Below are 55723 nucleotides of genomic sequence, written 5' to 3'. Positions count from 1 at the left end.
GCAAAACCTTGCCTGCCGAGGCCCGGCGTTTGGATGAACCCGAGTTGTGGCCGCGCAACCCGCCGGTGCGTTTTCGCAAAAACCTACCGACTTACTGGCTTGAGCTGGTGATTCGAGAGGGGCGTAACCGCCAAGTGCGACGCATGACCGCCGCCGTGGGCCTGCCGACCTTGCGTCTGGTGCGGGTGCGTATTGGCGATTGGACAATCGACGGCCTGGACCAAGGCCAATGGAAGGAAGTACCTGCGCGTTTATAAAGCGCCGGACTCGATCAGGCCGATTACCACGCTCTTGATGATGAACGCGGCCACGCCCAGGCCCAGCACGAAAAACAGGATGAACGAACCAAAGCGCCCGGCCTTGGATTTCTTCGCCAGGTCCCAGACGATAAAGCCCATGAAAATGATCAGGATGGTGACCAGGCCGGTCATCATCCACTCTTCGAACAGGGCGGGGTCGATGTTGTTCATGGGCTCTTCCAACGGGACAGGCGGCAAGTATACGGCAGTGCCACAGGCGCAACATTGACCTGCGTCGGTGCGTCGCACGCAGATTTCACTGATGAAACACAGGTCAACTGTGGGAGGGAGCAAGCCCCCTCCCACATCTGATATTCATTGTTCACGAGATCAGGTACGCAGGTGGGTCAGCGGCAATTCGGTGCTGTTGAGCACCTGGTTCAGCACAAAGCTCGACCGCACGCTGGTCACGCCTTCGATTCGAGTGAGGTGGCCCAGCAACAGTTTCTGATAGTGGTCCATGTCCGGCACCACCACTTTCAACTGATAGTCCGCATCCATCCCCGTCACCAAGCTGCATTCCAGCACCTGGGGCAGGGTGCGGATGGCTGCTTCGAAGTTCTCGAAACGTTCGGGTGTGTGGCGGTCCATGCCGATCAGCACATAGGCCGTGAGGCTCAGGCCGAGCATCTTGCGGTCGAGCAGGGCGACCTGGCGTGAGATGTAACCGTCGTCCTCCAACTGCTTGACCCGGCGTGAGCAGGGCGAAGGCGACAGGCCGATACGCTCGGCCAACTCCTGGTTGGAGATCCTCGCGTCGCGCTGCAATTCCGCCAAAATACTCAGGTCGTATCGGTCAAGCTTGCTCATTGGGTTGGCCTTTGTCGTAACTATTGCGGTGAATTATCCATGAAGGGTTAAAAATTGCGCAAGCACTGTTTATTGACGCAATCTTCGCAATCATCTGTCGGGCGCTGGCGGGTATCGTTATCAACAGAATCACCGCCTGGACAACAGTCCACAGCAGCTCGCCCAATCAGGCGTGCTGCGGCCGCCACCCCAGCAGGGTTGAGCCGGCCTCCAGGCTGCACACTGTCCACAAGACGGCGTGAGGTGAGCCAACGTCAAAAGCGTTGAGCATGGACGAAGTTCTCAAGGGGTGGCCGACGGGTCACCCCTTTTCTTTTGCCTTAAGAAAATTGTTCTCGTGACTGATAACCTGTCTCAGAACCGGGCGAGGCTTTTCCAGTCTCATCTATGAGGCCGGACCTTCTAGGCCCTTATCCGCAGTGAGGAATAGCATGAAGCGCATCTGGCGTATGGCAGGTGTAGGTTTGCTGATGGTCACCGTCGGCACGCAAGTAATGGCCGAAGACCCACGCCCTGAAGGGGGCGGCCAGCATGAAAGAGGGCCGGAGGGCGGTCGGCAAGGTCAAGGTAACGAACAACCGCGCCCGCAAAATAACCAGCCGCGCCCGCAGCCGCAGAACAATCAACCACGGCCGGAAAACCCTCAGCCGCGTCCACAGAACCCGCATGTTGATCGTGCCGAGCCGCAACAGCAGCACGGCGGCGGGCAGTGGCAAGGTCGCCCGCAAGGTGCCGAACAGCCTCGCCCAGCACCGCAGCCTGCGAATAACCTGCCGATCCAGAGTCGCCCCGATACCGTGCGCCAGACCCAGGAGCCGCGTCAGGGTTACTACCGTGACATCCCGCGTCGTAACGACGGCAACCAGCATTGGGAGGCCGGTGGCCCAGGTTCGCGTCCGGGCAACAACGGCGGGGGCTTTAACAACGGCCATCCAAACGATAACCGCTGGCCGGGCCGCCCCGATGGGCATGGCAACGGCTGGGGCCCTGGTCCGCAATATCGTCCCGGTTACACCGTCGACCGCTTCCCCGACCGCAATTACCGCGTGCCTTACCGTGGCCAGGATTACTTCTTCTCCGGCGGCTACTGGTACCGTCCTCAAGGTCCGCGCTATGTGGTCGTGGCGCCGCCGTATGGCATCCGCGTGCATTACTTGCCGGACTACGCGCGCGAAGTGTGGGTAGGTGGCTCGCTGTTGTTCCTGGCCGCCGGCGCCTACTACGCCTACGAACAAAGCACCCAGCAATACGTGGTGGTGCAACCGCCGACGCAAGTACCTGCGCCGCAGCCCGCACCGCAAGGCAATGGCTATGACGTGGTGGCCTATCCCGCCAACGGTCAGTCACCGGCCCAGGTGCAGCAGGACGGCTATGACTGTTATCGCTGGGCGGTGCAGCAAAGTGGCTTCGACCCGCAGGCGGTCACCTACGCCCCTGACCCGGCGGTGGTGCAAACCTACCGCCAGGCCCAGGGCAACTGCCTGAGCAGTCGCGGGTATCAGGTGCAGTACTAGGCCTTGGCGCCCGTGACCACTTCTCGCGGGTCGGCGTGCACCAGCACTTCGGCGCGCGGGTAGGCGGCGTGAATGGCATCGGCGGCCTGGTCGCTGATGCCGTGGGCCACTGACAGCGTCAACTCCCCCGGCAACTCCAGGTGCAACTGCACAAACCAGTGGTTGCCGGAGATGCGCGTGCGCAAGTCATGGGCACCCAGCACCCCGGGTATGCCTCGGGCCAGTTCCAGCATGTGCTGGCTGACGTCCGGCGGCAGTTCCTCGTCCATCAACACCGCAAAGCTTTCCTTGGCGATCTGGATCGCGCTCCACAAAATGTAGGCAGCGATGCCCAGGCCGAACCAGGCGTCGAACTGATGAAAGCCCATGCCCGCCAGCACCAGCGCCACCAGGATGCTGCCGTTGAGCAGCAAGTCCGAGCGATAGTGCAACGAGTCCGCCCGCACGGCATTGGAGCCGGTTTCGCGCACAACCCGGTGTTGCAGCATCAGCAGTGCCACGGTCAGCGCCAGGGAAAACACGATCACCCCAATGCTCAGCCACGGCGCGCCGACCGGCTCCGGATGCTGCAAACGCTCGTACGCCTGCAAGGCGATCAACACCGCACTGCCGCCAATAAACAACGCCTGGGCCATGCCCGCCAGCGACTCTGCCTTGCCATGGCCATAACGATGATCGTCATCGGCCGGGCGCAGGGCGTAATGCACCGCCAGCAGGTTCAGCAGCGAGGTCACGCCATCGAGCAGAGAGTCGGTCAACCCGGCGAGCATGCTCACCGAGCCGCTGAGCCACCAGGCGATGGCCTTTGTAACGATCAGCGCACAGGCCACACCCACCGAGGCGCGGGTGGCCAGGCGTAACAGCCGGGCGTGTTCGGGACTGCTGGTCATAAACGTTCCTTAGCCGGCGGGTTGCAGGCCCAGGGAAGCAAGTTGTTGCACGCTGCCCTTGAACTGGATCATGCGTGGGTCGTCCAGCGGCAGGGTGCGGCCGGTTTCCTTCTGGATGATGCTTTGCAGCTTGGCATTGTCGACCTTGCCGTCGGCGCCGATGGCTTCGTGCAGTTTTTCCGGGTCGACCTGGGCGGTCTTGCCGGGTTCGAAATAGATCGCGCCCGTGGCGAAGTCAACGCCGAACGCGATCAGGCCAGGGATCACGTAGAACAACAGGCCTACGGCATCGAGCACGGCAATGGTCGGGTCGATCTTGCCGTCGATCTGGCCACGGCGGTCCGGGTAGAAAATCGAACCGCAGGCCGTCAGTTGGCTCAGCAGGGTGACGGCGAGGACACCGCCGATGACACGGGAAGCGATACGCATGGAGACTCTCCTGAACACGGTTGATAGGGGACTATATAGCACTGCCATTGAGACCAGCGTCGGCATCCGGCAGTTCGCCGTTATACTCGCCGCTCTGCTTTGGAGCCAGTATGAATTCGTTGCCGATCGATGATGTTTTACCTGCCCTGCGTGACGCCTTGGCGAATCGCCATGAAGCCGTGCTGGAAGCGCCGCCCGGCGCCGGTAAAACCACCCGCGTGCCCCTGGCCTTGTTGAATGAGCCATGGCTGGCCGGGCAGACCATCCTGATGCTCGAACCCCGGCGCCTGGCCGCCCGCGCTGCTGCCGAACGTCTGGCCAGCGAACTGGGCGAAAAGGTTGGTGAAACCGTCGGCTATCGCATCCGCCTCGACAGCAAAGTCGGCCCCAACACGCGTATCGAAGTGGTCACCGAAGGCATTCTCACCCGCCGCCTGCAGGACGACCCGGCACTGGACGGTGTGGGCTTGCTGATCTTCGATGAATTCCACGAGCGCAGTCTCGACGCCGACCTGGCACTGGCCCTGAGCCTGAACGGCCGCGATTTGTTTCGCGACGAGCAACCGCTGAAAATCCTGCTGATGTCCGCCACCCTTGAAGGCGAGCGCCTGGCCAGCCTGCTGGACGACGCGCCGATCCTGCGCAGCGAAGGGCGCATGTTCCCGGTGCAGATGCGCTGGGGGCGGCCATCCCAGCCCGGCGAATTCATCGAACCGCGCGTGGTGCAAACCATTCTCGAAGCCCTGCACGATGAAACCGGCAGCGTGCTGGTGTTCCTGCCGGGCCAGGCGGAAATTCGCCGGGTCAATCAGCAATTGGCCGACGTCCTGGGCGATCGCAGTGATGTGTTGCTGTGCCCGCTGCATGGCGAACTGGACCTCAACGCCCAGCGCGCGGCCATCGATCCTGCACCGGCTGGTAAACGCAAAGTGGTGCTCGCCACCAACATTGCCGAGACCAGCCTGACCATCAACGGCGTGCGCGTGGTGATCGATGCCGGCTTGGCGCGGGTGCCGCGTTTCGACCCCGGCAGCGGCATGACCCGCCTCGACACCCAGCGCATCTCTCGCGCCAGCGCCACCCAGCGCGCGGGCCGGGCAGGGCGATTGGAGCCGGGGGTGTGTTATCGGTTGTGGTCCGAAGACCAGCATGAAGGGCTGGCCGCGTACGGCAGTGCGGAAATCCTCGCGGCCGACCTGGCCGGTTTGGCCTTGCAACTGGCGCGCTGGGGCGTCACGCCCGCGCAGCTCGTGTGGTTCGACGTGCCACCGACCGCCGCGTATGCCCAGGCACAGGACTTGCTGGTGCGCCTCGGGGCGTTGAATGAAGAAAAGCTCACGGCTCATGGCCAGAAGATGGCCGAGTTGCCGGCCCATCCACGCATCGCCCATTTACTGCTGCGCGGCCAGGACCTGGGGCTTGCAGCCACCGCCTGTGATGTCGCTGCACTGTTGGGCGAGCGCGATATTTTGCGCGGTGGTGGCGCGGATCTGCACAGCCGCCTGGCGCTGATGTCCGGCGTGGAGCGTGCGCGCGGTACTCAAGGTGGCGTGCAGCGCGCCAAGCAACTGGCCCGGCAATACCGTGGCTATTTAAGGGGCAAGGCAACTCAGCCGGTGGGCGACCCCGACCACCCGCGCTGGCTCGGTGCGTTGCTGGCGCTGGCCTACCCGGACCGTGTCGCCCAGCAACGTCGCCCCGGCGGTGCCGAATACCGTTTGGCCAACGGCCGCGCCGCGCTGTTCGCCGAGGCCGACAGCCTGATGAAACAAGCCTGGCTGGTGATCGCCGACCTCGGCAGCCGCCAGGGCCAGCGCGAAGAGCGCATCTACCTCGCGGCAGATTTTGACCCGACGCTGTTCGACACGGTCCTCGCCGAGCAAGTGCGCAACGTCGATCAACTGGACTGGGACGAGCGCGAAGGCGTGCTGCGTGCCGAACGCCAGCGCAAAGTCGGCGAGCTGGTGCTCAGCCGCGAACCGCTCTCCGGTCTCGACGAATCCGCACGCAGCCAGGCGCTGGTCAACCTGGTGCGCCGCAAAGGCCTGGAGCTGCTGCCCTGGACCCCGGAACTGCGCCAATGGCAATCCCGCGTCCTGCTGCTGCGCCAGTTGGACGCCGGCAAAACCAGCGAATGGCCCGACGTCAGCGACAGCGCCTTGCTCGCCGGCCTGGAGCATTGGCTGATGCCCTACTTGGGCAAAGTCTCGCGCTTGAGCCATTTCGCCAACCTGGATATTTCCAGCTACCTGCACAACCTGTTGCCCTGGCCGCTGCCCCAGCGCCTGGACGAACTGGCGCCGCAGCATGTGAAAGTGCCGTCTGGCTCATCGGTGCGTTTGGACTACAGCGAACAACCGCCGATCCTGGCGGTGCGCTTGCAGGAATTGTTCGGGCTGGCCGACACCCCGCGCATTGCCGGCGGGCGCCAAGTGGTGAAGTTGCACCTGCTGTCGCCGGCGCGACGGCCGGTGCAGGTGACCCAGGACCTGGCGAACTTCTGGCGCAGTACCTATGCCGAAGTGAAGAAGGATCTGAAGGGCAGGTATCCCAAGCATTACTGGCCGGATGATCCGCTGATAGCCGAGCCGACCGCGCGGATCAAACCCCGAAAGTCGTAACGCTAAGGATCCAAATGTGGGAGGGGCGGTGCGACGATTCGACTTGCCCCCGATGACAGTCTGCCAGGCGAAACGTATTTAACGGGTTTATTGCGATTTAAGTGTGGGAGCGGGCTTGCTCGCGAAAGCGGTGGTTCAGTCAACGATGTACTCACTGACACACCGCATTCGCGAGCAAGCCTGCTCTTATCAAAACTTAAAATAACTGACGGATTTTAAAAGGTTAAAATTTCACCCTAAGTCTTGAGTCTTGAATAAACAATTTCAGGCGAGCGTATTCCTGTGGCGAGCGGGCTTGTCCCGCGTTGGGCTGCGCAGCAGCCCCAAAACCAGGCGCAGAGGAGTACCTGATACACCGCATTCGTCTTCATCAGGGGCGCTTCGCACCCCAACGCGGGACAAGCCCGCTCGCCACAGAGGTCCCCGTTTGCTGCGCGACAGCGCTACGTCGAAGAGGTAGTGGGGACTCCCACATTAGGTTTGTGGTGTGGGTTATTGCGCGGCGGGCAACAGGAAGCGCGCAATCACCGGCAAATGGTTGGAAATACGCAATGTATCCTCCTGCCGCACCTTCGCCTCTACCCGCTTGATACGGGGGCTGTAGAACAGGTAATCGACGGTGCGGTCCGGGCCATCGATGCTTGGGTCATTGGGAAAGTACGTCAGCCATTTCTCACGATCAATCCCGCTGGATTGGCTGTTGCTCGGGATCATCGGGTACTTGTCCCACAATAAATGCAGCTCGCTGTCCGGCGAATACTGCCCGCGCTTATCCGCATCCAAACGCAGGAATTGCCCCAGGGGCAGCAGGTTGAAATCGCCGCCGATCAGCCAGGGCGTGCCACGGCCTTCGAATTTATCCAGCAGCTTGACCGTGCTGATGACCTGTTCCTGCACCGCGCTGCGCCCCGGCGCGTCACCGTCCAGGCGCGTGTTGAGCACGGCCAGTTGGCCGCCGTCGCTCAATGGCAGGTAGGTCAGCAGCAAGGCCGGCTTGGGCTGGAACTGACGGCTGATGATATTGGCCTCGGGCGCCGGCAATTGCAGGCGCTCGGCGTGTTCGATCTGGTAGCGGCTCAGGGTCGCCAGCTTGCGGCCGACGCTGCCGAAGATATGCCGGTCGGGCACGAAGTCGGCTTTCCAGTCGAAGGCCTGGGCGCTGCACGGGTAGAGGTCGACCAGGCGCTCCTGCAAAAGCGCTAGCTGGTCCTGGTAGTGGGAAGGCTTGGCGTTTTCGTCGAGTTCCTGCAAAAGCAGGATGTCGGGTTGTTCGTCACGAATCACCCGCGCCACTTCGTCGAGGCTGACGGCCATGTCTTCGACGGTGGGGCGTTCGTCCGGGCCGCTGCCGTCGGCGGTGTCGTACCAGAACACGTAGTTCTTGCCGGCCAGGTATTGCACGTTCCAGGTCATGACCTTGAGCGCCTGCCCCGGCAACAGGGTTGGCGCACGGGGCGCGACGCAGCTGACGGGCAGGGTTTCTTTGGCGGCGGGGCGCCAGGTCAGGCTGTAGATCAGGGCCGTCAGCAGGCCCGCAACGATCAGCAGGCCCAGCAGGGTGATGCGCAATAAACGGGTCATCGGCTCGGCTTATGGCGTTTCAGGAGTGGCGTGGAGCATATCACCGCGCGTCGGCATCGCCACCGATCAGCATGAATAAACGGAACAGCACCACGCTGGTGAACAGTTGCAGGAAGCTGTGGGCGCTGTCCATCAGCAGCCCCAGCAGCGGCGCGGGATTGGGATACGCCGCCACACTGGCGCCCTTGAGCAGCCACAGGGGCGTCATGACACACAGCAGGCACACCAGGATTCGCCAGAAATGCCCACGGGTCAGGCGCAGACTTTCCTTCATCGCCTCCAGCGCCGGCATGCCGCGCAGCACCAGCAGGTACTCGGCGAACGCCAACACCACCATCAGCCACAGCCCAGGCAGGAAATACAGCGACAGGCCCAGCAGAATCAGCAAGGTGCTCATGGCGGTCAGCAGGGCGAAGCGTGGCCACAGGGTCAGCGCCATGGCCCAGATGTCCTTGGTGCGCGGCGACTCGCCACGGGTGCGGGCGTCAAGGAACAGGATCAACGCGCCGGTGTACAGCGGGTATACCAGCAAGCCCACCACCACGCTGTAGCCGGGGAAGGCATCCGGCCCGAGCGCATGGTCGAGCATCTGTTGCAGCAGGGCTTCGAGGATCACCAGCGGCAGGCACAGCTGGACGATGGCGCCCAGGTTGCCTCGGGTAAAACGGAAGGAGTCGCGCAATACGTCTAACGGATTCATCAGGTTCATCGCAGGCCTAAAAGCAAGGGCAACACTTTAACCGATCATGGCCAGCGGTAAGCAAACGTAAACCTTGAGTAAAGACCATTGAAACAACTGGTAACACCCCCATAACTAGCACGCACCTGGCCTGATTACAGACAGGACCACGATTTCTACCGGCAATCTAACGAGGTCGCCATGAACAGCGAAGAGCAAACCCTGATCGATGGACTGTTTTCACGGTTGCAGCAAGCCGAAACGGACTCAGCCCCGCGCGATGCGCAAGCAGAAGCACGGATCAAGGAGCACATGACTCGCCAACCGGCCGCCGGGTACTACATGACGCAGTCGATCCTGGTGCAGGAACACGCGCTCAAGAGTCTCGACGCGCAGAACAAGCAACAGGCGCAGCAGATCCAGCAATTGCAGGATGAGTTGCAGCGTGCCAAGTCCGCACAACCGGCCCCGGCGAGCAGCGGTGGTTTCCTGTCGAGCATCTTTGGCGGCGGTTCCTGTGACCCGCAACCGGCCCAGAGCGCTCCGGCATCGTCGGGCGGTGGCTGGCGTGAACCAGCGCGGCCGTCCTTTGGCCAGCCAGCGCCGCAACAGAACTATCAACAGCCGCAGCAACCGGCCGCCGCCCCCATTGGCAGCGGATTCCTCGGTGGCGCGATGAAAACCGCCGCGGGCGTGGCCGGCGGTGTGTTGCTGGCCGAAGGCATCAGCAGCCTGTTCAGCCACAACTCGCAACAGCCGCAGGTCGTGGAAGAAATCATCCGCGAAGAGCCGGCGCCCGCCAGCGACAACGGCAACTGGGGCAACGATGACCAGAAGTTCGCCGGCAATGACAGCTGGGGCAGCGACAATGCCTCGGACAGCTTTGCCGATAGCGACTATTCCGACGATTCTTCCTCCTTCGGCGACGACGATTCCTTCGTCTGACACTCCCGGCCCGGGGCGCTGAGCCGCCCCGGTCTGATTTTTCCCGGAAACGTTCTCGCGGCTGGCATACTGGCACCCTTTCCGGGCCCTGGCGCCTGGCTGTCATGAGGAAGTGCGGTGAAGAAAATTGCAGTGTTCGCCGATGTACAAAACCTCTACTACACCGTCCGCCAGGCCTATGGCTGCCATTTCAACTACGCCGCGCTGTGGGCTGATATCAGTTCGCGTGGGCAGATCGTCGAGGCCTATGCGTATGCCATCGACCGCGGTGACAGCAAGCAGCAGCAGTTCCAGCAGATCCTGCGCAACCTGGGGTTCACGGTAAAGCTCAAGCCGTATATCCAGCGCAGCGACGGCTCGGCCAAGGGCGACTGGGATGTGGGCATCACCATCGACATCATGGACGCCGCCGATCACGTCGACGAAATTGTGCTGGCCTCGGGTGACGGCGACTTCGACATGCTGCTCGACCGCATCATCCACAAGCACGGCGTCGAAGCCGTGGCCTACGGCGTACCGGGGCTTACGGCCAACTCACTGATACGTGCCGCCAGCCGCTACGTGCCGATCGAAGGCGCGTTGTTGCTTAAATAAGCGCTGCGGCTCAATAAATAAATGGATTAGACGGAGTTGGAACAGGTTTGGAACGTATAGCGGTCATCGACTTTGAAACCACCGGCATCACCCCGAGCAGCCACTGCCGGGCCACGGAAATCGCGGTGGTTATCCTCGAGCGTGGCCAGATCGTGGACCGCTACCAGAGCCTGATGAACGCAGGCGTGCGCGTGCCGGGCTTTATCGAGCAACTCACCGGCATCAGCAACGCCATGCTGCGCAGCGCCCCGCCGGCCGAGCGGGTGATGAACGAAGTCAATGAGTTCGTCGGCACCACGCCGCTGATGGCGCACAACGCCGCGTTCGACCAGAAGTTCTGGGACTTCGAACTCGGCCTGATCCGCCGCACTCGCCTGCAAAAATTCGCCTGCTCCCTGCTGCTGGCCCGCCGCCTGATGCCGGCTGCGCCCAACCACAAGCTCGGCACCCTCAACACCTACGCGAAACTGCCCCACACCGGTCAGGCTCACCGAGCGCTGGCGGATGCGGAAATGGCCGCCAACCTCACGGCGCACCTGGCCCAGGAACTGCGCCGTACCCACGGCTTGCGCGAACTGTCCCACGACCTGCTGTGCACCCTGCAGAAAGTGCCGGCGGCGAAGATCAATGAGCATCTTAAGAAGCATCGCGGGTTCTGACAGAACAACGCCCCTCCCACATTGGTTATCTGTCGTTCATCGAGGCTGCACACACTCCAACGCCCGATCCACCACCCCCTTCGCCATCTCCACCAAATGCATCACCGCCCGCTGCTGCAACGTTTGGCACCGTCCGGGTATTTGGCATTATTGGGCGGGGCATTCCTTTCGTTGCTGCGGGGTTGGCTGTCTTTGATTTAATCAGTATTGGTAAGTGTGCCTATGAGGCAAGAAATGGAAGGTAGCCCGACTAGAGCCGAGATCAGCGAAAAGGTGATTCAGCTATTCGTCGATATCATCGGTTTCATCGACCGAAGTCAGGTCACGGAGCAAACGGACTTCATCCATGACTTCAAGATTATTGATGATGATTTGACCTGCTTTGTCATGCAGATCAAGTGGCAATTCAACTTGCAAGCGACCCAGGAAGATTGGGATCACATCACCACCCTTGAGCAAGTGGTCGATTTGATTGTTCAACGCTCACAGCTGTGTTGAAGCAACCGACGTCATCGCGGGCAAGCCCTGATGCCCGTCAATTAAGGAGGAACACTGTAACTGTGGCGAGCGGGCTTGCCCCGCGTTGGGCTGCGCAGCAGCCCCAATAAGAGCACTGCAGTGTGCCAGACAGCTCCGGGGGCTATGTTTTGGGGCGGCTTCGCAGCCCCAGCGCGGGGCAAGCCCGCTCGCCACAGGTGACGAGTTGCCCGGACTGTATGCGGTCTAGTGTGGGAGCTGGCTTGCCTGCGATGGCGTCGGTAGGGCCTACCTGCAAGTCAGGGAATAAATGCCATCACTGAGGCTGGTGATCCCGAACCGCCTTCCAGTCCCAGTACACCTATCACTAACGTGGCGCCCTTGGCCGGAAGCCGGTCGAGGTGGGTCAGGCATTCCAGCACAATCCCATTTCCCGCCAACACGGCATGGTTTGTCGCGAAGGCGGTGCTTTGCCCTGGATCGACCCCGTGGGTATCAATGCCAACCCCGGCAATCTGGCGCTGTTCGAGTAAAAACCGAATCGCCGTTTCACCAATCCCTGGGAAGTGTGAGCCTTGCGCGTCCTGCCCAAAAAACGCTATCGGGTCGTTCCAGAGGTGTTGCCAGCCGGTGTACATCAGCACCACCGAGCCAGGTTCGATAAGCCCGTGCTGACGTTCCCACGCTTCAATATCCAGTGGGCTGATTTCGTAATCTGGATTGCTCTGGGTTTTACCGTGCACATCGATCACTACGGCGGGCCGCACCAAGTCTTCGGGTCGATAACCATCAATGCCCATCCCGTCGGCATAAAAACTGTTCGGCGCATTCATGTGCGTGGCGCTGTGTTCACCCATGCTGAAACGCCGTAGGAAATAGCCGTCCTTATCCCGTGACGCGACGCCTTCAAACGCCACCGGCGGATCCCCCGGCCACAGCGGAATACGCGGGGTGATCGGGTGACTTAGGCTCAAGACCTTGCTGTGCTTATCCACCATTTTTGCCCTCCAACTGCCCCAACGGCACCCGCCGCTCTATCGCGCTCGACAAAATAATCGAGGTTTTGCTGAACCCGAACTTCGCTATTCGATTAATCAGGTTCTCCAGCTCCGGCATCGAGCCCACCGCCGCTTGCATGATCACGCACGGATCGCCCGTGACCCGGTGGCATTCGGTGAGTTCGGGGATTTCGGCCAGTGCGTCATACACCTTCTGGCTGCCATGGTTGGTCAACCTCAGCTCGATCACGCATTGAATCGGCAGGCCCACTTTCGACAGATCCACCTTGGCCTGGTACCCGGTGATCACCCCGCTGGCTTCCAGCTTGGCGACGCGCTCGGCCACGGCGGGGGCGGAGAGGTTTACCGTGCGTGCCAGTTGCGCGTAGGAGGCGCGGCCGTCTTCGAGCAGGGCGCTGAGGAGCATGCGGTCGTATTTGTCCATGATAAGGCTCTACTCGAGGATGGCTTTCGAAAACACGATTTATAGCCTTCATAACCATGCTTTGGAAAGTGTACTGGCGGTTTAAACAGGTTTTGTAACTTATGTTTAACGGCCTGTCTTTTTAGAATAAGCCTCTCTTATATCTGCCTTCGAGCCGCCCAATGCCTGGCACACGTCGCTTTCCCTTACCGTTGATCGCCGCTTTTTTTGCTCTGTATGTCATCTGGGGGTCCACCTACCTGGTGATTCGCATTGGCGTGGACTACTGGCCGCCGTTGCTGCTGGCGGGGATTCGATTCTGCACAGCGGGTGCGCTGATGTATGGCTACCTCAGATGGCGCGGGGTGCCAGCGCCGACGTGGCCACAATGGAAGGCCGCCGGGATGATCGGCATTTTGCTGCTCACCTTCGGTAATGGCGGCGTCACGTTGGCCGAACATGCGGGCGTGTCGTCCGGTGTGGCTGCCCTGGCGGTGGCGACCGTGCCGCTGTTCACCTTGCTGTGCGGGTTTTTCTGGGGGGCGCGCAATACGCGGCTGGAATGGGCCGGGGTGATCCTGGGGATTGTCGGCATCGCCATGCTCAACATGGGCAGCACCCTGCAATCGAGCCCGGTGGGCGCCGCCTTGTTGTTGTTCGCGGCGGCATCGTGGGCATTCGGGTCGGTGTGGAGTCGGCAGTTGCCGCTGCCCCAGGGCGCGATGGCCAGCGCTGCGGAGATGCTGGTGGCGGGCGTGACATTGTTGATCGGCAGCGCGCTTTCCGGTGAGCACCTGCAGGCCATGCCGCCGCTGGAGGGGTGGCTGGCGCTGGCCTACCTGACGGTGTTCGGCTCGATCATCGCCTTCAACGCCTATATGTACCTGCTCAAGCATGTTCGCCCGGCGGCCGCGACCAGCTATGCCTATGTGAACCCGGCGGTGGCGGTGTTGCTGGGGATTGTGTTCGTGGGTGAATCCATCGGTCTGGAAGAGGGCTTGGCCATGCTGGTGATTATCAGCGCCGTGCTGTTGATCAGTCTGCCCCAGTGGCGAAAGCCCAAGCCGGAAATAAGGTAAACTGCCGCGCATTACGCCCTTGCGCTGAATTTTTCCTACGGTAAACACATGACTTTCGCCACACTTGGCCTGATCGAACCCTTGCTGCGCGCCCTTGAGACGCTTGGCTACCAGACCCCGACGCCGGTGCAGGCGCAAGCCATTCCGGCGGTGCTGGCCGGTCGCGACCTGATGGCCGCGGCCCAGACCGGTACCGGTAAAACCGCCGGTTTTGCCGTGCCATTGTTGCAACTGCTGACCATGGAAGGGCCGAAAGTCGCCGCTAACTCGGCGCGCGCGCTGATTTTGTGCCCGACCCGCGAGTTGGCCGAGCAGGTTCACGCCAGCGTTGCCGAATACGCCCAAAACCTGCCGCTGACCACCTACGCGGTGTACGGCGGCGTGAGCATCAACCCGCAGATGATGAAGCTGCGCAAGGGCGTCGATGTCCTGGTCGCCACGCCGGGCCGCCTGATCGACCTGTTCCGCCAGAACGCGCTGAAACTCAACCAACTGCAAACCCTGGTGCTGGATGAAGCCGACCGCATGCTCGACCTGGGCTTCTCCGAAGAACTGGCGAACATCTACCGCATGCTGCCGAAAAAACGCCAGACCCTGCTGTTCTCCGCGACCTTCTCCGATGACATCCGCCAGCTCGCCGGGCAGATGCTCAACGACCCGCTGACCATCGAAGTCAGCCCGCGCAACGTCGCCGCCAACACCGTCAAGCAATGGGTGGTGCCGGTGGACAAGAAGCGCAAGGCGGAGCTGTTTGTGCACCTGATGCGCAAAGGCCGCTGGAAGCAGGTGCTGGTGTTCGCCAAGACCCGTAACGGCGTGGATGCGCTGGTGGATAAGTTGCAGGGCCTGGGCATCAATGCCGATGGCATCCATGGCGACAAGCCGCAAGCCACGCGCCAGCGTGCGCTGGACCGTTTCAAGTCGAGCGAAGTGCAGATCCTGGTGGCCACTGACGTCGCCGCGCGCGGCCTGGACATTGAAGACTTGCCGTTGGTGATCAACTTCGACCTGCCGATTGTGGCCGAGGACTACATCCACCGCATCGGCCGGACCGGCCGCGCAGGCAACACCGGTGAGGCGATTTCCCTGGTGTGTGCCGATGAAGTCAACATGCTCTCGGCCATCGAGATGCTGACCCGCCAGACCTTGACCCGCAAGATGGAACAGGACTTCGAGCCGGAGCATCGTGTGCCGGACACCGATGCCAGTGGTCAGGTGGTGAAGAAGCCGAAAAAACCGAAGAAGCCTAAGGCGTCCGGTGGTGGCGGTGGTAAGCGCAACCTTGGCAAGTGGGTGGACAGTGGTGAAGTGGCGCCGTCGGAGCCTTCGATCAAGCCGGTGCGTAAGGTGCCGGTGTTTAATACCGGGCCGCGTAAGAAGAAGTAAGTTTTGAGGTGCTGCTAAGGGCCTCATCGGGGGCAAGCCCCCTCCCACATTTTGATGTGTGAATACATTCAAACTGTGGGAGGGGGCTTGCCCCCGATATCGGACTTGAGTTCACGCAAATCTCAAGTTTTCAACCACTCCAACATCCCCCGCCCAGCCGCTCTGCCACTGGCAAAACACCCCGTCAGCAAATACCCCCCGGTCGGCGCTTCCCAATCCAGCATCTCCCCCGCACAAAACACCCCCGGTAATTGCTTGAGCATCAAGCGCTCATCCAACGCTTCAAACGGCACGCCGCCTGCGGTGCTGATGGCTTCATCCATCGGCCGTGTCTTCACCAATGTCAGCGGCAACGCCTTGATAGCCCCCGCCAACTGCGCCGGATCGTGGAAGTGTTCGGCAGGCGCCAACTCGCGCAACAGCGCCGCCTTGACCCCCTCGAGGCCCAATTGACTGTGCAAATGCTTGCTCATCGAGCGTGAACCGCGTGGCTTGGCCAACGCCGCCTGAACCTTGTCCAACGGCTTGCTGGGCAGCAAGTCGATATGCACCGTGGCCGAACCGTCGCGATTGATCGCCTCACGAATAGGCGCCGACAGCGCGTAGATCAAACTGCCCTCGATTCCGGTGGCGGTGATCACGCATTCGCCGAGTCGAGGCTTGTCATCCTCCAGGCCGATGGCGACGTTTTTCAGCGGCGCGCCGGCGAATTTGCTGAGCATCAACTCGCTCCAGGCCGACACTTCGAAGCCGCAGTTGCTCGGTTGCAATGCAACGTAAGGTACGCCTTTATTCTCCAGCAGCTTGAGCCACGCGCCGTCGGAACCCAGCCGCGACCAACTGCCGCCGCCGAGGGCCAGCAGCAGCGCATCGCTGTGGACGGTTTTCTCGCCTTCCGGGCTGTGGATAAGTAAATCGCCGTCGGCATTCCACCCCAACCAACGATGCCGGGTGTGGATAACCACGCCCTGGTCACGCAGGCGCTTGAGCCAGGCGCGCAGCAGCGGGGCGGCTTTCATATCCGTAGGAAACACGCGGCCGGAGGTGCCGATAAAGGTCTGGATACCCAGATCGTGAATCCATTCGCACAACGCCTCTGACCCAAATGCCCGCAGCAGTGGGGCGATGTTCGGTGCGCGCTCGGCGTAGCGCGACAGGAACGCCGGGTACGCTTCGGAGTGGGTGATGTTCATGCCGCCCACACCGGCCAGCAGGAATTTGCGCCCCACCGACGGCATGCCGTCGTACAGGTCAACCTGCACCCCGGCCAGGCTCAAGACTTCGGCGGCCATCAGCCCGGCTGGGCCGCCGCCGATGATGGTGACGTGTCGTGAGGAGATGTCGGGCATGGGCAGGGCTACGATCGCGGAAATAAGCCGAGCATTCTACCCGAGGAGCGCGGCGCTGCCTGATCAAAAAACGTACAGCTTCCTACAGGCTATACGGATACAGGCTCTCAGACGCTTACGCTCAAGTTATCCACAGGCCGTTCCACAGGCATTGTGGGTAACGCCCACCGTTCAATGACAACCTGATGACGTCCACACCCGCTGTGCGCTGTGGTGCAGGATGCCGTGGCGGCGGGCCAGGGCGGGGCGATCCTTGCTGTAGCCGCCACCGATCACGCCCATCACCGGGATGTCGCGGCCCAGGCAATGGCGCATCACGCTTTCATCGCGGGCGGCTACGCCTGCGTCTGTCAGCTTGAGGTAACCGAGGGCGTCATCCTTATGCACATCGACGCCGGCGTCGTACAGCACCAAGTCCGGCTGGTAGAGCGGCAAGAGGTAGTTGAGCGCGTCGTCCACCACCTGGAGGTACTCGGCATCGCCCATGCCCATGGGCAGCGGGATGTCCCAATCACTCTGGGCCTTGCGGGCGGGGAAGTTCTTTTCGCAGTGCAGGGACACGGTGATCGCATCCGGCGTGTCGTGGAGGATGCGCGCGGTGCCGTCGCCCTGGTGCACGTCGCAGTCGAAGATCAGCACGCGGTTGACCCGGCCGCTGGCCAGCAGGTAACGGCTGATCACTGCCAGGTCATTGAAGATGCAAAAGCCCGCCGGGTAGTCGTAGTGGGCGTGGTGGGTGCCGCCCGCCAGGTGGCAGGCCAGGCCGTGTTCCAGGGCTTGCTCCGCCGCCAGAATCGAGCCGCCGACCGCGCGCACGGTGCGCCGGGCCAGGGCTTCGCTCCAGGGCAGGCCAAGGCGCCGTTGGTCTTCGCGGGACAACTCGCCGCTCATGTAGCGTTCGATATACCCAGGTTCATGGGCGAGGGCCAGAATCTCCGGTGGGCACAAGGACGGGCGCAGCAGTTGGCTGTCCTCGGTCAGGCCGCTGGCCACCAGGTGGTCACGCAACAGGCGGAACTTGTCCATGGGGAACCGGTGGTCTGCCGGGAACTCAGGGCTGTAGTCATCGTGGTAGATCAATGGCAGGGGCATGGGAATTTCTGACGGGAACCTGCGAAGGATCTTACCAGCGCTGTACACTCACGCACATGGCAAGGGAGGGGACCCATGGAGCCGATACTGCAATTGGAAAGCGCACGCCTGGTCATGCGCCAATGGCGCGATGCCGACCTGACGGAGTTCGCGCGCATGTGCGCCGACCCGCAGGTGATGCGCTATTTCCCGGCCAAATTGAGCCACCTGGAAAGCGCCGCGTTGATCGGCCGGATTCGCGGCCACTTCGCCGAATACGGTTTTGGCCTGTGGGCGCTGCAGCGCAAAGACACCGGTGAGTTTATCGGCCTGACCGGGTTGCAGAATGTCAGCTTTGAAGCGGGCTTTACCCCTGCGGTGGAAATCGGTTGGCGCCTGGCCCGTGAGCATTGGGGCCTGGGTTATGCCAGTGAGGCGGCCTGGACCGCGCTGCGCTGTGGTTTCGACCGTTTGCAGTTGGACGAAATTGTCGCCTTCACCACTGAAGCCAATCAGCCATCACAAAAAGTCATGCAGGCCATCGGTATGCATTACGATCCGCTGGCTGATTTTGAACACCCCAAGGTTGCAGCCGATGACCCGCTGCGGCCCCACGTTTTGTACCGCATCACCCGCGCCCAATGGTTGGACACGCTGCACGGATAAGCAGCCCGGAATGCCCAATAGACCCCTGTAGGAGCGAGCTTGCTCGCGAAGAACGCAAGAGCGCTGCTGTAAACCAGAAGCGCTGCGTTATCGTTAACGATCTTCGCGAGCAAGCTTGCTCCTACAGGTAGATACCGTTTTGCTCTGAGGAGAGTTTGAATGAGCCAAGTATTGGAAGATCTGGTGGACTTGCTGACCCTGGAGCCGATCGAGGAAAACCTCTTTCGCGGCCGCAGCCAGGACCTGGGTTTTCGCCAACTGTTCGGTGGCCAGGTGCTCGGCCAGTCGCTGTCGGCCGCCAGCCAGACCGTCGAAGAAGCGCGCCACGTGCATTCCCTGCACGGTTATTTCCTGCGCCCCGGCGATGCGAAGTTGCCGGTGGTGTATTCGGTCGACCGTGTACGCGATGGCGGCAGTTTCAGCACGCGCCGCGTGACGGCGATCCAGAAAGGCCACCCGATCTTTACCTGCAGCGCTTCGTTCCAATACGACGAAGCCGGCTTCGAGCACCAGACCACCATGCCCGTGGTAGTCGGCCCGGAAAACCTGCCGTCGGAGCTGGAACTGACCCAGCAGCGCGCGCACCTGATCCCCGAGCATATGCGCGACAAGCTGCTGTGCCCCAAGCCGATCGAAGTGCGCCCGGTTACCGAAAAAGACCCGTTCAACCCGCAGCCGTCCGACCCGGTCAAGTACGTGTGGTTTCGGGCCGACGGCGCCCTGGCGGATACGCCGGCGCTACACAAATACCTGCTGGCCTACGCCTCCGACTTCGGCCTGCTGACCACCTCGTTGCTGCCCCATGGCAAGACCGTGTGGCAGAAAGACATGCAGGTCGCCAGCCTTGACCACGCGCTGTGGTTCCACGCCGACCTGCGTGCCGATGACTGGTTGCTGTATGCGATGGACAGCCCATGGGCGGGCAATTCCCGGGGTTTCTCCCGCGGTAGCGTGTATAACCGCGCCGGGCAACTGGTGGCGTCGGTGACCCAGGAAGGCTTGATCCGCCATCGCAAGGATTGGGCATGAGCCTGACGGACGTTAAGCACTGGGTGTTCGACATGGACGGTACCTTGACGGTAGCGGTGCATGACTTTGCGGCGATTCGCGTGGCCCTGGACATTCCCCCCGAGGACGACATCCTCACTCACCTCGCCGCTTTGCCGGCGGACATCGCGGCGGCCAAGCATGCCTGGTTGCTGGAGCATGAGCGCGAGCTGGCGCTGGGCTCCGTCGCGGCGGACGGTGCGGTGGAGCTGGTGCGCGAACTGGCCGGGCGGGGTTATCGCCTGGGTATCCTGACCCGCAATGCGCGGGAGTTGGCGCATATCACCCTGGAGGCGATTGGCCTGGCGGACTGCTTTGCGGTCGAGGATGTGCTGGGGCGTGATGATGCGCCGCCCAAGCCGGACCCGGGTGGGTTGTTGAAATTGGCGGCGGCGTGGGCTGTATCGCCCGATAGGATGGTGATGGTCGGCGATTACCGCTTTGACCTGGATTGCGGCCGGGCGGCAGGGGCGCGGACGGTGTTGGTCAACCTGCCGGAGAACCCGTGGCCGGAGCTGGCGGATTGGCATGCTGCAGACTGCGCTGCATTGCGCCGGATGATCTAGCCCAAGCAATAGAGATCAAATGTGGGAGGGGCGGTTTCGTCAGTTATTGCTTGAACAGTACCTTCTGGCCCTCGGGCGACGTAAACATCCCATCCCCGTCATGCCCCACCCCCGGCACTTCCACCAGCGTCTGGCGCAACTGCGGATGGCGCTGCTTGAGGTAGTCAAAGTAGTTGTGCCCGCGAATCAGCCGATACGCGCCCTGGGTCTCGGCTTCGCAGCTTTTATCCAGCGCCGGGTGGTTCGGGTCGGTGTCCTGTTGGCCCAGCAGGTAAGTGATGGTGCGTGATACGTAGGCTTGTTCCAGCTGCTCGGCGCTTTGGCCGTTGGCGTAGGCCGGCCGGTGCTGCATGCCGTACTTCCAGTCGTTGAAGCCTGGGCAACTGGCGGTCTCGAACTTCACCGGCCGCTGTGGGCTGAAGTAGGCATAGGACGAGGGGTTGGCCACCACATAGCGCAAGCTGACGCCCTCGGTTTGCAGGGTAGGATGCGCGTGGCCGGTGAGGGCGAAGCGCTGCACCACTTGGCCGCCGCCGGAATGGCCGGCCACCACGATTTCCTTCAGCGCCGGGAACAGCGTGCGGTTGCCCAGGTGCTTGATGATCTGGTCGAGGGCGCCGAAAGAGCTGATCTGGCCCGGGCCGGTCGAGGCGTCGCCGGCCATCCAGTCATTGCCCTTCCAGTGCAGCACTTGGTTGTCCAGGTGGTTGCGCTGCATGTCGGACCCGTTCAGAAACTGCGGCGCGATCACCAGGGTGTTGGCGGCAACCCCGGCATGTTCGGCGGTATCGATACCGCTTTGCAGGTAGGTCTGCGCATTGCGCAGGCGCCCATGCACGATGATCAAGGCGCGGGTGACGTTGGGCAGTGGCTGGCGCCAGTCCTGGCTCAAGCCGAGGCTGAGGTCGCCAGCGTCGAGGTGAAAACGATCGGGACTGACCACCTTGACGCCGTGTTCCTTCTCGGCGGCCCAGGTCGTGGAACAGGTCAACATCAAGCCCAGCATTATTCCCGATAGCTTATTCATCTAAAGACTCTTGGCCGTAAACGTATCGCATTGAGTGATCTGGCCTTGGGCGAAGCCGGTCTTGAACCAGCGCACCCGCTGTGCCGAGGTACCGTGGGTAAACGAGTCCGGCACCACGCGCCCTTGACCCTGTTGCTGCAAACGGTCATCACCGATGGCGTTGGCGGCGTTCAATGCTTCTTCAATATCGCCGGGTTCCAGCCAGTTCAGGCGCTTTTGCGCACGATTGGCCCACACACCGGCAAAGCAGTCGGCTTGCAGCTCCTGGCGTACCAGCAGGCCACCGTCGCCTTGCATCTGGCGGCCTTGCTGGCGGGCGGCCTGGATCTTCGACGAAATGCCCAGCAATGTTTGGACGTGGTGCCCGACTTCGTGGGCGATCACGTAGGCCTGGGCGAAATCGCCGGCGGCCTGGAAGCGTTGCGACATTTCCCGGAAGAAATCCAGGTCCAGATAAACCTGCTGATCCGCCGGGCAATAGAACGGGCCGCTGGCCGAGGTGGCGCCACCACAGGCGGAATTGACCCGGCCACGGAACAGGATCAGTTTCGGGTTTTTGTAGACCAGGCCGTTTTCCTTGAACACCTGGCCCCAGGTGTCTTCGGTATCGCCCAGTACCGCCCGTACGAAGTCGGCTTGCTCATCGTTGGCCGGCGGCGCCTGGCGCGTTTGGGGGCTCACCGACGGTGCCTGCTCCATTTGGCCGGTCAACTGGCCGAGGATCTGCATCGGGTCCTGGCCGGTCAGCCAGCCGATGCCGACGATCAGCACAATCGCGGTCAGGCTCAGGCCCTTGCCGCCACCAAAGCGCATCCCTCCACCGCCGCCGCCACTGTCATCGCGGGCATCCACCACGTTGTCGCTGCGTCGGCCTTTTTTCCATAGCATGGGGCAATCCTCTTGATCAGCCTTCGGTAGGCGCGAGCTTGCTCGCGAAAAACGCACAAACACCGCGTTTAACCAGATTGCCCGCTTTATCGTTAACGATTTTCGCGAGCAAGCTCGCTCCTACACTAATTTAGTGTCTGAGTATGGTCGGTATTAACGGCAATAGCCTTCGCCGGTGGCGACGATCAGGCAGTCTTTTTTATCCGCCAGCCATTTCAGTCCGGTCGCTTCGCCATCGCCGGCGCGCAGCAATTGCGGGCCGTCCGGGCGGGTGAAGGCGATGCCGTCTTCGCTGGCTTCACCCTTGAAGGTGCCTGAGTCATCGGCGTCGAGGCCGTATTGCATGGTGAGGATGTAGTGGCCACGGCCGATGCTGTCGTCCTTGGCGATGGTCAGGTTCAGGCCTTCGACACCGATCCATTTGCCGACCCATTGATCGGTGGGTGGGGTTTCGGGTACCAGGGTGGCCTGCACGGACGGCGGCGCGGGTTTGGGCGCTGGCTTCTCCTGGTTGCAGGCGGTCAGCAGGGCAAGGGCAGAAAGAACAAAAAGAATTTTTTTCATTGCGGCAAGGCCTTGGTTAAAAAGTATGCAATGCGGGGGCTAAGGTGCAGCGTTGGACTCGAATGCGGTGATTTAGTGCGCTGTTCGCCCGGTGTTTGGTTATGCTCTCGGGGCAGACTCCAGCCCGGCTGCTAGATTACCGGGTTGAGCGCTGCTTCGTTCAGTGCTCAGCGTTCCGCCCGCCACGCAAGAGAATTCCATGACTGTCAGCACCCCCCTTTCCGGCGTCAACCACCCCTTCAAAGGCATTTTGCTGATCGTGTTGGCGACATTCCTGTTCTCCAGCCACGATGCCTTGTCCAAATACCTGGCCGGGTTCTACCCGATCGTGATGGTGGTGTGGGTGCGCTACGTGGTGCACACCTTGCTGATGGCCGGGATTTTCCTGCCGCAGTCGGGGTTGCGCGTGCTGCGCAGTAAACGCCCGGGGATGCAGGTGGTGCGGGCCTTGTGCTTGCTGGGCACCAGCCTGTTTTTCACGACGGCGTTGCATTACATCCCATTGGCGGAAGCCACCGCGGTGAACTTCCTCGCACCGATCCTGGTGACAGCACTGTCGGTGCCGCTGCTTGGCGAGCACGTGACACGCGGCCAATGGCTGGCGGTGATCTGCGGTTTTGTCGGGGTGCTGGTGATCATTCACCCAGGCGGTGAGTTGTTTACGCCTGCGGTGTTGTTGCCGCTGTGCTCGGCGCTGTTCTTCTGCTTCTACCAACTGCTCACGCGCATCCTCAGCCAATACGATACCCCGACCACCAGCAACTTCTTCGCCGGGCTGTGCAATACCTTGGTGATGAGTGCGATGGTGCCGTTCTTCTGGCAGGTTCCCACGCTGTGGCATGGGGTGTTGATGCTGGCGCTGGGCACCTTTGGGATGACCGCTCACTTGATGCTGACCCAGGCGTTCCGCTTTGCGGCACCGGCGTTGCTGGCGCCGTTCGGCTATTGCCAGATCGTGTTTGCAGGTTTGCTGGGCTGGCTGGTGTTCAACCATACCCCCGATGTGACCACGGTGGTCGGCATCGGGGTGATCTGCATGAGCGGGTTGGCCGCTGCCTGGCAGCAGCGGCGCAGGTGATCAGACGTCTACGGTAGGGATCTTGCGCGGTGCCATGAAGTACATCCAGGTCAGCGCAATGAAGTACATCGCCGGGATCAGGGTGAACAACACGGTGTAGTTGTTGTTGGTCACGGTGAGGATATGACCGACGATCTGGGTCATGAACATGCCGCCGATGGCTGCACACATGCCGCCGAAACCGAACACCGTGCTCATCATGTGCTTGGGCGTGTAGTCCATCACCAGGCTCCAGATGTTGGCGGTCCACGCCTGATGCGCACCGATGGCCAGGGAGATGGCAAACACCGCGACCCACAGCTGGCTTGAGCCGGCCGCCATGATCACGCCGACGATGCAGCAGGCAAACAGCAGCATCGATAGCAACCGCGCCTTGATCGAGTTCATCCCACGGCCGATCAGGAAGGACGACAGAATCCCCCCACCCACACTGCCGAAGTCGGCTGTCAGATAGATGATGATCAGCGGGATACCCATCTGGGTCACGTTGATACCCAGGTTGTACTGCTGGTTCAGGAACGGCGGCAGCCAATACAGGTAGAACCAGAACACCGGTGCGGTCAGGGCATAGGCGATGGCAAAGGCCCAAGTGCCGCGCATGCGCAGGATGCGGCTGAACGGTACGCCGGGTTGTTCCGGTTCGACTTCCCGTTGCACGTAGTCCAGTTCGGATTGTTTGACGCTCGGGTGGTCTTCCGGGTTGTAGTACTTCAAACCCCAGAACACCAGCCAGATCGCGCCCAGCGACGCCATGCACAGGAACGCAGCCTGCCAGCCCCACACATGCAGGATCAACGGCAGCAGCATCGGCGTCATCATCGCGCCGACGTTGGTGCCGGCGTTGAAGATACCGGTGGCCACCGCACGCTCACCGGCGGGGAACCACAGGCGGGTGGTCTTCACGCAGGCCGGGTAGTTGGCGGCTTCGGTCAGCCCGAGGATAAAGCGGCAGACCATAAAACCGACCGCCGAAGTGGCCAAGCCATGGGCGCCAGTGGCCAGGCTCCACAACAGTACGGCGCAGAAGAACACGCGCTTGACGCCCACTCGGTCGATGAGTCGGCCTTGCAGCACGAAGCCGATGGCGTAGCCGACCTGGAACCAGAAGTTGATGTTGGCGTAGTCCATCGCCGTCCAGCTCATTTCCTTGGCCAGGATCGGTTGCATCACGCCCAGGGCGGCGCGGTCGATGTAGTTGAGGGTGGTGGCGAAGAACACCAGGGCCAGCATGCCCCAGCGGGTTTTACCGACGGCCATGGCGCCGCGGATCTTGTCGCCGATGCCGGCGTGCGGGGTGCCCGGGCGCGCGGCCAGGGCGGAATTTTGCGAAGGCATGTGGTTGTACCCGTTTTTTGAAATTTTTATGAGGTGTTGTGGGTCTTCTTTTGGGTGTCGCTGCGTGATTGATGGTGCGCAGTGGCTAAAAAATCGTCAATTCGCCAAAGAGGCTTAGTGTTCGATAATCGCACCAAAAACTAACCGGTTCGTACATTTTAATTGCTGCGGGTAGTCTGGGGGCGAATAATTTGCCATAAACAACAATTGCCGGGAGTGACCCATGCAACGTTCCATCGCCACCGTGTCTTTGAGCGGTACCCTGCCGGAGAAGCTCGAAGCCATTGCCGCCGCCGGGTTCGATGGGGTTGAGATCTTCGAGAACGACCTGTTGTATTACGACGGCAGCCCTCGGGAAGTTAGGCAGATGTGCGCCGACCTCGGCATTGCCATCACCTTGTTCCAGCCGTTTCGCGACTTTGAAGGCTGCCGCCGCGATCGCTTGGCGCGCAACCTGGAGCGCGCCGAGCGCAAGTTCGACCTGATGCAGGAACTGGGCACCGACCTGGTGCTGGTGTGCAGCAATGCCTCGGCCGATTGCGTCGGCGATGAACGCATCCTGCTCGACGACCTCAGCCTGTTGGCCGAACACGCCGGTCGTCGCGGCCTGCGCATTGGCTATGAGGCGTTGGCCTGGGGCAAGCATGTAAACACCTGGCAGCAGGTATGGAACCTGGTGCGCCAGGTCGATCACCCGAGCCTGGGCGTGTTGCTCGACAGTTTCCATACGCTGTCGCTCAAGGGCGACCCGAGTGCCATCGCGCAGATCCCCGGCGACAAGATCTTCTTTGTGCAAATGGCCGACGCACCAATCCTGGCCATGGATGTGCTGGAGTGGAGCCGGCATTTTCGCTGCTTCCCCGGCCAAGGCGAATTCGACCTGGCGGGGTTCCTCGCGCCGATCATCAAGAGTGGCTACACCGGCCCGTTGTCCCTGGAAATTTTCAACGATGGCTTCCGCGCCGCGCCGACCCGCGCGAATGCGGCGGATGGCCTGCGCTCCTTGCTGTACCTGGAAGAGAAAACCCGCGAGCGCTTGCAACAGGAGGCGCCCGCGCAACCTGTCGAGATTCTGTTCGATACCCCAGCGGCCAGCGAGTACGACGGTATCGAGTTCCTCGAATTCGCCGTGGATGAAAACCTCGGCGCCAAGCTCACCCATTGGCTGGAGCGCCTGGGTTTCGTCAAGGCCGGCCAGCACCGCTCCAAGAGTGTGAGCCTGCTGCGCCAGGGCGATATCAACCTGATCCTCAACTGCGAACCGTATTCCTTTGCGCATAACTTTTTCGAGGCTCATGGGCCGTCGTTGTGCGCCACGGCGATTCGGGTCAAGGACAGCGCCAAGGCCTTGGAACGCGCGGTGGCCTACAAGGGCCAGCCCTATCGCGGCCTGGTCGGGCCCAACGAGCTGGAGCTGGCGGCGGTGCGCGCGCCGGATGGCAGCCTGATTTACCTGGTGGATCAGAGTGAGGGGGGGATCTACGACACCGACTTCAATCTGCAAGCGTCCAGCGCTGCCAGCGGTGGTTTGCTGCGCATCGACCATATGGCCATGGCCTTGCCGGCCGACAGCCTCGACAGCTGGGTGCTGTTCTACAAGAGCCTGCTGGATTTCGAAGCCGATGACGAAGTGGTGCTGCCCGACCCTTACGGCCTGGTGAAAAGCCGTGCGCTGCGCAGCCGTTGCAGCTCGATTCGCTTGCCGCTGAATATTTCCGAGAACCGCAACACCGCGATTTCCCACGCGCTATCGAGTTATCGCGGCTCGGGTGTGCATCACATTGCCTTCGACTGTGCGGATATTTTCGCCGAAGTGCGCCGCGCCAAGGAGGCCGGGGTGCCGTTGCTGGATATCCCGCTCAACTACTACGACGACTTGGCTGCGCGCTTTGATTTCGATGAGGAGTTCCTCAGCGAACTGGCGTACTACAACGTGTTGTACGACCGTGATGCCCAGGGCGGTGAGTTGTTTCATGTGTACACCGAGGCGTTCGAAGGACGGTTTTTCTTCGAGATCATCCAGCGCAAAAATGGCTATGCCGGCTACGGCGCGGCCAATGTGGCGGTGCGCCTGGCGGCGATGGCCAAATCCCGCAGCGGCGCAGTGCGCCAGGCACGGTTATAACCGCTGGCCAGGTGCTTCCTTCGGGGAGCGCCTCGGCCCATAATCGCGGCCTGCAAAATAAAAATGGCCGTGAGTGCACCATGACCCTGACTCCCGATCTCTCCGCTGTGTCAGACACACCGCGCAAGAGTCGCAAGAACAACCCGGAAAAGACCCGCGAGAACATTCTCCAGGAAGCCGTCGTCGAGTTTGTTCAGCAGGGCCTGTCCGGCGCTCGCGTGGATGCCATCGCCGAGCGCATCCATACCTCCAAACGCATGATCTATTACTACTTCGGCAGCAAGGAGCAGTTGTACGTCGAAGTGCTGGAGAAGCTCTACGGCGATATCCGCAACACCGAAACGCGCATGAACCTCACCGCCCTGGAACCGCGTGAAGCGATCCGCCGGCTGGTGGAGTTCACCTTTGATCACCACGATCAGAACGTCGATTTCGTGCGCATCGTCAGCATCGAAAATATCCACAACGCCGAATACGTGAAACGCTCGGACTCGATCAAGGCAATGAACAGCAACATCCTCGAAGCGCTGGGTGTCACCTTGCGCCGAGGGGCTGAGATGGGGCTGTTTCGCGAGGGGCTGGAACCGTTGGACGTGCACCTGCTGATCAACTCATTCAGCTTTTATCGGGTGTCCAACCGGCATACGTTCAGTGAGATCTTTCAGATCGAGTTGTCGGACGAGGCAATTAAACAGCGGCATCGCGAGATGATTTGTGAGTCGGTGATGCGCTACCTGCAGGCCTGAGTCCATCGCCTAACCCAATGTGGGAGGGGGCAAGCCCCCTCCCACATTTCAGGTATTCATGCTCTTGAAGTGCGCGAGCATGCGCTGCGCATCCGGCACCTGGCCACTGAACAGCTCAAACGCCTTCACCGCCTGGAACACCGCCATGTTGCCGCCATCCAGGGTGCGGCAGCCCAAGGCGCGGGCGTCGCGCAGCAGTTCGGTTTCCAGCGGGAAATACACAATTTCAGCCACCCACAGTTCGGCTCTCAACAGGGCCGCTGGCACCGGTGTGCCGGGCAGTTTGGCCATGCCCATGGGCGTGGTGTTGACCAGGCCATCGGCCTCGGCCATGGCGTTTTCAAGGTCGGTGCCAACCTGTGCGCGGCCGGTGCCGAAACGCTGGGCGAGGTTATCCACAAGGTCGTGGGCACGGCTGGCGTCCACGTCGAAAATACTCAAGTGCTCCACACCTTCCGCCAATAGCGCATGCGCCACGGCTGCGCCGGCGCCGCCCGCGCCCATCTGCACCACGCGTTGGCGCGGCACATCATTGAGGTTGCGGCGAAAACCCTCGGCAAATCCCAGGCAGTCGGTGTTATGGCCGATACGCTTGCCGTCCTTGAAGACCACGGTGTTGACCGCGCCGATGCCTCGGGCCTCGTCGGACAAATCGTCGAGCAGCGGCAGGATTGCCTGCTTGCATGGGTAGGTAATGTTCAATCCGGTGAAGTGCATCAGCTCGGCAGCGTGCAGCAGATCGGGCAGGGCGTTGATGTCCAGGTGCAAGGGCTCAAGGTCGATCAACCGATACAGGTAGCGCAAACCTTGGGCATCACCCTCCTGCTCATGCAGGGCAGGGGTGCGGGACGCCTGGATGCCGGCGCCGATCAGCCCGGCGAGGATGCGCGTTTTCATCGGTTCGACCCCTTCAACAACTGGCTGAAATGTTCCAGGGCCAGGTGGTAGCCATGGCTGCCGAAACCCGCGAGCACCGCCTTGGCGATGGGCGATACAAAAGAGTGGTGACGAAACGCTTCACGGGCATGCACATTGGATAAATGCACCTCGATCACCGGCACTTCACTGGCCACCAGGGCGTCGCGAATCGCCACCGAGGTGTGCGTCCAGGCCGCCGGGTTGATGACGATGCCAGCGCAGCGGGCGCGGGCGCCGTGGATCCAGTCCAGCAGTTCACCTTCGTGGTTGGTCTGGCGAAATTCGATTTTCAGCCCCAGTTGTTCGGCGCTGCGGCCACACAGAGCGGCCACGTCGGCCAGGGTTTCGTGGCCGTAGGTCGCAGGCTCGCGGGTGCCGAGCAGGTTGAGGTTGGGGCCGTTGAGCACCAGCACGATGGGCGGCATAAAGGGTATCTCCACAGTTCTTGTTCGTTGTGGGGATAAAATGTACTGGTTGGTTAATTTGGTCAATTGATGGCGGCGGATGTGTTCGATTATCGAACTGTTAATCAGCCGTGTCCGACGCTCGAATCAGATTAGATATCAATTGAAAATCATTCTCGACAACGCTTAAGATGCCCGCCTGTTTCCTTTACATTCCAGGGAGTCGGTTTGTCGGACGTGGATCTCAAAGGCCTGTTTCTCAAGCACGCCGATACCCTGCGCGGGTATCTGGCGCGCAAGGTGCGGGACCCGCAGTTGGCCGCCGACCTGGTTCAGGAGAGCTTCCTGCGCCTGGCAGAAAAACCGGCCGGCGAGCGTATCGACAACTCCCAGGGCTATCTGTATCGAACGGCAAGCAATCTGCTGATCGACCATATTCGCCAGGAAGCGCGGCGCAAGACCGATTCCGTGCCCCATGAGGCGCTGGCCGAGATTGAAGATGAAGTCGCCGGGTTGGAGGCTCAGGCAATGGCGCAGCAACAGCGACAGGCATTGAAGCAGGCGTTGGCGGAGCTGCCGGAACGAACCCAGCAGATCTTCCATCTGAACCGTATAGAGGGCATGACCCACGCCCAGGTCGCCCGGCACCTGGACATCTCTGACAGTTCCGTGCAAAAGCACTTGGCCAAGGCGCTGGCGTATGTGATGCAGCGCTTGCAGGACGGTGAGGTGGCGCCATCCGACGAATGAATTACGGAAAAACCTCAGGTCAGACGTCACAGCGTCATATAACGAAAAATTCGAGATTCACACGTGAATAGCCAGGGTCAGCAACAGCACAGCATTACCGAGGAGGCCGCCGAGTGGGCGGTGCGCCTGCACGCCGGTGCCCTGACCGACCAGGAACAGGCCGAGCTGCGCCATTGGATCGCCTGCGACAGTCGACACGAAGCGGCGCTGCGCTTTGCCGAGCAGACCTGGGCGGCGTTGGGCGAGGTGCATAAGGACGAGCCGGTGTATCGCCAGCGTCCGTCTGCGGCGGCGATGCCGGTGCGCCGAACCCCACGACGAAGGCCCTGGCAACGTGCGGCGGCGGTCGCGCTGGTCGTGGTGGTGGCCGGCGTCGGCTGGATGCGCGGGCCGGACGCCTGGCTGCGCATGCAGGCCGACTATGTCACCCAAAAGGGCGAGGTGCGCACCGTGCACCTGGCGGATGGCAGCACGGTGGAGCTGGATTCCGCCAGTGCCATCCGCCTGGACTATGACGGCGTGCAACGGCGAGTTCGCCTGATCCAGGGTTCGGCGATTTTTGCGGTGGCGCCGATGGGAGGGCAGGAGTCCCGTCCGTTCGTGGTGCAAAGCGCCGGCGGGCAGACGCGGGCGCTGGGCACGCGGTTTGTGGTGCAGCGCGAGGACGAGCGCCGGGCCTGGGTGGGCGTGTTGCAGCACAGCGTTGAGGTCTCGTTGCACGCCACACCGAGCAGAGGCCCGAGTGACCGCGTGCTCAAGGAAGGCCAGGCCGCTCGCTACAGCCCCGAGGACGGCATTATGCCGCTGGATCAATTCGACGTAGAGCGCGCCACCAGTTGGCGACGCGGGGTGCTGATCTTCGACCGGCAACCCTTGGCTAAGGTCGTCGAGCAGCTCAACCGCTACCGTCCTGGGCGAGTGGTGTTGACCAACTCGGCGCTGGGCGATCGCGAAGTCAGCGGCGTCTTCCGCCTCGACATGCTCGACACCGCCCTCGGCACCCTGACCCAGGAACTGCAAGTGCAACGCTTGGACCTGGCCGGCCTCAGCCTGATCTATTGATGACCCGGTGGGAGATCCGCTCCCACCCGCCTAAAACCCCCTGCTGAAAAAACTTTTGAAAAAGTCTTACTGACTTCCTGCGCTTCGTACGTCTTGCTAGGTGAGAAGCATTCGCATAAACAAAAAATACGATCAGCGCAGGGAAACCAGAAATGTCAGCACTCACCAAGGGGCGTATCACCGGTAGCCGGTTAGCCCTGGCCATCCACCTGGGCCTGTTCGCCGCGGCAGCTCCCGTGTACGCGGCTCAGCCTCAAGCGGGCGCTGCCCAACCTGCCGTGCTGGCGTTCGATATCCCTGGGCAATCCTTGGGCAGTGCCGTATTGGCTTTCGCCGATCAGGCCGGTTTGCAGGTGCTGTTCGACAGTCAGCGCCTGCAAGGTTTGAGCAGCACCGCGCTCAAAGGCAGTTTCAGCGTGCAGGAAGGGCTTGGCCGTTTGCTCGGCGCCGCACCGGTGGAGTATCGCTTTACCAGCGAGCGCCAGGTCACCCTTAACCGTGTCAGCGACGACCACGCGGATGCCATCACCGTCGGCACCACCACCATCAACGGCAACACCAATGGCCAGGCCAGCGACTGGGTGTACCAGAGCCCAAAGTCGGTGGCGGTGATCAGCCGTGACATGATCGACAAACGCCCGCCCCGTCACGCCGCCGACATGCTTGAAGAAACCGCCGGCGTCTACACCGCCGTCAACCAGCGCGACCCTGGCCTGTCGGTGAATATTCGCGGTGTGCAGGACTATGGCCGCGTGAACATGAACATCGACGGCATGCGCCAGAACTTCAACGTCAACGGCCACCAGCAACGCAACGGCACCATGCTGATCGACCCGGAGTTCATCTCCAGCATCGAGATCGACAAGGGCAGTCAGTCGGGGCAGGGCGGTGCGGCGGTGCTGGGTGGCATTGCTTCGTTCAAGACTCTGGATGCCAGTGAGTTTCTCAAGGACGGCAAGGACTACGGCGGCCGCCTTCGCGCCGGCAGCGGCATCGGTGAGCTGGGTAACGGCACCGACTTCAACGGCAGCGGCGTGTTTGCCTTTGGTGATGAGCGCGGCGATGTATTGCTGGGCTACAGCGAGCGGCATTTCGGCAACTACCGCGCCGGTACCCACAACGACCAGAAACTGGGCACTAACATGCGTGCCCGCAAGGCCATGCCCGGCGCGTTCGATGATTGGTTGAACAGCGAAGTCGGGGATATGGGCAGCGTGACCCGCTCGCAGATCCTCAAGCTGGGCCTCAACCTGCCCAATGACCAGCGCGTACAGCTGAGCTACCTGGAAAGCGACAGTGACAGCAACGACGCCTGGGCCTATACCAGCGACGATAACCAGAGCGTCTTCTACCAACGGGTCAGCAAGAACAACCTCAACGCCAAGAACTTTGCGCTGGACTACAGCTATACGCCGGATAACCCGCTGATCGACCTCAAGGCCAAGGTGTATTACGTCACCACCCAGCTGGATCGAAGCAACGCAGCCAATGGGGCAACGGTAGGCACGGGCAACTATGTAGGGGCCTATACCGACCACTTCCAGACCGATACCTGGGGCCTGCAGGGCGATAACACCTCGCGCTTTGATTTCGGCGAGGGCGGGCATGTGAGCTGGAACTACGGCATGGAGCTGTATCAGGACGAGTTCAAGCCACGCACCAACAAGGTCGAAGCCGTCAACAACCTCGGCTTGCTGCCCTACGCCGAGGGCGGCACGCCGGGGGGCAAGCGCACCATCGCCAGCCTGTTCAATAACCTGCAATACGAATACGGCGATTGGCTGACCCTCGATGGCGGCCTGCGGTATGACCGTTATCGGCTCGAAGGCGAAACCGGGCTGACCCTGTACCGTCGTGATCGCTTCTACAGCAGCCTGGTGGGCGCCAAGCGTGTCGCTGAGGTCTACGACATTGATCGCGAGGAAGGGCAGTTCTCCCCCACCTTCGGCATCGCCGTCAAACCGGGCCTGGACTGGCTGCAACTCTATACGCGCTGGGGCAAGGGCTGGCGACCGCCGGCAGTGACCGAAACCTTCATGACCGGCCGTCCCCATGGTGGCGGTTCGGGTGAGCGTGTGTTCCCCAATCCTTACCTCAAGCCAGAGGAGTCGAAGGACTGGGAAGTGGGGATGAACGTATTCAAGGAAGGGCTGCTGTTCGGTGACGACCGCCTGGGCGTCAAGGTTGCTTACTTTGATACCAGGATTGAAAATTTCTCCTTTCTCAACACCAGCGTCAGCCTTCCAGAAACCACCGCAGGTGGTTTTCTCGGGAACATGGCCTACGTCAACAACACCAATCCCACGCGTTTTCGTGGGCTTGAGTACCAGCTCAACTACGACATGGGCCGCGCGTACGCCAACCTCAGTTACACCCACATGATCGGCAGCAATGAGTTCTGCTCGAAGAACTATTACCTGGGGGGCGCGAAGAAGAATGGCCCCAGTACTTCGCGTATCGAGCGCTATGTCGACGCGAACGGCGTTTCCCGCATCCGCTTCGTGACCAGCTATGAAGTGCTGGACGATGACGTCGCCAACAACAAGGAGAGCTGTGGCCGGATCATGGGCAACGCCACCTATATGCCTGCCGACCGTGGCTCCTTGACCTTGGGCGCGCGCTTTCTGGACAAGCGGCTGGATACCGGCGTGCGCGTGCGCTACAGCGCGGGCAATGGCGAAAACCTCAATCAACAGGGTTACGACTTGCTCGACCAGGCGATGTGGCCGCAATACACCCTCTACGACCTGTACGCCAGTTACTGGATGACCGATCACTTGAACATTGCACTGGCGTTGGAAAACGCCACCGATGAAGCCTATTTCGTCGCCATGGGCGATGCCAACAACCTCAGCCTGGCCCGCGGTCGCACGCTGAGCGGGATGCTGGAATACAAATTCTGATCAACGTGCATCGGCACGTGATCAACGGTTTTACCCAACGGTGGGTAAAAAAGTGCGCCGCTTGTGCGTACTCATCAATAGCGTTGTTTAACGAGGTTTAGTGATGACTATTTCTGTTAGCTACGATTCTGGCCTGGGTTCTTTCACTGTCGGGGAATACCTGAGCGCATGGGCCCTGGGTTTCAACACCGCCGGCCACGGCAGCAGCAATACCGGTGGTTTCAGTAACGGCTCCCTCAGCGGTGACCAGTACGCTACCCACGGCGCCAACAGCTCCGACTACGCCTTCATCGCCGACAGCGACACCAGCAATGGCCTGCACTACGTGTTCAACCCTTCGCTGCCGGCCAGCAGCAACCAGAACCACTTCCTGTGGGGCGAGTTGGATAACGTTCAACTGGGCACCGGCCTCGGCGGCGGTAGTGGCAGCGATTTCAGCCTGACCGACTTCAAGGTCGCCTTCAACGGCCTCGACCTGAGCGCCGCTTCGGATGCCGGTCGCGTCGGTAACGAAGTGCAGAGCGTGATCTACGGCCTGATGCAGGGCAACACTGCCGCCCTGGAGACCGTCCTCACTGATCTGCTGGGTTCGATCGGCGAGAGCCTCAACAGCACCTTCGACGACATTGCCGCCGCCGTCGCCAGCCACGCGACTTCCACTGCCACCGCCGACGTTGCTTTGGTGGGTGTGCAGGACGTGGCACAGGACTGGGCACTCGCCGCCTGAACCTGCTGCTGCATGAAAAAAGCGAATGGAAGATCGCTCTCCCATTCGCTGCATTACACCGCCGTCGCCCAAGCCTTCTAACTCTTCCGGCGACGGCGGTGCCGAATTCTGCGCAGCGTCGTATCGCCTGTCAACGCGGCGACGCTGCACGCTCAACCCCACGAGAATCCCCAGATGCGCCACGCCGGCAACGAAACCCTGGCCGCCCTCACGGCCTATAAAAGTGGCTTCTTCAACATCGGCCTGTTCTCGGCGGTGATCAACCTGCTGATGCTGGCCCCGGCGCTGTACATGCTGCAGGTGTACGACCGGGTGCTGGCCTCGGGCAATCAGATGACCCTGCTCATGCTGACGTTGATGATCCTCGGCCTGTTCGGCCTGATGGGCGCGTTGGAGTGGGTGCGCAGCCAGGTGGTGATCCGCCTCGGCACGCAGATGGACATGCGCCTGAACCAGCGGGTCTACGACGCCGCGTTCGAAGCGCAACTCAAGGGCGGCACCCAGTCGGCGGGCCAGGCGTTGCATGACCTGACCACCCTGCGCCAGTTCGCCACCGGCCAGGCGCTGTTCGCGTTTTTCGATGCGCCGTGGTTTCCGGTGTACCTGCTGGTGATCTTCCTGTTCCATCCCTGGCTTGGCCTGCTGGCGCTGGGCGGCGCGCTGGTATTGATGGCGTTGGCGTGGATCAACCACCACGTCAGCCAGGCGCCGATGGCCCAGGCCAGCCAACTGTCCATCCACGCCAGCCAGCAGGCCACCGCCAACCTGCGCAATGCCGACACCATTGAAGCCATGGGCATGCTCGCCACCTTGCGCGGGCGTTGGTTCAACCAGCACCAAGCGTTCCTCGCCGAGCAAAATCTGGCCAGTGAAAAGACCGCCGCTGTCACCGCCTGGTCCAAGGGCGTGCGCCTGGCGTTGCAATCGCTGGTACTGGGTCTGGGTGCGTTGCTGGCGGTGCAGGGCGATATCACGCCGGGGATGATGATTGCCGGCTCCATCCTGATGGGGCGGGTGCTGACCCCCATCGACCAACTGATCGGCGTCTGGAAGCAATGGGGCTCGGCGCGCCTGGCCTACGAGCGCTTGTCGCAGCTGCTGGCGGCCAACCCGGCGCGACCGCCGCGCATGAGCCTGCCGGTGCCCAAGGGCCAGTTGAGCGTCGAGCACATCAGCGCCTGCGCCCCCGGCAGCCGTCGGCCGGCGCTGGTGAACCTGGGGTTCAACCTGCCAGCGGGTGAAGTGCTCGGCGTGATCGGCCCGTCGGGCTGCGGCAAATCCACCCTGGCGCGGGTGCTGGTGGGCGCCTGGGCACCGCTGGCCGGCAAGGTGCGGCTGGACGGCGCCGACCTGGTCCAGTGGGACAAACAGCAACTCGGCCCGCACATCGGCTACCTGCCCCAGGACATTCAACTGTTCGCTGGCAGCATCGCTGACAACATCGCGCGGTTTGCCGAGCTGGAGGCCGACAAAGTCCTCGCCGCTGCGCAAATGGCCGGTGTGCATGAACTGATCCTGCAACTGCCCCAAGGCTATGACACGCAATTGGGGGAGGGCGGTGCGGGGTTGTCCGGTGGCCAGAAACAACGCGTGGCCCTGGCCCGTGCGCTGTACGGCCTGCCGGCGTTGATCGTGTTGGATGAGCCCAACGCCAACCTCGACGAAGTGGGCGAGCAGGCCCTGCTCCAGGCCATCACCCAGCTTAAGCAGCAGCGCCGCACGGTGATCCTGATTACCCACAAAGCCAATGTGCTGAGCCTGACCGATCAGTTGCTGATCCTCAAGGACGGCCAGTTACAGGCCTTTGGTCCTACGGCGCGGGTGTTGGAGGCGCGGCAGAAACCGGCAGCCAGCAAGCCGGTGTCGACCATGAGCATGAGTTACCGCCTCGGTGAAGGAAAACAGGCATGAGCAAACCGGTACTGGTCAGCGACCGCCCTCACACGGTGTTGGCGCTGGATGACAAAAAATATTCGCGCCTGGGCTGGTGGCTGGTGCTCGGTGGCTTTGCCGGATTTATCGGCTGGGCCGCGTTGGCACCGCTGGACAAAGGCGTGGCGGTGTCGGGCAAGGTCATGGTCTCGGGCCATCGCAAAACCGTGCAGCACCCTGCCGGCGGTATCGTCGAACGCATCGACGTGCGTGACGGTGAGGTGGTTAAGGCCGGCCAGGTGCTGTTGCGCTTGAAGGAAACCCCCTTGCGCGGGCAGATGCAGTCGCTGCGCAGTCAGTACCTCGCGTCCCTGGCCAGCGAGGCGCGCTTGAGTGCGGAAAGCGAAGGTTTGCCCGCCATCGCATTCGGCCCTGAATTGCTGAATGAACCTGAGGCGGCCAACACCCTGAATCTGCAACGGCAACTGTTCACCAGCCGTGCCCAGTCGCTGTCCACTGAGCAACAAGGCCTGCGCGAAAACATTGCCGGGGCCGAGGCGCAGTGGCGCGGCACGCGGGATTCCCAAGCGAGCAAGCTGCAGCAACGCGCGGCATTGAATGAACAACTGCAAGGCCTGCGCGAGCTGGCGCGTGATGGCTATATCCCGCGCAATCGCCTGCTCGACAGCGAGCGCCTGTACGCTCAGGTCGACGGCGCCATTGCCGAGGACTACGGGCGCATCGGCCAGTTGCAGCGCCAGGTCCTGGAGCTGCGCCTGCGCATCCGCCAGCTCGGCGAAGACTTCCAGAAAGACCTGCGCGGCCAGTTGGCCGAGACCCGCACCCGCAGCGACGACCTGCGCAACCGCCTGGCTTCGGCCGAGTTCGAACTGGCCAACAGCCTGGTGCGTGCGCCGGCTTCAGGGGTGGTGGTGGGGTTGGAGGTGTACACCGAAGGCGGGGTGATCAAGCCCGGCCAGGCGCTGATGGACATCGTGCCCCAGGGCGAGCCGTTGCTGGTGGAGGCACGGGTGCCGGTGCAAATGGTCGACAAAGTGCATCCAGGCTTGCCGGTGGAACTGCTGTTCTCGGCCTTCAACCAGGCTACCACGCCACGGGTAGCCGGTGAGGTGACGCTGGTCTCCGCCGACCGCCAGGTCGATGAGCGCACCGACGAGCCTTATTACACCGTGCGCGCCCAGGTCAGCGCGGCGGGCATGCAACAACTGGACGGCGTGCAGATCCGTCCCGGTATGCCGGTGGAAACCTTTATCAAGACCGGTGAACGTTCGATGCTCAACTACCTGTTCAAACCTTTGCTGGATCGCACCCACATGGCGCTGGTGGAAGAATGAAGGCGCTGTTTTTTACCCTGTGTTTGAGCGTTACACCGGCGGTGCATGCCTTGGGTTTGCTCGACGCCTACGATCTCGCCCTACGCAATGACCCGACTTTTCAGGCGGCGATCCAGGAGCGTGAAGCCGGCGAAGAGAACCGCGTGATCGGCCGTGCAGCGTTATTGCCGAACCTGTCCTGGAGCTATAACAACTCACGTAATGAATCCGAAGTCACCCAAAGCACCGCTGTCGGCGATGTCACCAGCGACCGTGATTACCGCAGCTACGCCTCGACCCTGACCTTGCAGCAGCCGTTGCTGGATTACGAAGCCTACGCGCGCTTTCGCCAAGGCACCGCCCAGGCGCTGATGGCCGATGAGCGTTTTCGCGGCAAGAGCCAGGAACTGGCCGTGCGCGTGCTCAGCGCCTACAGCCAGGCGCTGCTGGCGCAGGAACGCATCGAGTTGAGCCGTGCGCAGAAGCGTGCGTTTGCCGAACGCCTGCAACTCAATGATCGTCTGCTCAAAGGCGGCGAAGGCACGCGCACCGATGTCTTGGAAACCCAAGCGCGATTGAGCCTGGCCCAGGCAGAGGAAATCGAATCGCTGGACGCTCAGGACAGCGCCTTGCGCGAGCTGGAAGCGATTGTCGGCCAGCCGTTGCAGATCGAAGAGTTGGCCCCCCTGACCCGTCAATTCGACATCCCGCCGCTGGAGCCCAATCGCTTCGAAACCTGGCGTGAACTGGCCATGGCCAACAACCCCGAACTCAAGTCCCAGCACCACGCGCTGGACGTGGCGTCCTACGAAGTGGAGCGCAAACGCGCCGGGCACATGCCCAAGGTCAGCCTGTACGCCAGCAGCCGCCAGACCAGCTCCGATTCGGAAAGCAGCTACAACCAGAAGTACGACACCAACAGCGTCGGCCTCCAGGTCAGCCTGCCCTTGTTTGCCGGTGGATCGGTGTCGGCCTCCACGCGCCAGGCGGCCAAGCAACTGTCCCAGGCCCAGTACGAGCTGGACGCACACACCTCGGCGACGTTGGTGGAACTGCGCAAGCAATTCAACCTCAACACCAGCGGCGCGGCGAAAGTGCGCGCCTACGAAATGGCCGTCAGCTCCGCCACCGCGCTGGTCACCGCGACCAAAAAGAGCGTCAGCGGTGGTGAACGGGTCAACCTCGATGTACTGGACGCCGAGCAACAACTGTTCACGGCCCGCCGTGACCTGGCGAATGCGCGGCACGCGTATCTGCTGGCCAGGATTCAGTTGAAGTATTACGCGGGGTTGCTGAGTGAGCAGGACTTGCGGGCGTTGGCGGGGTATTTCCAGCCTTCGGCATGAGTGGTTACAACCCGGCATTCGCCGGGTTTTTTGTCGTTACTAATCTGTGAAACAGCTTCGAGACGATGGAGCCGGTTGTCGGGTGGCAGGAGGGAAATTGTTACCTGGCGGAAAATAACCTAACGGATGGGTTACGATGAAAGTAGGTGCCTACAAGGGATATGTCATCTCGGTGTTTATCAGGGGCGAGCATTGCCCGCCTCATGTGCATGTCAGGGGGAATGCATGGGATGCGCGTTTTCGTTTCAGCTTTCTGAATGGGCAAGTGGAGTTGTGGGATGTGAATCCAGAAAGACGCCGCCCACCAGAGTCGGTCCTCAAAGAACTTCGCCAGACCCTGATGCAGCCGCATTACTTGGCACGGGCACGAAGGATCTGGTGGGAGAAACTGCAAACGGTTTGTCTGGAAAACCATTCTTGGGACTGGGATGCCGACGAACTGGTGCCGGGTTTAGTCATTCGGCGTGGTGTCTATGTGATCGCCAATGCTCGGCACGATGCAGTGGGGCAGCTGACTATTTTGAATCTGGTGAGGGCGCCAGGTTACGTGGAGATTGAGCTATGAAAAAAATCGTAAAAGCCAAAGTCGTGCCCTATGTACCGCTTACTGACGCCGATATTGACAAGGCAATAGCCCGTGGTCGCAAATTGAAGCGTTTGTATGCCAACGCCAGTTCTGTGCGTTATGAAAACGACTGCATCTCCATCGGCTTCAGCGACGGCAGCCGCGTCATGTTGCCGGTGGCCGGCCTGCCGGAGTTCGAAGGGTTTTCAGAGGAAGATTTCCAGCAGTTGGAAGTCAGTTTCGGTGGCAAGGCCATTAGCTGTGAGGCTCAGGATTTGGATGTTTCGATCACTGGCCTGATCGCCACAAGCCAGCCGCTGATGGACCTGGCCACGAGCCTGGTAGCGTCACGCAACGGTCGCAAAAGCAGCGCCGCCAAATCCGCTGCCGCCCGCGCCAATGGCAAGAAGGGCGGCCGGCCACGCAAGGAGCCTGAGGACGTTTAACGGCGGGTCAATAACACCCCGGATTCCATATGGTGCGTCCACGGGAACTGGTCAAACATCGCACACTGGGTAATGCGGTGGGTGTCATGCAGTTGCGCAATATTCGCTGCCAGCGTCTCCGGGTTGCAGGAGATGTACAGGATGTTGTCGAAGCGCCGGGTCAGTTCGCAGGTGTCCGGGTCCATGCCGGCGCGGGGCGGGTCGACGAACACGCTACCGAATTCGTAGCTTTTGAGGTCGATGCCGTGCAGGCGGCGGAACGGGCGCACTTCATTCAGTGCTTCGGTGAGTTCTTCGGCGGAGAGGCGCACCAGGGTGACGTTATCCACCGCGTTTTCATCGAGGTTGCTCAGGGCCGCATTCACCGAGGTCTTGCTGATCTCGGTGGCCAGCACTTTACGCACACGGGTGGCCAGCGGCAGGGTGAAGTTGCCGTTGCCGCAATACAGCTCCAGCAAGTCATCCGGGCGATCGCCCAAGGCTTCGTATGCCCAGTTGAGCATCTTCTGGTTCACCGTGCCGTTGGGCTGGGTGAACGCGCCTTCGGGTTGGCGGTAGCTGAAGGTGCGGCCGCCCACATCGAGTTTTTCCACCACGTAGTCGTGGCCGATCACATCACGCTTGCCCTTGGAGCGGCCGATGATGCTGACATTCAAATCAGCCGCCAGCTTATTCGCCGCGGTGTGCCAGTGCTCGTCCAGCGGGCGGTGATAACACAGGGTGATCATCGCGTCGCCGGCCAGGGTGGTGAGGAACTCCACTTGGAACAGCTTGTGGCTCAGGGCGGCGCTGGCTTGCCAGGCGGCCTTGAGCTGCGGCATCAACTGGTTGATGCGCTGGCTGGCGATGGGGAATTCTTCGATCAGGATCGGCGTGCGCTTGTCGTCCTGGGAAAACATCGCGTAGTGGCGCTCACCGCCTTCGCGCCACAAGCGGAACTCCGCCCGCAGGCGGAAGTTCTGCAGAGGCGACTCAAAGACCTGCGGCTCGGGTGCGTCGAACGGTGCCAGCAGGTCACGCAAGCGCGTGACCTTGTCTTGCAGTTGAACGGTGTAGCGTACGGCATCAAAAGTCATGCGTTGAACCAGCCCAGCTTGATCACGAACAGAATCGACAGAATCACCAGTGCCGGGTTGAGCTCACGGTAGCGGCCCGAAAGCAGCTTGATGGCGGTCCAGGCGATGAAACCGAAGGCAATGCCGTTGGCGATGGAGTATGTGAAGGGCATCGCCAGGGCGGTGATCACCACTGGCGCTGCAACGGTAATGTCATCCCAGTCGATTTCGGCCAGGCCTGAGGTCATCAATACAGCGACGAACAGCAGCGCCGGCGCGGTAGCAAAGGCCGGTACGCTGGCGGCCAGTGGCGAGAAGAACAACGCCAGCAGGAACAGGATCGCCACCACGATGGCGGTCAAGCCGGTACGGCCACCGGCGCTCACGCCCGCAGCGGATTCGATGTAACTGGTGGTGGTCGATGTACCCAGCAGCGAACCGGCCATGGCGGCGGTACTGTCGGCGATCAGCGCCCGACCCATTTTCGGCATGTGGCCGTCCTTGCCCATCAGCCCGGCGCGCTTGGCCACGCCGATCAGGGTGCCGGAGTTGTCGAACAGGTCAACGAACAGGAAGGCGAAGATCACGCTGACCAGGCCGATGTCCAGCGCGCCCTTGATATCCAGTTGCAGGAAGGTCGGGGCCAGGGACGGCGGCATCGACATCACGCCACCAAACGCGGTCACACCCAACAGGATGGAGACGATGGTCACCGCCAGGATGCCGATCAGCACTGCACCGCGCACGGCCAGGGCTTCCAGCGCAACGATCAGCATGAAGCCCAGGATAGCCAGGATAGGCGCCGGTTTGGTCAGGTCGCCCATGCCCACCAGGGTGTTCGGGTTACCGACCACGATCCCGGCGTTGTGCAGGGCAATCAAGGCCAGGAACAGGCCGATACCGGCGGCAATCGCCGAACGCAGGGGCAGGGGGATGCTGTTGATGATCCACTCACGGATTCGGAAGATCGACAGCAGGAAGAACAGCACCGCCGAAATGAACACCGCCCCCAGCGCAACCTGCCAGGTGTGGCCCATGTGCAACACCACGGTGTAGGTGAAGAAGGCGTTGAGGCCCATGCCCGGTGCCAGCGCGATCGGGTAGTTGGCGATCAGGCCCATCACGGTCGAACCGATGGCCGCCGCCAGGCAGGTCGCGACAAATACCGCACCCTTGTCCATGCCCGTCTCGCCGAGGATGCTCGGATTCACGAACAGGATGTAGGCCATGGCCAGGAATGTCGTGATGCCCGCGAGGATCTCGGTGCGCACGTTGGTGTTGTGTGCCTTGAGTTGAAACAGCTTTTCCAGCATGCCTGCTCCCTGTGACGCTATGTTGCGTCGTTATTTGTTGACCTCTAAGTCAAAGCACAAACTGCGCCAAGCGCCTGTGGTTCCAGAGAGGATCGGAAAAAGCGGCGCATCATACCAGCAGCCGAGGCTGTGTGGCGCATGGCCTTGAGGCATACTGCGGCGACGTTCAATAGCGGGTCATCGACAGCATGAAAAAAGCCAACGCGTGGAGTCTAGCCCTGATCCCTTGTCTCGGCCTGTGGTGGGGCGCGGCACCGGTGTGGGGCGCGACTGCACCGCCCTTGAGCGAGGTGCGCGTGTTCAAGGTCGAATCGGCGCGCTGCACGGAAACCATCCCGGAACGCGCGCAAAGCACCCAGATGTGTACGCACCGTGGGCCCACCAAAGTGTCGGTGATGGAAGTTGGCCTGGGCAACAACCCGATGGGCCGTTTCAACGGCGCCGAACTCAACGGGCAACGGACGCCCGTCTGCCAGGTCGGCAACATCAGCCAGGCCTGCAACGGCGCTGGCACCCTGATGGGCTACATCTATGTGTTTGACCTGAATGTCGAAGCCCAAGGCTGGTTCGAATACAGCAACTCCTCGATCAATGGCCCGCAGAACACCCTGAAGACCCTGCTCAATATCCGCTGATCAATCATCTTGAACGCTCAAAAAACCGGGAAGTCGTACCCCTGAGACGGCGACTTTCCTGAACGCCGCGGATGTACACCAACCCGTGAGGTGTTTATGAGCGCGACCCCCAATGGCGCGGCGGCCCAACCGTTCGTCGCCCACTCCATACGCTTGACCCTCAATGGTCAGCACCGCCAACTCGACGTATTGCCCTGGACCACGTTGCTGGACCTGCTGCGCGAGCAACTCGACCTGGTCGGCAGCAAAAAAGGTTGCGACCACGGCCAATGCGGCGCGTGCACGGTATTGCGCGACGGCAAACGCGTAAACGCCTGCCTGACCCTGGCGGTGATGTGCGACGGCGCCGAATTGACCACGATCGAAGGCCTGGCCGATGGCGACCAACTGCACCCAATGCAGCAAGCCTTTATCAAGCACGACGCCTTCCAGTGCGGTTACTGCACGCCCGGCCAGATTTGCTCCGCCGTCGGCCTGGCCAATGAAGGCCGCGCCCACGACACCGCGCAGATCCAGGAGCTGATGAGCGGCAACCTGTGCCGCTGCGGTGCCTACAGCAATATCCGCGATGCCATCGAAGAGGCCTTGCCAGCGTGCCGCGCCCAGGGAGGCGAGCAATGAATCCCTTCCAGTACAGCAAGCCGGCGGATATCCACGAAGCCGTGCACCTGAGCAGCGCCGTGTCGCGTTTTATTGCCGGCGGCACCAACCTGCTGGACTTGATGAAAGAAAACATCAGCCGCCCCGAACACCTGATCGATATCACCGGCCTGCCGCTGAATGAGGTTGAAGAAACCGCCGAGGGCGGCCTGCGGATCGGCGCGCTGGTGAGCAATGCCGACCTGGCCTGGCACCCGCTGATCGAACAGCGTTACCCGCTGCTGTCCCAGGCGATCCTTGCCGGTGCTTCGCCGCAACTGCGCAATATGGCGAGTACCGGCGGCAACCTGTTGCAGCGCACCCGTTGCTACTACTTCTATGACGCCACGGTGCCGTGCAACAAGCGTGAGCCCGGCAGCGGTTGCCCGGCGCGCACCGGGTTGAACCGTATCCATGCGATCCTCGGCGCCAGTGAACAGTGCGTTGCCACTCACCCTTCGGACATGTGCGTGGCCCTGGCAGCGCTGGAGGCGCGGGTGCATGTCGAAGGCCGAGGCGGCGCGCGGATTATCGAGTTTGCCGACTTCCATCGCTTGCCCGGTGATGCGCCGCAACGCGACAACCAATTGGCCGACGATGAGTTGATCACCGCCATCGAATTGCCCGCCGACCATCTGGCCCGCCACAGCCACTACCTGAAAATCCGTGACCGCGCGTCTTATGCGTTTGCGTTGGTGTCTGTCGCCGCTGCTCTCGAATTGGAGGGCGACCGAATCGTCGACGCGCGCCTGGCCCTTGGCGGCGTGGCCCATAAACCCTGGCGTGACCGTGCGGTGGAAGCTTCGCTGATCGGCCAGGTGGTCAGCCGCGAAACCTTCAGCAACGCCGCCGACGCCCTGCTGCAAGACGCCGAGCCGCTGGAACACAACGGCTTCAAGATCAAGCTGGCGCGCCGCGCAATTATCCGCGCCCTGAGCGACGCCGCCGTCGCAGGAGATCGCCCATGACCGCTATTGGCAAACCCCTGGACCGTGTCGACGGTCTGCTCAAGGTCACCGGCCAGGCGCGTTATGCCGGTGAGTTTCCTGAGGCCGGCCTGCTCCACGGCAGTGTGGTATCCAGCACCATCGCCAAGGGCCGCGTGCTGGCTATCGACGCGGCCAGGGCACTGGCCCTGCCCGGCGTGGTGGCGGTTATCCATCACCTCAACCGGCCGAAAATCGCCAGTTACGACGATGCCTTCCAAGATGACGATGCGGCGGACGGCTCTCCGTTTCGCCCGCTGTATAACGACCGTGTGCTCTACAGCGGCCAGCCTCTGGCCCTGGTGATCGCCGACAACCTGGAACTGGCGCGGCATGCCGGCTCGCTGGTAGAGATCGAATACGCGCGCGAAGACTTCGAGACTGATCTGCTCGCCCAACAGGAACAGGCCTATGCTTCACCGCAGACGCCGCCCGCGCCGCGCGGCAACTTCCAGGCCGAATGGGCCGCCGCTGCCGTCAGCCTCGACCTGCACTACAGCACCCCCATCGAACACCACAACCCCATGGAACCCCACGCCAGCACCGTGCTGTATCAGCCGGACGGCACCCTGCATATCCACGACAAGACCCAGGGCCCGCAGAACTGCCAGGCCTATGTACAAAAAGTGTTCGGCCTGGATAAAAGCCAGGTGCGGATTTTTGCTGCATTCGTCGGGGGTGCCTTTGGCTCGGGTTTGCGTCCGCAGTATCAATTGCCCCTGGCGGTGATGGCGTCCCTGGCGCTCAAGCGCTCGGTGCGCGTCACCCTGACCCGCCAGCAGATGTTCACCTTCGGCTACCGCCCGCGCACCTTGCAGCGTTTGCAGATGGGCGCCGCTGCCAATGGTCGTCTGCTGGCGCTGGGGCATACGGCGATTGGCCAGACCTCACGCTTCGAAGATTTCAGCGAGCACGTGGTGGAGTGGAGCGGCATGCTTTACCACTGCGACAACGTGCAACTGACCTACAAGCTGGTGCCGCTGGATGTGTTCACGCCCTTGGATATGCGCGCGCCCGGCGCCGCGTTGGGGGTGATCGGCCTGGAGTGCGCCATGGACGAGTTGGCGTGCGCCTTGGGGATGGACCCGGTGCAACTGCGGCTGATCAACTACGCCGAGCGCAACCAGAATGAAGACAAGCCCTGGTCGAGCAAGGCCTTGCGCGAGTGTTACAGCGAAGGTGCCGAGCGCTTCGGCTGGAGCCAGCGCAACCCGGAACCGCGCAGCATGCGCGACGGCTGCCAGTTGATCGGCTGGGGCATGGCCGGTGGCGTGTGGGAGGCCATGCAGATGAAGGCCAGCGCCAAGGCGCGCATCGACGCCGAGGGCAAACTGACCGTCAGCAGCGCCACCACGGACATCGGCACCGGCACCTACACGGTGATGACCCAGATCGCGGCGCAGGCCAGTGGTGTGGCGGTGGAAGACGTGGTGTTTCTGCTCGGTGATTCCTCACTGCCTACCGCACCGCTGCAAGGCGGTTCGTTCACCGTGTCGTCCGTCGGTACCGCCGTGCAGCAAGCCTGCGAAGCGTTGAGCGCCAAGCTGCTGACCATCGCCCGGCAGACTTACCCGGTGTTCAAGGATGCCGAGTCCGTACGCTTTGAAGACGGCCAACTGCACACCGGCGACGTGAGTGTGTCGTTGGCACAACTGGTCAAGGACAGTGGCGAAGAGGCCTTGGACGTCCAGGTCGACAGCGAACCGGACAAGAAGCGCGAAGGTTACGCCACCGCCACCCATTCAGCGGTGTTCGTCGAAGTACGGGTGGATGAGGACTTGGGCACGATCAAGGTCAGCCGCGTGGTCAGCGCGATTGCGGCCGGGCGGGTGGTCAACCCGAAGATGGCGCGCAGCCAGATCCTCGGCGGGGTGGTGTGGGGCATCGGCATGGCCCTGCATGAAGAGACCCAGGTCGACCATCAGTTGGGACGCTACATGAACCACAGCCTGGCCGAGTACCACATTCCGGTTAATGCCGATATCGGCGACATAGACGTGGTGTTTGTCGAAGAACACGACGAGATCGTCAACGCCCTGGGCTCAAAAGGCGTGGGTGAGATTGGCATTGTCGGGGTGGCGGCGGCGGTGGCGAATGCGATTTACCATGCCACCGGCAAGCGGGTGCGGGAGTTTCCGATCACCCTGGACAAGGTGCTCTGACGCCATTCTTTCAAGCCCCTGGAGATCTAGGTGTGGGAGGGGGCAAGCCCTCTCCCACATTGACCTTATTGCCACATTGGATCATGCAGCGGGCTTGATGCTTTCCTCTACCGGCACATGCATACGATCCCGATTCGCCAGGGTCGGGAACAGTTTGATCCACACCCCGGTCACCACCAGCGTACCGATCCCGCCCATGACCACGGCGGGCACGGTGCCGAACCAATGGGCGGTGATACCGGACTCGAACTCGCCCAGTTGGTTGGATGCGCCGATAAACAGGCCGTTGACCGCACTCACCCGGCCGCGCATTTCATCCGGCGTTTCCAGCTGCACAAAAGACGCGCGGATCACCATGCTGATCATGTCCGCCGCGCCCAGCACCACCAGCACTGCCAGGGAAAACCAGAACGAGGTGGACAGGCCGAAGGCGATGGTCGCCACGCCGAATACGCCAACAGCGGTGAACATCACCCGGCCAACCTTGCGGTCCACCGCAAAGCGCGCCAGCCACAGTGACATCAACAAGGCGCCCACTGCCGGTGCCGAGCGCAACAGGCCCAGACCCCAGGCACCGGTCAGCAGGATGTCCTTGGCGAACACCGGCAGCAACGCGGTGGCTCCGCCCAGCAGCACGGCGAACAGGTCGAGGGAAATCGCCCCGAGGATGTCCGGGCGGCTGCGGATAAAACGAATCCCGGCCAGCAGCGAATCGAGGGTGGCCTTGCCTTTATTGAGCGGAGTCTGGCGCGCGGGCAGGTTGAGGGTCAGCACACAGGCGATGAGGTACAGCACCACCGTGGGCCCATACACCCAGACGCTGCCGAAGGCGTAAAGCAAACCACCGAGCGCCGGGGCGACAATGGTCGCCAGTTGCTGGGCCGACTGCGACGAGGCCACCGCACGCGGAAACAGCGCGCTGGGCACGATGCTCGGCAGCAGGGCCTGGGTGGTGGGCATTTCAAACGAGCGTGCGGCGCCGAGCAGGAAGGCGAGGATAAAGATCATCTCGCGGGTCACGTTGCCAGTCAGGCCGCCGATGGCCAGGGAGAGGGCAATCAATGCCTGCACGGTCTGGCAGATGGCCGCGACTTTGCGGCGCTCATAGCGGTCGGCCACATGCCCGGTGTGCAGCATGAACAGCACGCGCGGCACGAATTCCACCAGGCCGACCAACCCCAGGTCCAGCACGTTGCCGGTGAGTTGGTAGAGGTTCCAGCCGATGGCCACGGTGAGCATCTGAAAGCCGCTGGCGGTAAAGATACGTGCCAGCCAGAACGCGATGAAAGGGCGGTGATGACGTAACAGCAACGCGGGTTCACTAGGCATCGGGAATTCTGGTCAAGGCCGGAGGAGGGGCCGAGATTATCATCAAGTTGTAACGGATGGTTGCAAGAACTGCGCTGAGGCAGTCTGTCACGCGGCAAAAGACCACACGGACCAACCGCGAAAATGGGACTACTCTTTTGACTGTGATTGATCCAGATCAAAGTCATTTCAAAATTTGTTCTGGCGGCCGCAAGGCCAGATTCCCTACGTGGCTGGTTAAAAAAAGAAACGAATTGAAATTCGCCAGACTCCATATCCGTGGGGGCAGTGGGTGCAGGCTCCCGCCAGCAGCCGGTATTACCTGACAGAGGAAGACTTATGTTCGGTTTGGAGGCGCTAGATCTCGCCCGAATTCAGTTCGCGTTCACCATCTCATTCCACATCCTGTTCCCGGCGATCACCATCGGCCTGGCCAGTTACCTCGCAGTGCTGGAAGGCTTGTGGCTCAAGACCCATAACGACACCTACCGTGACCTCTACCATTTCTGGTCGAAGATCTTTGCCGTCAACTTCGGCATGGGCGTGGTCTCCGGTTTGGTCATGGCCTACCAGTTCGGCACCAACTGGAGCCGCTTCTCGGACTTCGCCGGCGCCGTCACCGGGCCGCTTCTTACGTACGAAGTGCTCACGGCCTTCTTCCTCGAAGCCGGTTTCCTCGGTGTGATGCTGTTCGGCTGGAACAAGGTGGGGCGCAAGCTGCACTTCTTCTCCACGGTGATGGTGGCCGTCGGTACGTTGATCTCGACCTTCTGGATCCTGGCGTCCAACAGCTGGATGCAGACGCCGCAAGGCTTTGAAATCATCGACGGCCGCGTGATTCCTACCGATTGGCTGGCGGTGATCTTCAACCCATCGTTCCCTTACCGCCTGATGCACATGGCGACGGCAGCCTTTGTGGCCACGGCGTTCTTTGTCGGTTCCTCGGCGGCCTGGCACCTGCTGCGCGGCAAGGACAACCCGGCGATCCGCAAGATGTTGTCGATGGCGATGTGGATGGCCCTGATCGTGGCGCCTATCCAGGCCGTGATCGGTGACTTCCATGGCCTCAACACCCTCAAGCACCAGCCGGCAAAAATCGCCGCCATCGAAGGCCATTGGGAAAACAAAGGCAATGAGCCAACCCCGCTGATCCTGTTTGGCTGGCCGGACATGAAGGCCGAAAAAACCAAGTATGCGGTGGAGATTCCGTACCTGGGCAGCCTGATCCTGACCCACTCCCTGGACAAACAGGTGCCGGCGCTCAAGGAATTCCCGCCGCAAGACCGCCCGAATTCGACCATCGTGTTCTGGTCGTTCCGGGTCATGGTCGGCCTGGGCTTCCTGATGATCTTCACCGGTCTGTTCAGCCTCTGGCTGCGCCGGGGCGACAAGATGTACACGTCCAAACCGTTCCTGTACCTGGCGCTGTGGATGGGGCCGTCTGGCCTGATCGCGATTCTCGCCGGTTGGTTCACCACCGAAATTGGCCGCCAGCCGTGGGTGGTCTACGGGTTGATGCGCACGTCGGATGCTTCTTCCGGGCATAGCCTGGCGCAGATGACGATCACCCTGGTGTTGTTCGTGGTGGTGTACTTCGCCCTGTTCGGCGCGGGTCTGGGCTACATGATGCGCCTGGTGCGCAAAGGTCCTGTGACTCACGAAGGTACGGAACCGACCCACGGTGGTCCCGGCCAGAAACGCACACCGGCCCGTCCGTTGTCCGCCGCCGATGATGGCAGCGATGACGACCACACCCACATCCAGCACAAGGGGAATTGAGATGGGTATTGATCTTCCGTTGATCTGGGCCGTGATCATCATCTTCGGGATCATGATGTACGTGGTCATGGACGGCTTCGACCTGGGCATCGGCATCCTCTTCCCGTTTATCCCGGGCAAGACCGACCGTGACGTGATGATGAACACCGTGGCCCCGGTCTGGGACGGTAACGAAACCTGGCTGGTACTCGGCGGCGCGGCGTTGTTCGGCGCGTTCCCGCTGGCCTATTCGGTGGTGTTGTCGGCGCTGTACCTGCCGCTGATCCTGATGCTGATCGGCCTGATCTTTCGTGGCGTGGCCTTCGAGTTCCGCTTCAAGGCCAAGGACCACAAGCGTCACCTGTGGGACAAGGCATTCATCGGCGGTTCGCTGGCGGCCACGTTCTTCCAGGGGGTAGCGCTGGGCGCGTTTATCGATGGGATTCCGGTGGTCAATCGCCAGTTTGCCGGCGGCTCGCTGGACTGGCTCACGCCGTTCACGATGTTCTGCGGCGTGGCGCTGATCGTGGCCTATGCCTTGCTCGGCTGCACCTGGCTGATCATGAAAACCGAAGGCCCGTTGCAGGAGAAGATGCACAACCTGGCGCGGCCGTTGGCCTTCGTGGTGCTGGCGGTGATTGGTATCGTGAGTCTCTGGACTCCGCTGTCGCACCCGGAAATCGCTTCGCGCTGGTTCACCCTGCCGAACCTGTTCTGGTTCCTGCCGGTGCCGATCCTGGTGCTGGTGACCATGTACGGGCTGATCCGCGCCGTGGCGCGTAATGCCCACTACACGCCGTTCCTGCTGACGCTGGTGCTGATCTTCCTCGGCTACAGCGGCCTGGGGATCAGCCTGTGGCCGAACATCATCCCGCCATCCGTGTCGATCTGGGATGCCGCTGCGCCGCCGCAGAGCCAAGGCTTCATGCTGGTGGGCACCTTGTTCATCATCCCGTTCATCCTGGGCTACACCTTCTGGAGCTACTACGTGTTCCGCGGCAAGGTCACCCACGAAGACGGCTATCACTAGGAGGGTCGTTGCATGTCCGGCAAACCTACGTTGCACGAGATCGAACAGGCCGAGAAACAGCCGTTGTGGCGGCGCCTGGGGTGGCTGGCGATGATCTGGACCGGCAGTGTGCTGGCCCTGTTCGTCGTGGCCAGCCTGATGCGCATGTTCATGAATGCGGCCGGCCTGACCACTCACTGACATCCCGATCCGGGCTTCGCGCCCGGTTTTCAGCCCTGCTCTTCTTTTGGAAGGGCAGGGCTTTTTTATTTGCGTGCTTTGAGAATCACGAACTTGGGAGTGGCAGCGACCTGCTCTACGCCACGGAACAAGCGCGCCAACTTGCTGTGATAACCCAGGTGACGGTTGCCGACGATATACAGGGCGCCGCCCACCACCAGGGCTTCCCGGGCCTGCTGGAACATGCGCCAGGCAAGGAAGTCGCCCACCACCTGTTGTTGATGGAACGGTGGGTTGCACAACACCACGTCCAGGGAGTCGGCTTCCTGGCCGGCCAGGCCGTCATCCGCGCGTACGCTGACGGCGCGCTCACCGAGGGCGGCTTGCCAGTTCTCCAGCGCCGATTGCACGGCCATGTAGGACTCGTCCACCAAGGTGTACTGGGCGTCGGGGTTTTGCAGGGCGCTGGCGATCGCCAGTACCCCGTTGCCGCAACCCAGGTCCGCCACGCGGGCACTGCCCAGGTTTTTGGGCAGGTGCGGCAGGAAGGCGCGGGTGCCGATATCGAGGCTTTCGCGGCAGAACACATTGGCATGGTTGAGCAGTTCAATCGCCGGCGCGTCCAGGGTGTAGCGCGTCGGGTAGGGCGAGACAGCGGCCGGACGGTCGGCCTGGGTGGCAATCAGCAAACGGGCTTTCTTGACTGCCAGGGAGGCGTGCATTGGCCCGATATAGCGCTCCAGCAACTCGCCGGCCGCCCGGGGCAAATGCTTGACCATCGCTGCGGCGATCACTTCGGCACCTGGCGCCAGTTGGCCTTGCAGGCGAATCAACTGCTCTTCCAGCAGTGCCAGAGTCTTGGGTACGCGGATCAGCACGCGGTCGAACGGCCCACGGGGCAACTGGCTGGCGGGGATGAACGGCACTGCGTCAAAGGCCTTGTCGTTGCGCACCAGGTTTTTCTCAAGGCCAAGGGCGGCGAGAAACGAGTCACCGCTGGAGGTCACTTGCACCTGGCCTTCAAGGCTGGCCGCCAGCGCCCCGAAACTGTCGTTGAGCACCAGCACGCGGGTCGTGGCGGTCGGTCGCTGTTCGGCCAGATAGCTGAGCAGGTATTCGTCGGCGGCGTCGAAGGCCTGCAGCGGATCGTTATGTTGCTCTGGCTGGCGGATCAGATCGAGCTGGGCGAAGGGGCTGTCGAGCAGGGGCATGGCGGGGGAGGCTCTGGGTAATCGATGGGTGTTCGGCAGGGGGGCTGCGGAACGGCCTGAGTGAACTTCGAGGCGCCGTTTCAAGGGGGCTGCTTCAACACTCAGGACTGGCCGTAAATGTTACTTTTTTTCCAGAGGGATTACATGCGGTGTTTCAACGAGGCTTAAAACAACCCCGCTTTCGAGGCGCAGAGCACTGCGGCGATCTTGTTGTTGACCCCCAGCTTTTTGAAGCAACTGCAGATATGAAACCCCACCGTACGTTCGGACAGGCAGAGGATGGTGGCGATGTCCGCCGCAGTCTTGCCCATGGCTGACCACTTGAGGATTTCCGTTTCGCGCGGGGTCAATTTGCTCGCAGGGTCAAGGCTAGGCTGGCCGGCATACGTCTGAACCACGACTGCATGCATTGCGTGGCACAACCACAGGACGCTCCCGGCCTTTTCGTACAACTCTTGTGGGCTGACCTCACCCTTGCCGCGGCTCAGGGTCAGCATGCTGAACACGCCCTGGAAGTCATGCACCGCTTGGGTCCAGCCCAAGTGCACGCCGTATGTTTGGGCCAGCTCCCACAGATTAGGGGCAGCGCCGAAGGCTTTTTCCTCCCAGACAATCGGCAGTACGCTACGTTTGCTGTGATTAACCACGGGATCCACGTCGAAGAAGTGCGCCTTTTGGTACAGCGTGTTCCATTCGTTTGGATAGTTGTTGAAGTTGACAGGTTTCGTATGATTGTTGGGTCGTTGGGAACTCATCGTAAATGAACAGAATTGGAAGCCAAGCTCATAGGTGTGGTTGATGACCATTTCGAAAGCACTGGTGATTTCGTTCTCGCCTTCCAGTTTGGGCAACCTTGTATTGCGCCAGTTAACCATTCGGTAACTCTCCGTGAGGTTCTTTTTTATATGGGATACGTCCTCGACTCCCAAAACTGCACGGAATTGAGTGTAGGACACGAGCTACAGATGAAGAGGAGATTTTTGCTCTTGTACGGCGGGGTTTAAGAATTTTTTCTACGAAGCCATCAGTTGACGTCGACACGATTTCGTTGGTTTTTCACGGTTTTTTAAAGAGTTGAATCTTGTGTAAAGCCTCACTTACAGCGAAGTTAGAACCCCCGTAGAGCGCCTAATAGCCAATTGATTAGTGCGCGTATCGACAGGTCACTGTCGGGGCCCAGGCGATGCCACTACAAACCAGCGGTGTTTCCGCAGGTAACTTTGGGGGACACTAGTGCACCTGTTGAACGGAGTCCCCCATGACGGCCAGTGCTGAGAAATTTACCCGCCAGACCTTGCTCGATGTGCAATCGCTGACCCCAAGCCTGTTTACGTTGCGAACCACCCGCGACCCGGGGTTCCGGTTTACGGCTGGGCAGTTCGTGCGCCTGGGGGTCACCAAGGCGGATGGCAGCACGGTGTGGCGCGCCTATTCCGTGGTGTCCTCGCCATTTGATGAACACCTGGACTTCTTCTCGATTGTTGTCCCTGGCGGCGAATTCACCAGTGAACTCAGCCGACTGCGGGTGGGCGATACCTTGATGGTGGAGCGCCAGGCTACCGGGTTCCTGACCCTGAACCGTTTCGTCGATGGCCGCGACTTATGGATGTTAGGCACTGGCACCGGGGTGGCACCGTTTTTGTCGATTCTGCAGGACTTCGAAGTCTGGGAGAAATTCGAACGCATCATCCTGGTGTACAGCGCGCGGGAGTCCAAAGAGTTGGCCTATCAGTCGCTGATCAAGGAACTGGGCGAGCGCGAGTACCTCGCCGAATACGCGCATAAACTCACGTACATCCCCACCGTTACGCGTGAACAGCATCCGGGGGCGCTGAATGGGCGCATTACCACGCTGATTGAAAACGGTGAGCTGGAGCGCACCGCTGGCGTGGCGTTGAGCCCCGAGCATTCCCGAGTACTGATTTGCGGTAACCCACAGATGGTCGATGACACGCGCCAGTTGCTCAAGCAGCGCGACATGCAACTGAGCCTGAGCCGCCGGCTAGGGCAGGTGGCGGTGGAAAACTACTGGTAATAAAAAGGCGCCCCTGAAGGCGCCTTTTTAACGACCTGAGCGGCTTAAAGCGGCTTGTCGTTCTGTGCCTTGAGCAGGTCGCGAATCTCACCCAGCAGCACTTCTTCCTTGCTTGGTGTCGGTGGCAGGCTAGGTGCCACGGCTTCTTCGCGCTTGAGGCGGTTGATGGCCTTGACGCCCATGAAGATCGCAAACGCGACGATCACAAAGTCGATCACGCTCTGGATGAACTTGCCGTACGCCAGGACGACGGCGGGCACGTCGCCTTGTGCCGCCTTGAGCGTTATCGCCAGGTCACCAAAGTCCACGCCACCGATCAACAGACCAATGGGCGGCATCACCACATCGCCTACGAACGAGGAAACAATTTTGCCGAAGGCGGCGCCGATGATAATACCGACGGCCATGTCGACGACATTACCTTTGACCGCGAAGGCCTTGAACTCACTGATCACGCCCATAGGTTATTCCTTGTTACAGATGAGAAGGGTGCCGCTTAGTGTAAATCAGTCGCAGAGGGCTTGCCCGACACAACTGCTAACACTGTCAGCTTTTATCGACACATCAAATCGCAAATAGTTTGCAAAGTGCCACTAATCGCGCGCGAAATACGCGCTGTTTCAGTGGCTTACCACATTATTTTCTCAATCGACCTGGTGGTCTTTTTCTATTTATCTTCTGACTCGAGGGTCACTAGCCTCTGGCAAGCACAACTGAATGTGCACTAAAAAAACCAGAGGAAACCTTGATGAAGAATCCAATCAATCGCGGCCCGCTATTGGCGCGTCATGTGCTGGTAGTGGCGACCGCCAGCCTGCTTTCCCTCTCCGTGCAAGCCGCCAACCTGACCCGCGATAACGGCGCTGCCGTCGGCGACAACCAGAACTCGCAAACCGCGGGTGCCAATGGTCCGGTGCTGTTGCAGGACGTGCAACTGATCCAGAAGCTGCAGCGCTTCGACCGTGAGCGCATCCCTGAGCGCGTGGTGCATGCCCGTGGCACCGGCGCCCATGGCACCTTTACCGTCACCGACAACCTCAGCGACCTGACCAAGGCCAAGGTCTTTGCGGCAGGCGAAGCCACCCCGGTGTTCGTGCGCTTCTCGGCCGTGGTGCACGGCAACCATTCCCCGGAAACGTTGCGTGACCCGCGCGGTTTCGCCACCAAGTTCTACACCGCTGACGGTAACTGGGACCTGGTGGGGAATAACTTCCCGACGTTCTTTATCCGCGATGCCATCAAGTTCCCGGACATGGTC

Annotated in this window: 55 protein-coding genes and 1 pseudogene (2 of these 56 cut by a window edge); 33 read left to right on the top strand and 23 right to left on the bottom strand. The window is 61.5% G+C overall.

The window, feature by feature from the left end; translation table 11 throughout:
- On the top strand, window positions 1-257 hold the final stretch of the coding sequence (locus AD670_RS23570; RefSeq protein ID WP_053138055.1) for a pseudouridine synthase. It extends 379 nt beyond the left edge of the window; the window shows 257 of its 636 coding nt (coding positions 380-636); the start codon falls outside the window, past its left edge; it ends in the stop codon at window positions 255-257.
- Here the strand turns inward: AD670_RS23570 and AD670_RS23565 are convergent.
- On the bottom strand, window positions 252-461 hold the full coding sequence (locus tag AD670_RS23565; RefSeq protein ID WP_025999909.1) for a DUF2788 domain-containing protein: 210 nt from the start codon (window positions 459-461) through the stop codon (window positions 252-254). The genes AD670_RS23570 and AD670_RS23565 overlap by 6 nt on opposite strands.
- Before the next feature lie 168 nt (window positions 462-629).
- Complete coding sequence (locus tag AD670_RS23560; RefSeq protein WP_003176264.1) at window positions 630-1109, bottom strand: Lrp/AsnC family transcriptional regulator; 480 nt, start codon at window positions 1107-1109, stop codon at window positions 630-632.
- A 431-nt stretch (window positions 1110-1540) separates the two neighbouring features.
- On the opposite strand from AD670_RS23560, the gene AD670_RS23555 reads away from it, so the two are divergent.
- On the top strand, window positions 1541-2623 hold the full coding sequence (locus AD670_RS23555; RefSeq protein ID WP_053138053.1) for a DUF6515 family protein: 1083 nt from the start codon (window positions 1541-1543) through the stop codon (window positions 2621-2623).
- Here the strand turns inward: AD670_RS23555 and AD670_RS23550 are convergent.
- Both AD670_RS23550 and AD670_RS23545 read right to left on the bottom strand, forming a co-directional pair.
- Window positions 2620-3513 (bottom strand): cation diffusion facilitator family transporter, encoded by an 894-nt coding sequence (locus tag AD670_RS23550; RefSeq protein ID WP_053138051.1) that lies wholly within the window; start codon window positions 3511-3513, stop codon window positions 2620-2622. The genes AD670_RS23555 and AD670_RS23550 overlap by 4 nt on opposite strands.
- A gap of 9 nt (window positions 3514-3522) precedes the next feature.
- A complete protein-coding gene (locus AD670_RS23545; RefSeq protein ID WP_053138049.1) occupies window positions 3523-3942 on the bottom strand; it encodes a hypothetical protein in 420 nt (139 codons plus the stop codon).
- A gap of 110 nt (window positions 3943-4052) precedes the next feature.
- On the opposite strand from AD670_RS23545, the gene hrpB reads away from it, so the two are divergent.
- Entirely contained in the window at window positions 4053-6563 is a 2511-nt protein-coding gene (gene hrpB / locus AD670_RS23540; RefSeq protein WP_053138047.1) for an ATP-dependent helicase HrpB, read from the top strand.
- A 492-nt stretch (window positions 6564-7055) separates the two neighbouring features.
- Here hrpB and AD670_RS23535 read toward each other — a convergent pair whose 3' ends face one another.
- On the bottom strand, window positions 7056-8144 hold the full coding sequence (locus tag AD670_RS23535) for an endonuclease/exonuclease/phosphatase family protein (protein ID WP_053138045.1): 1089 nt from the start codon (window positions 8142-8144) through the stop codon (window positions 7056-7058).
- A 40-nt stretch (window positions 8145-8184) separates the two neighbouring features.
- Complete coding sequence (locus AD670_RS23530; RefSeq protein WP_053138337.1) at window positions 8185-8844, bottom strand: YciC family protein; 660 nt, start codon at window positions 8842-8844, stop codon at window positions 8185-8187.
- Window positions 8845-9024: 180 nt separating this feature from the next.
- On the opposite strand from AD670_RS23530, the gene AD670_RS23525 reads away from it, so the two are divergent.
- From AD670_RS23525 to AD670_RS23515, 3 genes are all read left to right on the top strand, one after another.
- Window positions 9025-9768 (top strand): DUF2076 domain-containing protein, encoded by a 744-nt coding sequence (locus AD670_RS23525; RefSeq protein WP_053138043.1) that lies wholly within the window; start codon window positions 9025-9027, stop codon window positions 9766-9768.
- Between the two features lie 117 nt (window positions 9769-9885).
- Window positions 9886-10362 (top strand): NYN domain-containing protein, encoded by a 477-nt coding sequence (locus AD670_RS23520; protein WP_024077544.1) that lies wholly within the window; start codon window positions 9886-9888, stop codon window positions 10360-10362.
- 47 nt (window positions 10363-10409) lie between these two features.
- The gene (locus tag AD670_RS23515; RefSeq protein ID WP_053138038.1) at window positions 10410-11021 is read left to right on the top strand and encodes a PolC-type DNA polymerase III; all 612 of its coding nucleotides are present in this window, start codon (window positions 10410-10412) and stop codon (window positions 11019-11021) included.
- Between the two features lie 36 nt (window positions 11022-11057).
- Here the strand turns inward: AD670_RS23515 and AD670_RS32065 are convergent.
- A pseudogene (locus AD670_RS32065) lies at window positions 11058-11138 on the bottom strand (DUF3077 domain-containing protein); the annotation flags it as partial.
- Window positions 11139-11255: 117 nt separating this feature from the next.
- Between AD670_RS32065 and AD670_RS23510 the strand changes: the two are divergent.
- Window positions 11256-11519, top strand: a complete 264-nt coding sequence (locus AD670_RS23510) for an acyl carrier protein (RefSeq protein WP_053138035.1) — start codon at window positions 11256-11258, stop codon at window positions 11517-11519.
- 278 nt (window positions 11520-11797) lie between these two features.
- Here the strand turns inward: AD670_RS23510 and AD670_RS23505 are convergent, their stop codons facing one another.
- Both AD670_RS23505 and AD670_RS23500 read right to left on the bottom strand, forming a co-directional pair.
- A complete protein-coding gene (locus tag AD670_RS23505) occupies window positions 11798-12496 on the bottom strand; it encodes a cyclase family protein (RefSeq protein WP_053138032.1) in 699 nt (232 codons plus the stop codon).
- A complete protein-coding gene (locus AD670_RS23500) occupies window positions 12486-12941 on the bottom strand; it encodes an Lrp/AsnC family transcriptional regulator (protein ID WP_053138029.1) in 456 nt (151 codons plus the stop codon). Before AD670_RS23500 ends, AD670_RS23505 begins: the two co-directional genes overlap by 11 nt.
- A gap of 161 nt (window positions 12942-13102) precedes the next feature.
- On the opposite strand from AD670_RS23500, the gene yedA reads away from it, so the two are divergent.
- Entirely contained in the window at window positions 13103-13999 is an 897-nt protein-coding gene (gene yedA, locus AD670_RS23495) for a drug/metabolite exporter YedA (protein ID WP_053138027.1), read from the top strand.
- Between the two features lie 48 nt (window positions 14000-14047).
- On the top strand, window positions 14048-15385 hold the full coding sequence (locus AD670_RS23490) for a DEAD/DEAH box helicase (protein ID WP_053138025.1): 1338 nt from the start codon (window positions 14048-14050) through the stop codon (window positions 15383-15385).
- Between the two features lie 122 nt (window positions 15386-15507).
- Here AD670_RS23490 and AD670_RS23485 read toward each other — a convergent pair whose 3' ends face one another.
- Complete coding sequence (locus AD670_RS23485; protein WP_053138023.1) at window positions 15508-16734, bottom strand: TIGR03862 family flavoprotein; 1227 nt, start codon at window positions 16732-16734, stop codon at window positions 15508-15510.
- 171 nt (window positions 16735-16905) lie between these two features.
- Complete coding sequence (locus AD670_RS23480; RefSeq protein WP_053138021.1) at window positions 16906-17826, bottom strand: histone deacetylase; 921 nt, start codon at window positions 17824-17826, stop codon at window positions 16906-16908.
- A gap of 75 nt (window positions 17827-17901) precedes the next feature.
- Here AD670_RS23480 and AD670_RS23475 point away from each other — a divergent pair, with 75 nt between their 5' ends.
- The 3 genes from AD670_RS23475 to AD670_RS23465 all read left to right on the top strand — a co-directional run bounded on the left by AD670_RS23475 (window position 17902) and on the right by AD670_RS23465 (window position 20084).
- Complete coding sequence (locus AD670_RS23475; protein ID WP_053138018.1) at window positions 17902-18471, top strand: GNAT family N-acetyltransferase; 570 nt, start codon at window positions 17902-17904, stop codon at window positions 18469-18471.
- A gap of 159 nt (window positions 18472-18630) precedes the next feature.
- A complete protein-coding gene (gene tesB, locus AD670_RS23470) occupies window positions 18631-19500 on the top strand; it encodes an acyl-CoA thioesterase II (protein ID WP_027605282.1) in 870 nt (289 codons plus the stop codon).
- Entirely contained in the window at window positions 19497-20084 is a 588-nt protein-coding gene (locus AD670_RS23465) for an HAD family hydrolase (protein WP_053138015.1), read from the top strand. The genes tesB and AD670_RS23465 overlap by 4 nt, the downstream gene beginning before the upstream one ends.
- A 43-nt stretch (window positions 20085-20127) precedes the next feature.
- On the opposite strand, the gene AD670_RS23460 is transcribed toward AD670_RS23465, so the two are convergent.
- The 3 genes from AD670_RS23460 to AD670_RS23450 all read right to left on the bottom strand — a co-directional run bounded on the left by AD670_RS23460 (window position 20128) and on the right by AD670_RS23450 (window position 22563).
- Window positions 20128-21111 (bottom strand): hypothetical protein, encoded by a 984-nt coding sequence (locus AD670_RS23460; RefSeq protein WP_053138011.1) that lies wholly within the window; start codon window positions 21109-21111, stop codon window positions 20128-20130.
- Window positions 21112-21999, bottom strand: a complete 888-nt coding sequence (locus AD670_RS23455) for a neutral zinc metallopeptidase (RefSeq protein ID WP_053138009.1) — start codon at window positions 21997-21999, stop codon at window positions 21112-21114.
- Window positions 22000-22152: 153 nt separating this feature from the next.
- A complete protein-coding gene (locus AD670_RS23450) occupies window positions 22153-22563 on the bottom strand; it encodes a membrane lipoprotein lipid attachment site-containing protein (RefSeq protein WP_053138008.1) in 411 nt (136 codons plus the stop codon).
- A gap of 199 nt (window positions 22564-22762) precedes the next feature.
- Here AD670_RS23450 and AD670_RS23445 point away from each other — a divergent pair, with 199 nt between their 5' ends.
- Entirely contained in the window at window positions 22763-23641 is an 879-nt protein-coding gene (locus AD670_RS23445) for a DMT family transporter (protein ID WP_053138005.1), read from the top strand.
- On the opposite strand, the gene AD670_RS23440 is transcribed toward AD670_RS23445, so the two are convergent.
- A complete protein-coding gene (locus AD670_RS23440; RefSeq protein ID WP_053138003.1) occupies window positions 23642-24976 on the bottom strand; it encodes an MFS transporter in 1335 nt (444 codons plus the stop codon).
- A gap of 223 nt (window positions 24977-25199) precedes the next feature.
- Between AD670_RS23440 and quiC the strand changes: the two genes are divergently transcribed.
- Together quiC and AD670_RS23430 are read left to right on the top strand one after the other, a co-directional pair.
- Window positions 25200-27101 carry a 3-dehydroshikimate dehydratase QuiC gene (gene quiC, locus AD670_RS23435; RefSeq protein WP_053138000.1) on the top strand — a complete coding sequence of 634 codons (1902 nt, stop codon included), beginning with the start codon at window positions 25200-25202 and terminating at the stop codon, window positions 27099-27101.
- Between the two features lie 80 nt (window positions 27102-27181).
- Window positions 27182-27847, top strand: coding sequence for a TetR/AcrR family transcriptional regulator (locus tag AD670_RS23430; protein WP_053137997.1), 666 nt, complete (start codon window positions 27182-27184; stop codon window positions 27845-27847).
- A gap of 48 nt (window positions 27848-27895) precedes the next feature.
- Here the strand turns inward: AD670_RS23430 and AD670_RS23425 are convergent, their stop codons facing one another.
- Both AD670_RS23425 and aroQ read right to left on the bottom strand, forming a co-directional pair.
- Window positions 27896-28744 carry a shikimate dehydrogenase gene (locus AD670_RS23425; protein WP_053137994.1) on the bottom strand — a complete coding sequence of 283 codons (849 nt, stop codon included), beginning with the start codon at window positions 28742-28744 and terminating at the stop codon, window positions 27896-27898.
- Window positions 28741-29190, bottom strand: a complete 450-nt coding sequence (gene aroQ / locus AD670_RS23420) for a type II 3-dehydroquinate dehydratase (protein WP_053137992.1) — start codon at window positions 29188-29190, stop codon at window positions 28741-28743. The genes AD670_RS23425 and aroQ overlap by 4 nt, the downstream gene beginning before the upstream one ends.
- A 207-nt stretch (window positions 29191-29397) precedes the next feature.
- Between aroQ and AD670_RS23415 the strand changes: the two genes are divergently transcribed.
- The 9 genes from AD670_RS23415 to AD670_RS23375 all read left to right on the top strand — a co-directional run bounded on the left by AD670_RS23415 (window position 29398) and on the right by AD670_RS23375 (window position 40174).
- Window positions 29398-29919, top strand: a complete 522-nt coding sequence (locus AD670_RS23415; RefSeq protein ID WP_053137989.1) for an RNA polymerase sigma factor — start codon at window positions 29398-29400, stop codon at window positions 29917-29919.
- Between the two features lie 63 nt (window positions 29920-29982).
- Window positions 29983-30981 carry a FecR family protein gene (locus AD670_RS23410; RefSeq protein ID WP_053137986.1) on the top strand — a complete coding sequence of 333 codons (999 nt, stop codon included), beginning with the start codon at window positions 29983-29985 and terminating at the stop codon, window positions 30979-30981.
- Between the two features lie 152 nt (window positions 30982-31133).
- Complete coding sequence (locus AD670_RS23405; RefSeq protein ID WP_053137983.1) at window positions 31134-33884, top strand: TonB-dependent receptor; 2751 nt, start codon at window positions 31134-31136, stop codon at window positions 33882-33884.
- Between the two features lie 103 nt (window positions 33885-33987).
- The gene (locus tag AD670_RS23400) at window positions 33988-34611 is read left to right on the top strand and encodes a heme acquisition protein HasA (protein WP_053137980.1); all 624 of its coding nucleotides are present in this window, start codon (window positions 33988-33990) and stop codon (window positions 34609-34611) included.
- A 174-nt stretch (window positions 34612-34785) separates the two neighbouring features.
- A complete protein-coding gene (locus AD670_RS23395) occupies window positions 34786-36522 on the top strand; it encodes a type I secretion system permease/ATPase (protein ID WP_053137977.1) in 1737 nt (578 codons plus the stop codon).
- The gene (locus tag AD670_RS23390) at window positions 36519-37838 is read left to right on the top strand and encodes an HlyD family type I secretion periplasmic adaptor subunit (protein WP_053137974.1); all 1320 of its coding nucleotides are present in this window, start codon (window positions 36519-36521) and stop codon (window positions 37836-37838) included. The genes AD670_RS23395 and AD670_RS23390 overlap by 4 nt, the downstream gene beginning before the upstream one ends.
- On the top strand, window positions 37835-39163 hold the full coding sequence (locus AD670_RS23385; RefSeq protein WP_053137971.1) for a TolC family outer membrane protein: 1329 nt from the start codon (window positions 37835-37837) through the stop codon (window positions 39161-39163). Before AD670_RS23390 ends, AD670_RS23385 begins: the two co-directional genes overlap by 4 nt.
- A gap of 136 nt (window positions 39164-39299) precedes the next feature.
- Window positions 39300-39728, top strand: a complete 429-nt coding sequence (locus AD670_RS23380; protein ID WP_053137968.1) for a hypothetical protein — start codon at window positions 39300-39302, stop codon at window positions 39726-39728.
- Window positions 39725-40174, top strand: coding sequence for a DUF2442 domain-containing protein (locus tag AD670_RS23375; RefSeq protein ID WP_053137965.1), 450 nt, complete (start codon window positions 39725-39727; stop codon window positions 40172-40174). The genes AD670_RS23380 and AD670_RS23375 overlap by 4 nt, the downstream gene beginning before the upstream one ends.
- On the opposite strand, the gene trmA is transcribed toward AD670_RS23375, so the two are convergent.
- A complete protein-coding gene (gene trmA, locus AD670_RS23370) occupies window positions 40171-41250 on the bottom strand; it encodes a tRNA (uridine(54)-C5)-methyltransferase TrmA (RefSeq protein ID WP_053137962.1) in 1080 nt (359 codons plus the stop codon). The genes AD670_RS23375 and trmA overlap by 4 nt on opposite strands.
- Window positions 41247-42542: an NCS2 family permease gene (locus AD670_RS23365; protein WP_053137959.1), complete on the bottom strand. Its 1296-nt coding sequence runs from the start codon at window positions 42540-42542 to the stop codon at window positions 41247-41249. Before AD670_RS23365 ends, trmA begins: the two co-directional genes overlap by 4 nt.
- 188 nt (window positions 42543-42730) lie before the next feature.
- Between AD670_RS23365 and AD670_RS23360 the strand changes: the two genes are divergently transcribed.
- The 4 genes from AD670_RS23360 (at window position 42731) to AD670_RS23345 (ending at window position 46964) form a co-directional block, all read left to right on the top strand.
- The gene (locus AD670_RS23360; protein WP_053137956.1) at window positions 42731-43177 is read left to right on the top strand and encodes a DUF4879 domain-containing protein; all 447 of its coding nucleotides are present in this window, start codon (window positions 42731-42733) and stop codon (window positions 43175-43177) included.
- A 96-nt stretch (window positions 43178-43273) separates the two neighbouring features.
- Window positions 43274-43798 carry a (2Fe-2S)-binding protein gene (locus AD670_RS23355; RefSeq protein WP_053137953.1) on the top strand — a complete coding sequence of 175 codons (525 nt, stop codon included), beginning with the start codon at window positions 43274-43276 and terminating at the stop codon, window positions 43796-43798.
- On the top strand, window positions 43795-44784 hold the full coding sequence (locus tag AD670_RS23350) for a xanthine dehydrogenase family protein subunit M (RefSeq protein WP_053137951.1): 990 nt from the start codon (window positions 43795-43797) through the stop codon (window positions 44782-44784). The genes AD670_RS23355 and AD670_RS23350 overlap by 4 nt, the downstream gene beginning before the upstream one ends.
- Window positions 44781-46964: a xanthine dehydrogenase family protein molybdopterin-binding subunit gene (locus AD670_RS23345; RefSeq protein WP_053137948.1), complete on the top strand. Its 2184-nt coding sequence runs from the start codon at window positions 44781-44783 to the stop codon at window positions 46962-46964. Before AD670_RS23350 ends, AD670_RS23345 begins: the two co-directional genes overlap by 4 nt.
- Before the next feature lie 81 nt (window positions 46965-47045).
- Here the strand turns inward: AD670_RS23345 and AD670_RS23340 are convergent, their stop codons facing one another.
- A complete protein-coding gene (locus AD670_RS23340) occupies window positions 47046-48293 on the bottom strand; it encodes an MFS transporter (protein WP_053137944.1) in 1248 nt (415 codons plus the stop codon).
- A 318-nt stretch (window positions 48294-48611) separates the two neighbouring features.
- Between AD670_RS23340 and AD670_RS23335 the strand changes: the two genes are divergently transcribed.
- The 3 genes from AD670_RS23335 to AD670_RS31170 are packed head-to-tail and all read left to right on the top strand — an operon-like array spanning window position 48612 to window position 51240.
- The gene (locus tag AD670_RS23335; protein ID WP_053137942.1) at window positions 48612-50051 is read left to right on the top strand and encodes a cytochrome ubiquinol oxidase subunit I; all 1440 of its coding nucleotides are present in this window, start codon (window positions 48612-48614) and stop codon (window positions 50049-50051) included.
- A gap of 1 nt (window position 50052) precedes the next feature.
- Window positions 50053-51060, top strand: a complete 1008-nt coding sequence (gene cydB, locus AD670_RS23330; RefSeq protein ID WP_053137939.1) for a cytochrome d ubiquinol oxidase subunit II — start codon at window positions 50053-50055, stop codon at window positions 51058-51060.
- 12 nt (window positions 51061-51072) lie between these two features.
- The gene (locus tag AD670_RS31170; protein WP_010562540.1) at window positions 51073-51240 is read left to right on the top strand and encodes a DUF2474 domain-containing protein; all 168 of its coding nucleotides are present in this window, start codon (window positions 51073-51075) and stop codon (window positions 51238-51240) included.
- 65 nt (window positions 51241-51305) lie between these two features.
- On the opposite strand, the gene AD670_RS23325 is transcribed toward AD670_RS31170, so the two are convergent.
- A complete protein-coding gene (locus AD670_RS23325; RefSeq protein WP_053137936.1) occupies window positions 51306-52430 on the bottom strand; it encodes a class I SAM-dependent methyltransferase in 1125 nt (374 codons plus the stop codon).
- Between the two features lie 164 nt (window positions 52431-52594).
- The gene (locus tag AD670_RS23320; protein WP_053137933.1) at window positions 52595-53305 is read right to left on the bottom strand and encodes a LuxR family transcriptional regulator; all 711 of its coding nucleotides are present in this window, start codon (window positions 53303-53305) and stop codon (window positions 52595-52597) included.
- A gap of 383 nt (window positions 53306-53688) precedes the next feature.
- Between AD670_RS23320 and AD670_RS23315 the strand changes: the two genes are divergently transcribed.
- Window positions 53689-54465, top strand: a complete 777-nt coding sequence (locus AD670_RS23315) for a ferredoxin--NADP reductase (RefSeq protein WP_053137931.1) — start codon at window positions 53689-53691, stop codon at window positions 54463-54465.
- A 44-nt stretch (window positions 54466-54509) separates the two neighbouring features.
- Here the strand turns inward: AD670_RS23315 and mscL are convergent, their stop codons facing one another.
- Window positions 54510-54926, bottom strand: a complete 417-nt coding sequence (mscL, locus tag AD670_RS23310; protein WP_053137928.1) for a large-conductance mechanosensitive channel protein MscL — start codon at window positions 54924-54926, stop codon at window positions 54510-54512.
- Between the two features lie 287 nt (window positions 54927-55213).
- Between mscL and katB the strand changes: the two genes are divergently transcribed.
- Window positions 55214-55723, top strand: partial view of a catalase KatB gene (gene katB, locus AD670_RS23305; protein WP_053137925.1) — the start only. 1032 nt of this gene lie beyond the right edge of the window; the window shows 510 of its 1542 coding nt (coding positions 1-510); the start codon lies at window positions 55214-55216; its stop codon lies off the right edge, out of view.

Origin of the sequence: Pseudomonas sp. MIACH, from assembly GCF_001269925.1 — a bacterium.
GTDB lineage: Bacteria > Pseudomonadota > Gammaproteobacteria > Pseudomonadales > Pseudomonadaceae > Aquipseudomonas.
This window is presented reverse-complemented; position numbering and strand designations above follow the sequence as displayed.

Excerpts from the sequence above, each read along its gene's own strand:
- AD670_RS23560 (WP_003176264.1), bottom strand. The coding sequence starts at position 1,109 with ATGAGCAAGCTTGACCGATACGACCTGAGTATTTTGGCGGAATTGCAG.
- AD670_RS23555 (WP_053138053.1), top strand. The coding sequence starts at position 1,541 with ATGAAGCGCATCTGGCGTATGGCAGGTGTAGGTTTGCTGATGGTCACC.
- AD670_RS23550 (WP_053138051.1), bottom strand. The coding sequence starts at position 3,513 with ATGACCAGCAGTCCCGAACACGCCCGGCTGTTACGCCTGGCCACCCGC.
- AD670_RS23545 (WP_053138049.1), bottom strand. The coding sequence starts at position 3,942 with ATGCGTATCGCTTCCCGTGTCATCGGCGGTGTCCTCGCCGTCACCCTG.
- hrpB (WP_053138047.1), top strand. The coding sequence starts at position 4,053 with ATGAATTCGTTGCCGATCGATGATGTTTTACCTGCCCTGCGTGACGCC.
- AD670_RS23535 (WP_053138045.1), bottom strand. The coding sequence starts at position 8,144 with ATGACCCGTTTATTGCGCATCACCCTGCTGGGCCTGCTGATCGTTGCG.
- AD670_RS23530 (WP_053138337.1), bottom strand. The coding sequence starts at position 8,844 with ATGAATCCGTTAGACGTATTGCGCGACTCCTTCCGTTTTACCCGAGGC.
- AD670_RS23525 (WP_053138043.1), top strand. The coding sequence starts at position 9,025 with ATGAACAGCGAAGAGCAAACCCTGATCGATGGACTGTTTTCACGGTTG.
- AD670_RS23510 (WP_053138035.1), top strand. The coding sequence starts at position 11,256 with ATGGAAGGTAGCCCGACTAGAGCCGAGATCAGCGAAAAGGTGATTCAG.
- AD670_RS23505 (WP_053138032.1), bottom strand. The coding sequence starts at position 12,496 with ATGGTGGATAAGCACAGCAAGGTCTTGAGCCTAAGTCACCCGATCACC.
- AD670_RS23500 (WP_053138029.1), bottom strand. The coding sequence starts at position 12,941 with ATGGACAAATACGACCGCATGCTCCTCAGCGCCCTGCTCGAAGACGGC.
- yedA (WP_053138027.1), top strand. The coding sequence starts at position 13,103 with ATGCCTGGCACACGTCGCTTTCCCTTACCGTTGATCGCCGCTTTTTTT.
- AD670_RS23490 (WP_053138025.1), top strand. The coding sequence starts at position 14,048 with ATGACTTTCGCCACACTTGGCCTGATCGAACCCTTGCTGCGCGCCCTT.
- AD670_RS23485 (WP_053138023.1), bottom strand. The coding sequence starts at position 16,734 with ATGCCCGACATCTCCTCACGACACGTCACCATCATCGGCGGCGGCCCA.
- AD670_RS23480 (WP_053138021.1), bottom strand. The coding sequence starts at position 17,826 with ATGCCCCTGCCATTGATCTACCACGATGACTACAGCCCTGAGTTCCCG.
- AD670_RS23475 (WP_053138018.1), top strand. The coding sequence starts at position 17,902 with ATGGAGCCGATACTGCAATTGGAAAGCGCACGCCTGGTCATGCGCCAA.
- tesB (WP_027605282.1), top strand. The coding sequence starts at position 18,631 with ATGAGCCAAGTATTGGAAGATCTGGTGGACTTGCTGACCCTGGAGCCG.
- AD670_RS23465 (WP_053138015.1), top strand. The coding sequence starts at position 19,497 with ATGAGCCTGACGGACGTTAAGCACTGGGTGTTCGACATGGACGGTACC.
- AD670_RS23460 (WP_053138011.1), bottom strand. The coding sequence starts at position 21,111 with ATGAATAAGCTATCGGGAATAATGCTGGGCTTGATGTTGACCTGTTCC.
- AD670_RS23455 (WP_053138009.1), bottom strand. The coding sequence starts at position 21,999 with ATGCTATGGAAAAAAGGCCGACGCAGCGACAACGTGGTGGATGCCCGC.
- AD670_RS23450 (WP_053138008.1), bottom strand. The coding sequence starts at position 22,563 with ATGAAAAAAATTCTTTTTGTTCTTTCTGCCCTTGCCCTGCTGACCGCC.
- AD670_RS23445 (WP_053138005.1), top strand. The coding sequence starts at position 22,763 with ATGACTGTCAGCACCCCCCTTTCCGGCGTCAACCACCCCTTCAAAGGC.
- AD670_RS23440 (WP_053138003.1), bottom strand. The coding sequence starts at position 24,976 with ATGCCTTCGCAAAATTCCGCCCTGGCCGCGCGCCCGGGCACCCCGCAC.
- quiC (WP_053138000.1), top strand. The coding sequence starts at position 25,200 with ATGCAACGTTCCATCGCCACCGTGTCTTTGAGCGGTACCCTGCCGGAG.
- AD670_RS23430 (WP_053137997.1), top strand. The coding sequence starts at position 27,182 with ATGACCCTGACTCCCGATCTCTCCGCTGTGTCAGACACACCGCGCAAG.
- AD670_RS23425 (WP_053137994.1), bottom strand. The coding sequence starts at position 28,744 with ATGAAAACGCGCATCCTCGCCGGGCTGATCGGCGCCGGCATCCAGGCG.
- aroQ (WP_053137992.1), bottom strand. The coding sequence starts at position 29,190 with ATGCCGCCCATCGTGCTGGTGCTCAACGGCCCCAACCTCAACCTGCTC.
- AD670_RS23405 (WP_053137983.1), top strand. The coding sequence starts at position 31,134 with ATGTCAGCACTCACCAAGGGGCGTATCACCGGTAGCCGGTTAGCCCTG.
- AD670_RS23400 (WP_053137980.1), top strand. The coding sequence starts at position 33,988 with ATGACTATTTCTGTTAGCTACGATTCTGGCCTGGGTTCTTTCACTGTC.
- AD670_RS23395 (WP_053137977.1), top strand. The coding sequence starts at position 34,786 with ATGCGCCACGCCGGCAACGAAACCCTGGCCGCCCTCACGGCCTATAAA.
- AD670_RS23390 (WP_053137974.1), top strand. The coding sequence starts at position 36,519 with ATGAGCAAACCGGTACTGGTCAGCGACCGCCCTCACACGGTGTTGGCG.
- AD670_RS23385 (WP_053137971.1), top strand. The coding sequence starts at position 37,835 with ATGAAGGCGCTGTTTTTTACCCTGTGTTTGAGCGTTACACCGGCGGTG.
- AD670_RS23380 (WP_053137968.1), top strand. The coding sequence starts at position 39,300 with ATGAAAGTAGGTGCCTACAAGGGATATGTCATCTCGGTGTTTATCAGG.
- AD670_RS23375 (WP_053137965.1), top strand. The coding sequence starts at position 39,725 with ATGAAAAAAATCGTAAAAGCCAAAGTCGTGCCCTATGTACCGCTTACT.
- trmA (WP_053137962.1), bottom strand. The coding sequence starts at position 41,250 with ATGACTTTTGATGCCGTACGCTACACCGTTCAACTGCAAGACAAGGTC.
- AD670_RS23365 (WP_053137959.1), bottom strand. The coding sequence starts at position 42,542 with ATGCTGGAAAAGCTGTTTCAACTCAAGGCACACAACACCAACGTGCGC.
- AD670_RS23360 (WP_053137956.1), top strand. The coding sequence starts at position 42,731 with ATGAAAAAAGCCAACGCGTGGAGTCTAGCCCTGATCCCTTGTCTCGGC.
- AD670_RS23355 (WP_053137953.1), top strand. The coding sequence starts at position 43,274 with ATGAGCGCGACCCCCAATGGCGCGGCGGCCCAACCGTTCGTCGCCCAC.
- AD670_RS23350 (WP_053137951.1), top strand. The coding sequence starts at position 43,795 with ATGAATCCCTTCCAGTACAGCAAGCCGGCGGATATCCACGAAGCCGTG.
- AD670_RS23345 (WP_053137948.1), top strand. The coding sequence starts at position 44,781 with ATGACCGCTATTGGCAAACCCCTGGACCGTGTCGACGGTCTGCTCAAG.
- AD670_RS23340 (WP_053137944.1), bottom strand. The coding sequence starts at position 48,293 with ATGCCTAGTGAACCCGCGTTGCTGTTACGTCATCACCGCCCTTTCATC.
- AD670_RS23335 (WP_053137942.1), top strand. The coding sequence starts at position 48,612 with ATGTTCGGTTTGGAGGCGCTAGATCTCGCCCGAATTCAGTTCGCGTTC.
- cydB (WP_053137939.1), top strand. The coding sequence starts at position 50,053 with ATGGGTATTGATCTTCCGTTGATCTGGGCCGTGATCATCATCTTCGGG.
- AD670_RS31170 (WP_010562540.1), top strand. The coding sequence starts at position 51,073 with ATGTCCGGCAAACCTACGTTGCACGAGATCGAACAGGCCGAGAAACAG.
- AD670_RS23325 (WP_053137936.1), bottom strand. The coding sequence starts at position 52,430 with ATGCCCCTGCTCGACAGCCCCTTCGCCCAGCTCGATCTGATCCGCCAG.
- AD670_RS23320 (WP_053137933.1), bottom strand. The coding sequence starts at position 53,305 with ATGGTTAACTGGCGCAATACAAGGTTGCCCAAACTGGAAGGCGAGAAC.
- AD670_RS23315 (WP_053137931.1), top strand. The coding sequence starts at position 53,689 with ATGACGGCCAGTGCTGAGAAATTTACCCGCCAGACCTTGCTCGATGTG.
- mscL (WP_053137928.1), bottom strand. The coding sequence starts at position 54,926 with ATGGGCGTGATCAGTGAGTTCAAGGCCTTCGCGGTCAAAGGTAATGTC.